General features: G+C 66.2%; 51 protein-coding genes and 1 pseudogene. 17 read left to right on the top strand and 35 right to left on the bottom strand.

Translation table 11 applies throughout. The annotated features are described in order from the left end of the window. Positions 1–120: 120 nt before the first annotated feature. The 11 genes and pseudogenes from DQW77_RS15235 to DQW77_RS15195 form a co-directional block, all read right to left on the bottom strand. A pseudogene (locus tag DQW77_RS15235) lies at positions 121–2121 on the bottom strand (glycoside hydrolase TIM-barrel-like domain-containing protein); the annotation flags it as partial. Between the two features lie 9 nt (positions 2122–2130). Beyond that, on the bottom strand, positions 2131–2565 hold the full coding sequence (locus DQW77_RS15230) for an NlpC/P60 family protein (protein WP_113259082.1): 435 nt from the start codon (positions 2563–2565) through the stop codon (positions 2131–2133). Further along, a complete protein-coding gene (locus DQW77_RS15225) occupies positions 2562–3446 on the bottom strand; it encodes a DUF2163 domain-containing protein (RefSeq protein WP_113259081.1) in 885 nt (294 codons plus the stop codon). Before DQW77_RS15225 ends, DQW77_RS15230 begins: the two co-directional genes overlap by 4 nt. Then, positions 3443–3685 (bottom strand): hypothetical protein, encoded by a 243-nt coding sequence (locus DQW77_RS18070; RefSeq protein WP_147094988.1) that lies wholly within the window; start codon positions 3683–3685, stop codon positions 3443–3445. The genes DQW77_RS15225 and DQW77_RS18070 overlap by 4 nt, the downstream gene beginning before the upstream one ends. 110 nt (positions 3686–3795) lie before the next feature. Further along, on the bottom strand, positions 3796–4026 hold the full coding sequence (locus tag DQW77_RS15215; RefSeq protein ID WP_147094987.1) for a hypothetical protein: 231 nt from the start codon (positions 4024–4026) through the stop codon (positions 3796–3798). Positions 4027–4029: 3 nt separating this feature from the next. Next, positions 4030–4689 carry a lysozyme gene (locus tag DQW77_RS15210; protein ID WP_113259078.1) on the bottom strand — a complete coding sequence of 220 codons (660 nt, stop codon included), beginning with the start codon at positions 4687–4689 and terminating at the stop codon, positions 4030–4032. Positions 4690–4693: 4 nt separating this feature from the next. Beyond that, on the bottom strand, positions 4694–4825 hold the full coding sequence (locus DQW77_RS18625) for a hypothetical protein (protein ID WP_258523876.1): 132 nt from the start codon (positions 4823–4825) through the stop codon (positions 4694–4696). Beyond that, entirely contained in the window at positions 4818–5165 is a 348-nt protein-coding gene (locus DQW77_RS15205) for a hypothetical protein (protein WP_113259077.1), read from the bottom strand. The genes DQW77_RS18625 and DQW77_RS15205 overlap by 8 nt, the downstream gene beginning before the upstream one ends. Positions 5166–5285: 120 nt before the next feature. Then, positions 5286–5912, bottom strand: coding sequence for a DUF2460 domain-containing protein (locus DQW77_RS15200; protein ID WP_113259076.1), 627 nt, complete (start codon positions 5910–5912; stop codon positions 5286–5288). Between the two features lie 61 nt (positions 5913–5973). After that, a complete protein-coding gene (locus tag DQW77_RS18255; protein ID WP_181711292.1) occupies positions 5974–6129 on the bottom strand; it encodes a hypothetical protein in 156 nt (51 codons plus the stop codon). Positions 6130–6131: 2 nt separating this feature from the next. Then, positions 6132–8573, bottom strand: coding sequence for a phage tail tape measure C-terminal domain-containing protein (locus DQW77_RS15195; protein WP_113259075.1), 2442 nt, complete (start codon positions 8571–8573; stop codon positions 6132–6134). Between the two features lie 69 nt (positions 8574–8642). Here DQW77_RS15195 and DQW77_RS15190 point away from each other — a divergent pair, with 69 nt between their 5' ends. Together DQW77_RS15190 and DQW77_RS15185 are read left to right on the top strand one after the other, a co-directional pair. Beyond that, positions 8643–8855, top strand: a complete 213-nt coding sequence (locus DQW77_RS15190; RefSeq protein ID WP_113259085.1) for an AbrB/MazE/SpoVT family DNA-binding domain-containing protein — start codon at positions 8643–8645, stop codon at positions 8853–8855. Then, entirely contained in the window at positions 8855–9235 is a 381-nt protein-coding gene (locus DQW77_RS15185; RefSeq protein WP_113259074.1) for a type II toxin-antitoxin system VapC family toxin, read from the top strand. Before DQW77_RS15190 ends, DQW77_RS15185 begins: the two co-directional genes overlap by 1 nt. Here DQW77_RS15185 and DQW77_RS15180 read toward each other — a convergent pair. The 3 genes from DQW77_RS15180 to DQW77_RS15170 are packed head-to-tail and all read right to left on the bottom strand — an operon-like array spanning position 9225 to position 10863. Beyond that, positions 9225–9443 carry a hypothetical protein gene (locus DQW77_RS15180; protein ID WP_113259073.1) on the bottom strand — a complete coding sequence of 73 codons (219 nt, stop codon included), beginning with the start codon at positions 9441–9443 and terminating at the stop codon, positions 9225–9227. The two genes, DQW77_RS15185 and DQW77_RS15180, sit on opposite strands and share 11 nt — an antisense overlap. A gap of 23 nt (positions 9444–9466) precedes the next feature. After that, positions 9467–9922 (bottom strand): hypothetical protein, encoded by a 456-nt coding sequence (locus DQW77_RS15175; protein ID WP_113259072.1) that lies wholly within the window; start codon positions 9920–9922, stop codon positions 9467–9469. Beyond that, complete coding sequence (locus tag DQW77_RS15170) at positions 9922–10863, bottom strand: phage tail tube protein (protein WP_113259071.1); 942 nt, start codon at positions 10861–10863, stop codon at positions 9922–9924. Before DQW77_RS15170 ends, DQW77_RS15175 begins: the two co-directional genes overlap by 1 nt. Before the next feature lie 188 nt (positions 10864–11051). Here DQW77_RS15170 and DQW77_RS15165 point away from each other — a divergent pair, with 188 nt between their 5' ends. Further along, positions 11052–11477, top strand: coding sequence for a BLUF domain-containing protein (locus DQW77_RS15165; RefSeq protein ID WP_113259070.1), 426 nt, complete (start codon positions 11052–11054; stop codon positions 11475–11477). A 52-nt stretch (positions 11478–11529) separates the two neighbouring features. On the opposite strand, the gene DQW77_RS15160 is transcribed toward DQW77_RS15165, so the two are convergent. Further along, positions 11530–11952 carry an acyl-CoA transferase gene (locus tag DQW77_RS15160; RefSeq protein WP_113259069.1) on the bottom strand — a complete coding sequence of 141 codons (423 nt, stop codon included), beginning with the start codon at positions 11950–11952 and terminating at the stop codon, positions 11530–11532. 132 nt (positions 11953–12084) lie between these two features. On the opposite strand from DQW77_RS15160, the gene DQW77_RS15155 reads away from it, so the two are divergent. Further along, complete coding sequence (locus DQW77_RS15155) at positions 12085–12399, top strand: HPF/RaiA family ribosome-associated protein (RefSeq protein WP_113259068.1); 315 nt, start codon at positions 12085–12087, stop codon at positions 12397–12399. Positions 12400–12449: 50 nt separating this feature from the next. Here the strand turns inward: DQW77_RS15155 and DQW77_RS15150 are convergent, their stop codons facing one another. The 5 genes from DQW77_RS15150 to DQW77_RS15130 form a co-directional block, all read right to left on the bottom strand. Then, on the bottom strand, positions 12450–13082 hold the full coding sequence (locus DQW77_RS15150; protein ID WP_113259067.1) for a DUF6441 family protein: 633 nt from the start codon (positions 13080–13082) through the stop codon (positions 12450–12452). Positions 13083–13103: 21 nt separating this feature from the next. Continuing rightward, the gene (locus DQW77_RS15145) at positions 13104–13415 is read right to left on the bottom strand and encodes a hypothetical protein (protein WP_113259066.1); all 312 of its coding nucleotides are present in this window, start codon (positions 13413–13415) and stop codon (positions 13104–13106) included. 5 nt (positions 13416–13420) lie between these two features. After that, complete coding sequence (locus DQW77_RS15140) at positions 13421–14443, bottom strand: major capsid protein (protein ID WP_113259065.1); 1023 nt, start codon at positions 14441–14443, stop codon at positions 13421–13423. 42 nt (positions 14444–14485) lie between these two features. Then, the gene (locus DQW77_RS15135; RefSeq protein ID WP_113259064.1) at positions 14486–14866 is read right to left on the bottom strand and encodes a head decoration protein; all 381 of its coding nucleotides are present in this window, start codon (positions 14864–14866) and stop codon (positions 14486–14488) included. A 110-nt stretch (positions 14867–14976) separates the two neighbouring features. After that, entirely contained in the window at positions 14977–16431 is a 1455-nt protein-coding gene (locus DQW77_RS15130; RefSeq protein ID WP_113259063.1) for a S49 family peptidase, read from the bottom strand. Positions 16432–16511: 80 nt separating this feature from the next. Between DQW77_RS15130 and DQW77_RS15125 the strand changes: the two genes are divergently transcribed. Both DQW77_RS15125 and DQW77_RS15120 read left to right on the top strand, forming a co-directional pair. After that, entirely contained in the window at positions 16512–16763 is a 252-nt protein-coding gene (locus DQW77_RS15125; protein ID WP_113259062.1) for a type II toxin-antitoxin system PrlF family antitoxin, read from the top strand. Next, entirely contained in the window at positions 16760–17158 is a 399-nt protein-coding gene (locus DQW77_RS15120) for a PIN domain-containing protein (protein WP_113259061.1), read from the top strand. Before DQW77_RS15125 ends, DQW77_RS15120 begins: the two co-directional genes overlap by 4 nt. A gap of 3 nt (positions 17159–17161) precedes the next feature. Here DQW77_RS15120 and DQW77_RS15115 read toward each other — a convergent pair whose 3' ends face one another. The 4 genes from DQW77_RS15115 to DQW77_RS15100 are packed head-to-tail and all read right to left on the bottom strand — an operon-like array spanning position 17162 to position 21435. After that, entirely contained in the window at positions 17162–18658 is a 1497-nt protein-coding gene (locus DQW77_RS15115; protein WP_113259060.1) for a phage portal protein, read from the bottom strand. Next, the gene (locus tag DQW77_RS15110) at positions 18658–18867 is read right to left on the bottom strand and encodes a phage head-tail joining protein (RefSeq protein WP_113259084.1); all 210 of its coding nucleotides are present in this window, start codon (positions 18865–18867) and stop codon (positions 18658–18660) included. Before DQW77_RS15110 ends, DQW77_RS15115 begins: the two co-directional genes overlap by 1 nt. Positions 18868–18869: 2 nt before the next feature. Further along, on the bottom strand, positions 18870–20927 hold the full coding sequence (locus tag DQW77_RS15105; protein ID WP_113259059.1) for a phage terminase large subunit family protein: 2058 nt from the start codon (positions 20925–20927) through the stop codon (positions 18870–18872). Continuing rightward, on the bottom strand, positions 20875–21435 hold the full coding sequence (locus tag DQW77_RS15100; protein ID WP_113259058.1) for a hypothetical protein: 561 nt from the start codon (positions 21433–21435) through the stop codon (positions 20875–20877). Before DQW77_RS15100 ends, DQW77_RS15105 begins: the two co-directional genes overlap by 53 nt. 193 nt (positions 21436–21628) lie before the next feature. On the opposite strand from DQW77_RS15100, the gene DQW77_RS15095 reads away from it, so the two are divergent. The 3 genes from DQW77_RS15095 (at position 21629) to DQW77_RS15085 (ending at position 22946) form a co-directional block, all read left to right on the top strand. Beyond that, positions 21629–21976, top strand: coding sequence for a hypothetical protein (locus DQW77_RS15095; RefSeq protein WP_113259057.1), 348 nt, complete (start codon positions 21629–21631; stop codon positions 21974–21976). Positions 21977–22031: 55 nt separating this feature from the next. After that, positions 22032–22301 (top strand): hypothetical protein, encoded by a 270-nt coding sequence (locus DQW77_RS15090; protein ID WP_113259056.1) that lies wholly within the window; start codon positions 22032–22034, stop codon positions 22299–22301. A gap of 99 nt (positions 22302–22400) precedes the next feature. Continuing rightward, entirely contained in the window at positions 22401–22946 is a 546-nt protein-coding gene (locus tag DQW77_RS15085; protein ID WP_113259055.1) for a DUF3489 domain-containing protein, read from the top strand. A 194-nt stretch (positions 22947–23140) separates the two neighbouring features. Here the strand turns inward: DQW77_RS15085 and DQW77_RS15080 are convergent, their stop codons facing one another. Beyond that, positions 23141–23677 (bottom strand): DUF6647 family protein, encoded by a 537-nt coding sequence (locus DQW77_RS15080; protein ID WP_309301321.1) that lies wholly within the window; start codon positions 23675–23677, stop codon positions 23141–23143. 110 nt (positions 23678–23787) lie between these two features. Here DQW77_RS15080 and DQW77_RS15075 point away from each other — a divergent pair, with 110 nt between their 5' ends. Continuing rightward, entirely contained in the window at positions 23788–24699 is a 912-nt protein-coding gene (locus DQW77_RS15075; RefSeq protein ID WP_113259053.1) for a LysR substrate-binding domain-containing protein, read from the top strand. A 273-nt stretch (positions 24700–24972) separates the two neighbouring features. Here the strand turns inward: DQW77_RS15075 and DQW77_RS15070 are convergent, their stop codons facing one another. Next, positions 24973–26241 (bottom strand): site-specific DNA-methyltransferase, encoded by a 1269-nt coding sequence (locus DQW77_RS15070; RefSeq protein WP_113259052.1) that lies wholly within the window; start codon positions 26239–26241, stop codon positions 24973–24975. 152 nt (positions 26242–26393) lie between these two features. On the opposite strand from DQW77_RS15070, the gene DQW77_RS15065 reads away from it, so the two are divergent. Then, positions 26394–26684, top strand: a complete 291-nt coding sequence (locus DQW77_RS15065; protein WP_113259051.1) for a hypothetical protein — start codon at positions 26394–26396, stop codon at positions 26682–26684. A 326-nt stretch (positions 26685–27010) separates the two neighbouring features. Here the strand turns inward: DQW77_RS15065 and DQW77_RS15060 are convergent, their stop codons facing one another. Then, on the bottom strand, positions 27011–28108 hold the full coding sequence (locus DQW77_RS15060; protein WP_113259050.1) for a LacI family DNA-binding transcriptional regulator: 1098 nt from the start codon (positions 28106–28108) through the stop codon (positions 27011–27013). A gap of 98 nt (positions 28109–28206) precedes the next feature. Between DQW77_RS15060 and DQW77_RS15055 the strand changes: the two genes are divergently transcribed. The 5 genes from DQW77_RS15055 (at position 28207) to DQW77_RS15035 (ending at position 35307) form a co-directional block, all read left to right on the top strand. After that, a complete protein-coding gene (locus tag DQW77_RS15055; protein ID WP_113259049.1) occupies positions 28207–29796 on the top strand; it encodes an ABC transporter substrate-binding protein in 1590 nt (529 codons plus the stop codon). 415 nt (positions 29797–30211) lie between these two features. Further along, complete coding sequence (locus tag DQW77_RS15050) at positions 30212–31729, top strand: S9 family peptidase (RefSeq protein WP_181711291.1); 1518 nt, start codon at positions 30212–30214, stop codon at positions 31727–31729. Further along, the gene (locus DQW77_RS15045) at positions 31726–32694 is read left to right on the top strand and encodes an ABC transporter permease (RefSeq protein ID WP_113259047.1); all 969 of its coding nucleotides are present in this window, start codon (positions 31726–31728) and stop codon (positions 32692–32694) included. Before DQW77_RS15050 ends, DQW77_RS15045 begins: the two co-directional genes overlap by 4 nt. A 13-nt stretch (positions 32695–32707) precedes the next feature. Further along, the gene (locus DQW77_RS15040; protein ID WP_220124973.1) at positions 32708–33532 is read left to right on the top strand and encodes an ABC transporter permease; all 825 of its coding nucleotides are present in this window, start codon (positions 32708–32710) and stop codon (positions 33530–33532) included. After that, positions 33529–35307 carry an ABC transporter ATP-binding protein gene (locus DQW77_RS15035; RefSeq protein ID WP_113259045.1) on the top strand — a complete coding sequence of 593 codons (1779 nt, stop codon included), beginning with the start codon at positions 33529–33531 and terminating at the stop codon, positions 35305–35307. Before DQW77_RS15040 ends, DQW77_RS15035 begins: the two co-directional genes overlap by 4 nt. Before the next feature lie 146 nt (positions 35308–35453). Here the strand turns inward: DQW77_RS15035 and DQW77_RS15030 are convergent, their stop codons facing one another. Genes DQW77_RS15030 through DQW77_RS15010 form a run of 5 tightly spaced genes read right to left on the bottom strand, consistent with a single transcriptional unit; the run spans position 35454 to position 38131 of the window. Next, entirely contained in the window at positions 35454–36134 is a 681-nt protein-coding gene (locus DQW77_RS15030) for a hypothetical protein (RefSeq protein WP_113259044.1), read from the bottom strand. Then, positions 36131–37183: a helix-turn-helix domain-containing protein gene (locus DQW77_RS15025; RefSeq protein ID WP_113259043.1), complete on the bottom strand. Its 1053-nt coding sequence runs from the start codon at positions 37181–37183 to the stop codon at positions 36131–36133. Before DQW77_RS15025 ends, DQW77_RS15030 begins: the two co-directional genes overlap by 4 nt. After that, positions 37180–37593, bottom strand: a complete 414-nt coding sequence (locus tag DQW77_RS15020; RefSeq protein ID WP_113259042.1) for a VRR-NUC domain-containing protein — start codon at positions 37591–37593, stop codon at positions 37180–37182. The genes DQW77_RS15025 and DQW77_RS15020 overlap by 4 nt, the downstream gene beginning before the upstream one ends. Further along, on the bottom strand, positions 37590–37859 hold the full coding sequence (locus tag DQW77_RS15015) for a hypothetical protein (RefSeq protein ID WP_113259041.1): 270 nt from the start codon (positions 37857–37859) through the stop codon (positions 37590–37592). Before DQW77_RS15015 ends, DQW77_RS15020 begins: the two co-directional genes overlap by 4 nt. Beyond that, positions 37856–38131 (bottom strand): helix-turn-helix transcriptional regulator, encoded by a 276-nt coding sequence (locus DQW77_RS15010; RefSeq protein ID WP_404947941.1) that lies wholly within the window; start codon positions 38129–38131, stop codon positions 37856–37858. The genes DQW77_RS15015 and DQW77_RS15010 overlap by 4 nt, the downstream gene beginning before the upstream one ends. A 572-nt stretch (positions 38132–38703) precedes the next feature. Here DQW77_RS15010 and DQW77_RS15005 point away from each other — a divergent pair. Then, a complete protein-coding gene (locus tag DQW77_RS15005) occupies positions 38704–40005 on the top strand; it encodes a site-specific integrase (RefSeq protein ID WP_113259040.1) in 1302 nt (433 codons plus the stop codon). Here DQW77_RS15005 and DQW77_RS18620 read toward each other — a convergent pair. The 3 genes from DQW77_RS18620 to DQW77_RS14995 form a co-directional block, all read right to left on the bottom strand. Further along, the gene (locus tag DQW77_RS18620) at positions 39986–40264 is read right to left on the bottom strand and encodes a hypothetical protein (protein ID WP_258523874.1); all 279 of its coding nucleotides are present in this window, start codon (positions 40262–40264) and stop codon (positions 39986–39988) included. The two genes, DQW77_RS15005 and DQW77_RS18620, sit on opposite strands and share 20 nt — an antisense overlap. A 3-nt stretch (positions 40265–40267) precedes the next feature. Next, positions 40268–40597 (bottom strand): hypothetical protein, encoded by a 330-nt coding sequence (locus DQW77_RS18615; protein WP_258523873.1) that lies wholly within the window; start codon positions 40595–40597, stop codon positions 40268–40270. A 327-nt stretch (positions 40598–40924) separates the two neighbouring features. Then, complete coding sequence (locus DQW77_RS14995) at positions 40925–41347, bottom strand: transposase (protein WP_181711290.1); 423 nt, start codon at positions 41345–41347, stop codon at positions 40925–40927. Positions 41348–41480: the final 133 nt, after the last annotated feature.

Genomic DNA, 41480 nt, shown 5'->3' with positions numbered 1-41480 from the left:
AACCAGAAAAAGCAAAGCCCACAGACGAGCCTGCTATATGGGGGGCGCTCGCCTGTGGGCTTTGCTACCCCCCAGGTGGGTCATTTTTAAATGATCACGATGGGTCAGTTTTGAATGCAGATTGACACCCCGGTCGATGGCGGGACAGCCCAACTCGGTGAACCAGATCGGCTTGGATTGCGGCGCCCACGCCGTCGGCGTCGCGCTCTCCACGCCACCGGGGCGGTTGTAATGCGGGTTCGACCACCAGGCGCGCAGATCCTTGTAGCGGAAGACCCACGGCTTGGCCGCGGCACCGTCGGTGATCGGGGTGCGGATCTGCGCCGACCGATCCGCCGCGCTGGCATAGAACCAGTCGAAGCCTTCGCCGCCCGCGATGTTCGCCTGCAGGTAGGCCCGGTCGTAGATCGCGGGCCAGCCCTCGGCCGCGTCGGCGTGCTCGAACCCGTCACGCCAGTCGGAGAGCGGCATGTAGTTGTCGATGCCGATGAAATCGACATTGCCGTCGGCCCAGAGCGGATCGAGGTGGAAGAACACGTCGCCGCTACCGTCGCCCGGCTGGTGTCCGAAGTACTCGCTCCAGTCGGCAGCGTAGCTGATCGCCGTGCCCGCCCCGAGGATCGAGCGGACGTCGGCCGCCAGATCGCGGAAGGCCTGCGCCGACGGATAGGCGTTGGCCCCCGAGCGGATCGTGGTCAGCCCGCGCATCTCCGTCCCGATCAGGAAGGCGTCAACCCCGCCGGCCGCTGCGCAGAGATGGGCGTAGTGCAGCACCATCCGGCGCAGGCCCCAATCGCCGGGCGCGCCGCTCCAGGAAACCGTCTCGCCCGAGACGGCGAAGTCGGACGGACTCGCCCCGCCGAAGAAGGCCGCGACCTGGCTTGCGGCCGTGGCGGTCTTGTCCACGGTCCCGGCGAAACCAGCGGCGGGCGAGCAGGTGATCCGCCCCCGCCAGGGGAATGCGGGCTGGCCGGTCTCCGCGGCGTTGTCGGAATAGGGGTTCGGCAGCGTGTTGCCGGGCGGCACGTCCATCAGGATGAAGGGATAGAACGTCACGCGCAGGCCGCGGGCCTTCATCTCCTTGATCGCCTGGACCACGGCGAAGTCAGCCGGCGTGCCGCCATAGACGGGCCGGTCCTCGTCGTCACGACTGACGAGATGGGCGGCTGAGCGTGAGACACCGTTGACGAACCAGGTCTGCGGGCTCGTCGTCTTGGCCGACACTTCCACGCCGGGTCGGATCGTGCAGTCGCCAGCGCGCAGGTCGTTCCCGAACCAGGCGACCACGAGGCTGACGCTCTCCACCTTCGGTGCCATGGCCTGCAGCCGGTCGAGCGCCACCACCATGTCGGCGGTGTCCGAGAGCGCGTTCAGGTTCTCAGGCGTCTGCGCCCCGTCGCTGCCCTTGCGGATGCCCGTCGTCGCGTAGGTGAACTCGCCCGAGGCCGGGATCATGGTGACGGCGCGGGTCAGCCCCTCGGCCGTGTCGGGATCGGCCAGCGGGCGGAACACCTCGAAGGAGAGCTGCGGCAGGCGGTTGCCGTAATTGCCGAGCGGCAGGTCCTCGAAGACCACGTAGGCCGTGCCGCGATAGGCCGGCGTGTTTGTGGCGCCCATCTTCGCGGCGATGAACGGGTCGGCGGTCTGGGCCTCGTCGCCCGGATACCAGCGCCAGGTGATCCCGGCGGTGTCGAGGAGCTTGCCGTCGGCCCAGATGCGCCCGATACCGGTGATGGGCCCCTCGCAGAGCGCGACGGCAAAGGAGGCGTAGTAGAGATACTCGGTCGTCTTGACCTTGCCGCCCCCACCGCCGCCCTTGCCGCCGCCCTGCGTGGTGGTCCTGGTCTCCTCGCGGAAATCCGTCGCCCAGATCACGTTACCGCCCATGCGCATCCGGCCGTAGACGCGCGGGATGACGGCACCCTCGGTCGAGGACGTGATCCGGAGGCTGTCGAGCCGCGGCCCCTCGATGCGCTGGGTGGGCGCAAGCGAGGACACGATCCAACTGTCAACGACGGACCCGATGGTCGAGCCGACGAAGCCGCCGATGGTCGCGGCGCTGACGCCGAGGATCGCCCCGCCGATGGCGGCGCCGGCCGCGCCGAGAACGAGGGTGGCCATGTGTGGAAATCAGCGTTGCGGGAAGAGGAAGGCGAAGGCGATGCGCCGCCGCCAGGACGGCTTGAGCGGTTCCTCGATGACGCCGAGCCGCTCGTAGGCATGGAGGAAGGAGCCGGGGCCGGTCAGGATGCCGACATGCTTGGCGATGGCTCGCGGCATCATCCGGAACAGCACCAGCGCGCTGGGATCGGCCTCAGTGGGCGGCACCTCGATCATCATGGTGCGCGCGCCGTCGGCCAGCACCTCACGTGGTCCGGTCTCGCCCCAGTCGCGGCTGTAGGGCGGGATCGGGAACGGCTCGGGGCCGACGACCTCGCGCCAGACGCCGCGCGCGAGGCCGAGGCAATCGCAGCCGACGCCCCGCAGGCTCGCCTGGTCGTGATAGGGCGTGCCGAGCCAGGTCCGTGCGATGGCGATGACGCGGGTGGGATCGGCCGGGTTCACAGCACGCCCCCGTCGTGACCGCCGTCATTGGTCGCGTAGCGCAGGATCGTATCCTGGCCGGGGATGTGCGGGAAGCCGCGGAAATTGGCGGTGTTGGCGAACTTCGCGCCGCAGGTCTCGATGCGCTTGTCGCAGCCCGCGCGGATGGTGAAGGCATCGCCCTCGGCGATCGCGCGCACCGGCGCTTCGAGCAGGGTCAGGATCGCCACGCCGTCCGTTACGTCATGGCCCAGCACCTCAGTGCGCCGGCCTGCGTTGGCGCCGCTGGACCATGCGATGGTGCCGAAAGTGAACCAGCCCGCGTCGAAGCCGCCGATTCCCGAGGCGGTGAAGGCACGGTCGCGCAGGAGATCGATCACGGCGCCCGTCCCCTTGTAGACGGGATCCTCCAGATCGACGCCGCAGCGCCCATCGCCAAGCGCGGCGTCGCAGGTCGCCTGAAATGTCCGCCCCACCGTCTGGCCCAGCACATGCGCGAGCGATCGTACCTCCGCGACGAAGGCCAGCCGCCCACGCCGGATCTGGCCGATGGCCCCGCGGCGCATCAGCACGCGCTGAGCCGTGTCGGCCCAGTTCGCCCGCCAGACCTCGACCTCGGCGTTGTCCCAGCGGCCGTCGAGGATGTCGGTCTCGGTGATCCGGTCCGAGGTCAGCACGCCCTCGGCGTCCTGTGCATCGACCGAGAGGTCCGAGCCCGAACGGACCTCGGACGCGGTGAGCCCGCTCTCGGGCTCGAAATCGGTGCCATCGAAGCTGAGCCTCCGGTCGTGATCGGTGAAACCGAAAGTGACGCCGTCGGCGCGGGTGATCCGCCAGCACCAGGCGAGCGTCGTCGTGCTCTCGTCGAGATGGGCCTGCAGGGCGGAATCGAGGGTCTTCATTGGCAGGTCCCCGTCATGCGGTCGTCGAGATCGGCGATCCAGACCGCCCAGTCCGGCGGAACCTCCGCGACGGTCTCGGCGGGCGGTCGGGCGAGCCGTGCCTCGGCATAGGAGGCGCAGCCGGCATTACCAACGCCCATCGTTGCGGCGCAGCCGCTCAGCAGGATCGCCAGCGCCGCGGCCATCGCGAACCGCATCGCGCCCGCGCTCGACACGCTCGTTCTTGTCTTCCATGGCATCGCGTTCGGCCTCCTGCTTGCCCGCGCGCTTCCCTTCGACGCGGCCCCAGAGCCGGCCGAGGACGACGCCCCCGACCGCGCCGAGCGCCGCGACCAGCCAGATCAGAAGGTCAGCCATCGCCGCGGAACCCGCGCTCGATCCGGTCGCGCAGGCCGATCAGGCCCAAACCGAGGAACATCAGCCCTGCGGGAGAGGCATCGCCTGAGCCCGCGAGCAGCGCGACGAGGCGAGAGAACTCCCCGAGGGGCCCGGTGGCGGGCAGCGCGAGAGACGCGATGCCGGTGAGCATGGCGAGCAGTCCCGCCCACCAGGTCATGGAATTGGGGCGAACGTAGCGCATGGATCAGGCCCTCCGGATCAGGGTGGAGACAAAGGCGGCCAGCCGGGCGAACCAGCCGGTGGGCGCGTCGGGAGCACGATCGAGGACCGGCGGCCTCGGCAGCGGCAACGGCCGCAGAAGCGCCAGAGCCTCGTCTTCGGTCAGCCGCCGTACAGGGCGCGAGACGTCCACGCGGCCCGCAGAATCCACGGACCAGACCGGGATGGGCCCGCCGGGATAGCGGCCATGGCGGAACAGGTCGCGCTCCGCCTTGCGCCGCGGAATGATCTCCGCCGGCCGCCGCCAGTTGAGGAAGGCCTGCGCCGCGGCTTCGCGGTCGCCGGCGTTCAGGTGGCGGGTCAGCGCAGCGCGGGCGATGCCGCCCGTGTTGTAGTGAAAGCTGACCAGCGCATCGAACTCGTGCGGCGCCAGCGGAACCGTCACCGCGGCCAGAACCTCGGCCTCGTAGGTCGCGAGGTCGGCGCGGAAGACGCGGAACGCCTCGCGGATCCCGGCGCCTAAATCGGCGGGCATGCCGCGGGACATCGCCGCAGGGTCGGGCGGCCCGGCCGCGGCCGTATGGCCGATGCCGAAGGTCCAGGTGCCGGTGGAATCGCGGTAGGGCGCGGGCACGACTCCTTCGTGCCCGGCCAGGGCCAGCAGGCCCCGCTCGGTCATCTGCATGGGATTACTCCAGAAACGAGAAGATCAGGATCAGCGCCGCAACGGCGAGGCCAACGCGCAGCCGGTGCGCGAACCGTGTGCCGGGATCCTCGCACCCGGTGCGCAGCGCGCGGGCAAGGCGGAGAAACTCAGTCATCCTTGCGCCCCTTGGCGGCGCGCAGCCGGGCGAGGACAACCTCGATGAAGGCCGGGCCGAAAACGCCGACGAGGTAGGCAGCCGAGCCGGCCGCTCCCCCGGCCGGGATCGCTTCGGGCGGCAGCCGCAGCCAGGCTGTGATGACGGCCATGGAGAGACTGCCCATCCCGGCCGCGATCAGCCCGCCGAGGAGGATGTGGCGCAGCGCATCCCGCAGGCGCATCTTCGTGGTCAGCGCGTTCGTGGCACCGCCGAGCGCACCCCAGGCGGCGAGAATCACGGCGGTGGATGTGGCAAGTTCCCTGAGGACCGCTGCGATGAAGCCGGATCCGTCATTCATGGCGGATGCCCCGCGGTCTTGAAGTTTGCATGAGGTCGCGCAGCACGGCTGCGCCGGTGAGCGGGGACCGTGGCGCCGTCCTTCGGACCGCCGCGTTAGCCCCGCGAACGCCGGTGTCGTTCATCGCCGGATCTCCAGAAGCGGAATGGAGGTGATCGAGCCGAGCCGCTCGAGGTCGAGCGTCACGTCGAGCGCGTCGGTGTCAAACCGGACCGGCACGTCGAAGGCGAAGCCGGCGATGACCGCGACGCCCGCGGCTGGGGCGGTATCGAAGGTCACGACCCCGGTGGTCATGTCGATGGACCAGCCCGACATCTGCTCAATGCCGCCGAGCGCGACGCGGACGCTGCCGGCCACGGGCTTGGCGATGGCACGGGTCCAGGATTGCGCGCCGGAGCTGTAGCGTTTCAGCAGCGCGAATTCCGTGAGGCTGCCATTGCCCGTGCCGATCTCCTGGTCGGTCGGCGAGATCGCCGCGGACGGCAGGCCCGACTTGTAATCGCCCCAGTCCTTGAAGCGGAAGCCGTGCAGTCGGCCGTTGCGCGCCTCGAAGAAGGCGACGACGGCGGCGAGATCGTCGGCCCGGCGGATGCCGTAGGCGACATCATAGCGCCGCCTGCTGTTCGCCCAGCTGGCGTTCCGCTCCTCCTCGCCCGATGCGAGCTCGACGATCTGTGTCCGCCGCTCGGGCCCGCCACGCGCGCCACGGCTGATGTTGTCCGGAAACCGGACCTCGTGAAACGCCATCAAGTCTCTCCGTGGTTCGCGCTCTGGCCCCCGCAACCGGTTCCCACTTGCGGGGTCGCACTCACATGCCCCTCCGGCCCATGGCCACCGCGCGCGAGATGTCGGCGTTCGGCCGGCGAAACGTCCACTGGACGTTCCGCTCTTCGGCCTCACCCTGCGTCCGCGACTGCCGGAAGCTCTCGTTGTCGCCCCCTTTCTTGATGATCAGGCAGAGCATGGTCACATCCCCCTGCGCCCAAGCGAAACTGCCCGAGAAATATCCGCAGCCACTTGTGTCCTTGATTGCCGGAAGCTCTCGGCGTCGCGGGTCTGGATCGAGATGTTGACGATCGTGGCGGCCTCGCGGTCGCGGCGCGGGGCGTCGTACTCGCGGGTCTGCCGGCGCGAGAGCACCCGCTCGCCGCGCTGCAGGATCGCCGGCACCTCGTCGGGTTTGAGCCCGGCCATGCCGCCGCCATGCATGCGTGGGGCATCCGCAAAGGCCATGGCGGGGACCCTGCGCGCGGGGCCGGCGGCGCCGGCAAGGCCGCCGGCGTGCAGGACATCCGCGAATATCCCGCCCGCCTTGCCGCCCAGCGCGCCCGACAGCGCATTCGCGATCGGGCCGAGGATGAAGCGGCGTGCGGCGAGCTTGGCGAGGTTCGCCAGCAGCGAGGTAACCAGGTCGCGGACCTTCAGCTTGCCGGTCTTCACGAATTCGCCCACCGCAGTCTCGGCCGAGCGAAAGGCGCCGACAAGACTCTGGCCGATATCGCCGCCGATCTCGCGTGCCCTGCTGGCGTAGTCTGACAGTGCCGCGGTGACCGCCTGCCAGCCAGTGACGGTGGCCTCGGTGTCGGGCTTAGCTGCGGCAGCGGCAGCCCTGGCTGCAGCCCCAGCCCCGGTGGTGGCGGTGCCGGCCTCATTGAGCGCGGTTTCCAACCGCTCGGCCGCACTGGTGGCCTTTGTCAGCGCGTCCGCGCCATCCTCATCGCTGCCGCGCACCGCATCCCGCAGCGCCTGCCAGCTTGCCAGCGGTGCGCGGGCGCTGTTGGCGAGATCCCGCGCCACCCCACGATAGAGGTTGGCGGACTCGAGCGCCTCAGTTGCGGCGCCGGCGAGCCCGAGATCGGGGGCCGTGAGCGCGTTGTCCTCGAAGGCGCGGTCGAAGGCCTCCTGGGCCGCCGTACCGGCCGCGCTCGCCGCGCCCTCGAAGCGGTTCTCGATCTCACCGAGGTCCAGATCGGGCACCACGGAGATCCGTCGGTCCGAGCCCAGCGCTTCCAGCCCGGTATTGATGCCGCCGATGAAGCCATTGATCCGCGAGACCACGCCGTTGAGCATCGCCTCGACCCCGTCGACCAGGCTGTTTGCGGCCTGGAAGGCCAGATCACCGATGGCAGCAGGCAGCAGGCCCCAGGTGGCCTTGATCGCCTCAAAGGCGCCTTCAAATGTGTTCACGGCCGTGTTGCCGAAGCCCACCACGCTTTCGATGGCGCTCTGCATGCCGGAGGCGGCGTCGGCCTTGAGATCGAAGAACATTGCCGTGGCGGCGGCGCCAGCGGCCGCGGCCCCGGTCTTGATGCGCTCCCAGACCTCGGCGGCAACACCTTTCAAGAGCCCCATCGCCTCGCCAAAGCCGCCAGCCCCCTGCACGAGGCGCGTGAACTGGTAGACCAGCTCGCCCGCACCGACGATCAGCGCCCCGATACCGGTGCGGATCAGCGCACCGCGCAGCACGACCAGCGCCGTGGCAAGCCCGCGGACCGACAGCGCCGCGGCGGCCATGCCGGCGACCCAGCGCCCGGCCAGGAAGGCGGCGAAGGCGCCGGCAATGCTGGTGAGCCGCCCCAGGTTGGCAAACAGCCCCTGGATGGCCTGGCCCAGCGGGCCTGTCGTCCGCGCGACCGCCGCGATGGCCTCAGCCACGGTTTCCAGCGCGGGGGCGGCTGCGATGGCCAACTGGTTCGACAGCCCGCGCCAGACCAGCCCCAGCCGCGAGATGGCGTCATTGGTCCGCTCGATCCGGGCGGCGTCCTGTTCAGACACCACGACGCCGAAGGCGCGCACGTCCTCTGTCGCCTGGCGCAGTGTCGCACTGTCGATCCGCGCCATGGCGATGGAGCCTTCCTCGCCGAAAAGCTGGCCCGCGACGGCGGCGCGCTCGGCGGCCGGCACGAAGTCCTCGATCGCTGCGTTGATCGCACCGACCCGCTGGTCAAGCGGCAGCGCGATCAGATCGGTGGCCGAGAGCCCCAGACGGTCCAGCGCGTCTGCGGCGGGGCCTGTCCCGGCGGCCGCCTGGCTGAGACGGCGTGTCAGGTCCTTCGTGGCCTGCTCGATGCCGGACATGGCCACGCCGGCCAGTTCGCCCGCGCGCTCCAAGGTCTGGATCGAGGCGACGGTAGTCCCCAGCGACTGCGCCAGCTTGGCCTGCGCATCGACGGTTTGCAGGCCCGAGCGCACCATCGCCACGCCCGCCGCCGTGGCAGCCGCGACGGCGGCGGCGGACGCCACGCGAACCCGGCGTGCAAAGCCCGCCAGCCGCCGGTTTGCCGCCTCCATCTCCTGGCTGAGCCGACCGAAGCCGCGCTTGCCGGCCTCGCCCACGCCCTCGAGCTCGGCGCGCACCTGCCGCCCGCCCGTCGCCGCGAGGCGGACGCTCACCCGTTTCTCGGCCATGGGCATGATCCTTGAATTGCCAGTGCGCCTGTCTTACGTTTGGCGCATCGATAAATTGAAAGTATGAGCATGGCCGAGACCGCGACCCTGTCCTCGAAGTTTCAGATCTCGATCCCCAAGGCGATCCGCACGGCGCAGCACTGGGAGGCCGGGCTGACCTTCGCGTTCATCCCGAAAGGGATGGGCGTCCTCTTGGTGCCGGTGCCGAAGCGGGAGACGCTGAAGGGCCTCGCGCGCGGCGCCGCGCCGACCGACTATCGCGACCGCAGCGATCGGGTCTGATGATCCTCGTCGACACATCAGCCTGGATCGAGTGGCTGGTCGGATCGCCGACCGGCGACAAACTGGCGCCGCAGCTGCCCGAACAGCCCGAGTGGCTGGTCCCGACCATGGTTCAGCTGGAACTGGCCAAATGGGTGACGCGCGAGGTCGGCGAGGACAAGGCAGACCAGGTGATTGCCTTCACGCAGGTTTGCACTGTCATCCCGCTCGACACCGAGATCGCGCTGGCGGCGGCGGAGGTGTGCAGCGCCCACAAGCTGGCGACCGCGGATGCCATCATACTCGCGACCGCCCGTGCACAGGGGGCTGCCTTGCTGACCTGTGATGCGCATTTCGACGGACTGCCCGGCGTCACCCTGATCGAGAAGATCAAGGACTGACATGCGGGTCGCCATTCGCCTCCAATTGCGCGTTCAACTTGACCACCATCACCGCCTCGAGGACGGGCAACAGCTCGGCCATGGCCAGAGGTGGCACGCCCAGCGCGTTGCCGAGTGCGAGTGCTGCCGACATGTCCCAGCCGATCACCGCGCGGGGCTGCACGCGCAGCTGGCCACCGAGCCGCCCGACCAGGTCCCAGACCTGCATGCCCTCATGGGTAAGCGGTCGGTTCAGCCGCGCGGGGCAGTCTTCGCACGCCGTTTGGCCGGCTTCGCCGGGTTCGCAACCCTCGCAGTATCTGTCGCCCCCGCCGAAGGACCACTCGGCGAGGGCGCGGAGGCGTTTTTTTCCTGCTCCAGCAGCAGGCCCCTGGAGACGTAGGCGAGCTGGAAGGCCTCGAAGATCGGCCAGATGTCCAGAAGTGCGTCGATGGCCTCGGGGATGGGCTCGATGGGGTTGCCCTCGGCATCTCCCACGCCCTCCCAGGCGAGCACCGCACGCCGCGCCAGCGCCTTGGCGAAGGCCATGGCACGTTCCTCGTCGCCGGTGTCCTCGGGCACCGCCTCCACCTCCGGGTCGCTGCGGGTGGCCACCATCAGCGCGGTGGTCAGCGGGCGCAGCTGCACCCGGACGCCGGGGCCCAGGTCATGCCAGCGGGGCGCGTTGGTCAGATCGAGCGTGAGCATCAGTAGTCCTCAATGTTGTTGATCAGGATGGCGGTGCACATGCCGTTAGCGGTGGCATCCCGTGCGGCCTGCCAGTCGAAGGTCGCCTGCACGCCCTGCGGCCCGTTGATCTCGATGCGCGGGCGCGGGAGATAGACGGCGTGCACGGTGAAGGTGAAGCTCTCGCCCGATGGCAGGCTGTAGGCGAATTCCATCGCGCAGGGCTCGCCATTGATGGCCTGGTCCACCAGCACCTGATCGGCAAACCGCACCTCGATCCGGCCGGTCAGGGCGGCGATGCTCGGGTCCGCCCCGTCGATGCGTCCGTCCGCGCGGATGGTCTCGATCCGGTCGAGATTGTTGGTATAGGTGATCTCGGCGGAGACCACGTTGCCGAGGGCCGCGCCGTTGCGGGTGATCGCCCCGTTGAAATGGCCGAAGCGCTTCAGCTCGAGCGCGGCGGGTGTGCCTGAGCTGGTGGTCGTGCCCACCGTCTCGCCTTGCGCCACCAGCCGCGCAGTCGCGGTCAGAAGCCCCGAGCGCTGCATCTGCCAGGTGATCTGGTCGAGCACGCAGCCGGAATACATCGCATAGCGCGGCACCTCGGGCATGCCGGTCTCGATCGACAGGCTGGGCAGCGTCCATGACCCGGACTGGAACTCGTGGCTGTACGGGGCCTCCGTGCCTGTGGTCGTCGGCGCACCGAAGGCCGCCTTTAGCCAAAAACCGAAGGCCTCGGCGTCGATCGGCACCACGACATCGCCATCCGACGTCACCGCGTCCTTGATCGGCGCCAGCGGATCGCGGCCGTAGCCCAGCAGCTCGCTGTTGAGCAGCGGTTGCTCGGCGCCGAGCGAGGTGCTGGCGAAGGGCATCCTCGTGAAACCGCCCGTCGGCGGCGTGCCATAGGTCGTCTCGAACGCCAGCGCCATCTGCGCCCGCGCTCCCTGGGCTCGTGCCATGGTGGTCTCCTAAATCTCATGAGTTGACAGGCCCGGAGGACCGGGCCGCGTTCTTGACAACACGACGGGATTCCCGGCCATCCGCCGCTGATCTGAGGAGCTCACTTGGTCTCCTCTTGAGTCGGGCATCACCAAACCTCTACAATGTCAGCACGGTCTCTGGTTCTGCCTCGTGCAAAGGAACGACCATGCAACTTGCCCGGCTCATCTACGCGTCGACCCATGACGGCCTCGCCATCGAGGCGGTTGACCGGATTCTTCAGAAATCCCGCGCCAACAACGAGCGCGACGGCATTACAGGTGCATTGATCGTGGGCGAACGGAGCTTCATGCAGCTTCTGGAAGGTGACAGATCCAGGGTTGCTGCGTGTTTCATGCGGATCATGCAGGACGATCGTCACCGCGACATCAGGATCATCTTGGCCGGGGATGTCGAAAACCGCTCTTTCCTCGAGTGGAGCATGCATCTGATCAATGCTTCTCGCATCAAGGAAGAGATCCTGTCGCGCTACCTGATAGATGGCCAGTTTGATCCGGCGCGCATGTCGGAGGCGGCCATCAAGGACTTGTGCCAGGCCCTGTCCGCAGGCGACTGGGAAAAGGAGGCCGCCTGACATTCAGCGCAGGGTCGCGAGCGACTGCGCGAGCTTGCAGGCCCGGTCACATTCAGCTGGCCAGCGGATCGGACGTCGAATAGTGCAGCACCACCGGGATCACGGCCGCCTTCAGGCTCGCCGCGCCCTCTACGGCCAAATCGACCGGGCGCGGCGCTTCCGCCTCGACCCAATCGCAGAGGCCGCCCAGCGTGCGGTCGGCGGCGAGCGCTGCGCCGATGCTGGCGGTCAGCGTGTCGAAGGCGGCATCACGGTCGGCGCCCTGAACCACCGCCTCGATCTCGGCCCGATGCTCGTAGTGGTAGCGCAGAGGCGACAACGTCACCTCCGGCTCCCCCGGCTCGCCGTCGCGCAGGATCAGCAGGCCCTCGGCCGGCACGCGCTCGGGCAGCACCTCGCCACGCAGGGCGGTGGCGGGCAGTGCCGAGAGCCGCGCATGCAGCGCGGCGAGAATGGTTTCGCGGGGTGTGGGCAACGCTGGTGGCATTCAATCCTCTCTCAAGCTATCAACGCGCTCGCGATTTTATTTGTCGCGCAGGTGCAATTGCTCTGGATTAATCATCTTCGTGGCTTTTCATCGTAGGTCAGCACTCAAAGGAGAATCGTCATGCAATTCCAACTGAATACCGACGCCAATATTCAAGGCGATGACCGACTCGCAGAAGTGGCCGAAACGATTGTCACGACGGCACTGGGGCATCTGAGCAACCGACTGTCACGGATCGAAGTTCATCTGGCCGATGTGAATGGTGCCAAGGGCGGGGACGATGATATTCGCTGCACCGTCGAGGCGCGGCCCGAGGGAATGCAGCCGCAGACGGTCACCCACAATGACGCCAATGTCGATGCGGCCTTGCGCGGTGCGGGTAAGAAAATTCGCTCCCTTCTGGAAAGCGAATTCGGCAAGCTGGATCGGCGATGAAACATTTGGCCTGAATTGGGCGTCGAGAGATCAGGATGGGTCTGCGCCAATCAAGAGCGTCCCTCCGCCCACTTCGCCAAAATCAGCCGCGGCACGCTGTCATGCGCCCGCTCGGCGTCCCGGTCCAGGTCCAGCCGCTTCGACAACTTCACCTGCGGGACGAGAAGGAAGATCGGCGCGGTAACCTGGTTGCGTCCTGTCTTGGCGCGCGAGGCAACCGCGGTGCCGCGAGTGTTGATCCGGGCGCGGTCGGCGACGAGCAGGCTCGGCCCACGCCGTCGATAGACGAACCGCAGCCGCAGGCCGCGACGCCGCTCCCATTCTCCAGGCGTGAGCCGTGCCCCACCGCGACCGCGCCCGGCGGCTGGCAAAGGGATTGCGAGCCAGAATCCGCTCTTGGAGCGGATCAGCGGGCCGGTGTCGTGCGCGCTGATGATGTCTGGCGCTTTCGACCAGACCAGCGCGGCGGCGTTCAGGCTGGGTTGGCCCTTCGGATACTGCGCCGACCGGATGGTGCGGGAAAGACGCTGGCCCAACCCCGCGCCAGTGATCTGCCGGCGCCAGTCGGCCCTGAGGCCGGTCCCGGCCTCGCGGATGGCGGCGGTGACGGCCCTTTCGCCCGCGGCGATCTCGGCGGCCATCATGGTGGCCAGATCGGGTGTGACGTCGAGTTTGAGTTTCATCGTCCCCTCCGAATTTGGCTGTCATGCTGGCCGCAAATCCACCGTCCAGACCAGCCGCTCGCGGTCGCGGACGGGCTCGCCCTGGACAAGGAAGGCCTCGCCGTCGATCTCGAGGCGATCGCCCGGGCGCGGATTGGGCACTTCGGCCACGCGCAGATCCACACGCGTGGTTTCCGACCAGAGCCGCGCCTCGCCAAACCCGGTGGTGTCGTCCGCGCGGCGGACAACCACGCGGACGAGACGGGCGGCGCCCCCGTCCGGCGTGTAGACCGCGTCGCGGGCCATGTTGGGATCGCCGAAGAGCGTGTCGATGACCGCTGCAAAGATGGACATGGACGTCAGTTCGAGCTGTGCAGGCGGAGGGCCAGCCGCGGGCGCTTGTTGACCGGCAGGATCGAGCTTTCCGTCATCAGATCGATCCAGCGCCCCTTGGCGTCGATCATCTGACGCGCATAAAGCGGCAAGCCGACGGTGTTGGCGGTCTCCAGCAGGTTGGCCGGGCCGCCATAGGTGGTGAAGGTATCAAAGGTGCCCAGCGGGAATGCGATGCCCTCGCCCGCGGGGATCAGTCGTTCCGAGGTGCCGTTCGAGAGGGTGACGGAGCCGTTGTATTCCTCGAAGAGGATCCCGGCGAAGGGGAAGGCCCGGCGCATGTCGTCGCGCAGGGGCTGGCCGCCGGTGGCCGAGTAGAACTTGTAGGCGTCCTCGGTCTTGGGATGGCTGATCAGCTTGTCGAAGAACTCCGAGCTGACCAGCGCATGCGCGGTGGTCATGGTCTCGCCCAGAAGGTTGTCCTCGATCCCGCGCAGCACGGTCCGGACCTTGCCCTGGACATTGGTGCCCGCGGTGCCGAAGACGAAGTCGACGGAGATCCGGGTGAGCCCGAACTCGGTGAAGTAGTCGTAGAGCGTGGTGCCCGCGCCGTCCTTCACGATGCCGCGCAGCGCGTTCATCTCCATGTATTCGCGGGTCTGGGCATGCTTGCGGCGCATCAGCGTCAGCTTGCGGTTCATCACCTCGACCAGAGGATCGGCCGCGTCCGAGACGCCCAGCGCGGGCATGCCCTGGATATCTGCGGGCAGGATGACGTCGTCGTGGGGGATCCAGGGCAGCGCGAAGCTGCGCATGGAGCGCTGCTCGCGGTCGCCGACCGTGGCGGGGGCCCCGAGCGGGACCGAGGGCAGGAGGCTGAGAACGCCCTCGCGCTGCTCGATGACGATGGAGCGTTGGGTGACGCCTTGATATCGAAAGAGGCCGATCTGGCCGAGGCGGGTATAGAGATTGGGCAGGATATTGATGGCCTGCGTCATCTCGGCGAGCGAATAGCCGCCCGTGTCGAACGGGTTGCGGGTGAGGGTCATGGCAAACTCCGGGGAAAGAGAGGGGGGAGGCGAACGGCCCAATCAGGCCGTGTCACGGACAATGAGGCCCAGCGCGGTCAGCTGACCGATCTTGGTGGTGATCTTGGCCGCGTCATCGACGCTGCCATCATAGGCGAGAGCCGCGCGCGACAGGATGGCGGGGCCGCGGACAACGACGATCCCGACCGCATCGGACAGGGTGGCATCGACCGCGAAGAGCAGCACGGCCGCCGCGGTCTGCGCGCCGTCGGTGCCGCCCGATGTAGCCAGGGTGTACTTGCCGCTCGCCGTAATGCGCGCCAGCACCGATCCCACGGGATAGGCGGTGCCGGCGAGCAGGGTGACGGTCTCGCGGGTGTAGTTGGGATTGACCTCGTATTTGAGGACGTCGCCCATGGTGGGCGGTTGGGTCAGGACAGTCATGTCTGGGATCCTTCAGGGCCAGGAGGAAGAAGGCCCCCGCCGGGGCGGTGCGGCGGGCGACCTTCGGGTCTGTGGTGTGTTGAGAGGTTGGGTGAGGCGCAGGCCGGGCGTCAGCTGCGCTTGCCCGCGGCTGCGTCCCGCTTTGCCGCCGCGATGAGCGGGCTTTCCGTCGCCTGTGGCAAGGCTGGCGCCGGCGGGGCCGCCACGACATCGCGCGCGTCGGCGGCGGCACTGGCGCGGTCGAGGACGAGGCTGCGCAGGGCCTCGGGCGTGGTGCCCTCGCGCAGGGCTTTCGCGGCGTCGATCGCGATGCCGAGCCGCCCGGCCTGCGCCGCGATCTCGGTGATTTCCGCCGCCTCCTGGCGCAGCCGCGCCGAGACCTCGGCCAGATTGCCCGGCTGCGTGGCGGGCGGTTCCGATGCCGGTGTGGTTGCAGGCGGTGCTGCGGCGTCGGGGTCCGATGCGGCGATGGTGGCTTCGGAGTATGCAGACGTAGCAGGAATGTCGATCTTCGTTTCGCTCGCATCCTCCTGTCGCACATCACGTGCCTCCTTATCCTGCGGCGTGGTATCCTGGTCGGGCGCATGGGCCATGGCGGTCTCCTTTCGGGGTTTGGGAAGGGATGCGCGTTGCATGCGCGCAGATGTGGAACCGGACGTGCGCGCTACTTGTTCGCGGAAGGCGCCGAAGCCACTCCCGAGGTCGGTGACCTCGTCGGCCAGACCCGCCTCGACAGCATCGGTGCCGCGATAGGTGGCGGCTTCGGTGGCCAGTGCGGCCTCCTGGCTCAACCGCCCGGCGCGCCCGGCCGCGACGGTCTCTGCAAAGAGGACCCGCAGCACGTCGATCTCGCGCTGGATGTCGCCACGCACATCGTCGGCCAACGGGGCGTAGGGGTTGCCATCCACCTTGTGCTGGCCGGAATGGATCAGCGTGACCTGCACGCCCGCCTGGTCGAGCTTGCCGCTGAGATCGGCATGCATTACGACAACGCCGATGCTGCCCAGTGCGCCGGTGCGCGGCAGCAGGATGCGGTCCGCTTGGCTGGCGAGCGCATAGCCGGCCGAGAAGGCGTGTTCGGCGACGAACGCCCAGACCGGCTTGTCGCGGCGCAGCGCGCGGATGCGGTCGGCCAGGTCGAACACACCGGCCACCTCGCCGCCAAAGCTGTCGATCTCCAGCGCGACACCACGGACCGACGTCTCACTGGCGGCCGCCTCGATCTGGGCGGCGAGTCCCTCGTAGCTGGTCTGACCCGAGGACTGGCCGATCCAGCCGCCGCGATGGATGAGCACGCCCGAGATCTCGATCAGGGCGATGCCGTCAACCAGTGGAAAGGGCGCCTCGCCGTGCTGGTGGAAGTTCTCCGACAGGCCGTTCGTCAGGATGCTGGCACGGGCGGGCAGCGCGGCGTCCCCTGCACCTTGTGCCTCGAAGCCGTCAACAACATCGATCTGCCGCCCGAGAACCCGCGGCCCGAGGCCCGACAGGAACGCCATGGCCTTGATTGGGTCGACCAGCAGCGGCGTGTTGAAGGCGCGCGCGGCAATGCGGGCATGGAGCATCAGGGTTGGTCCTCGGCTTGACTTTGCATTCCCAATACCTGCGTGGTAAGGAGAACTATGGTTTTGTAAGGAGTGCGCCGATGCATGAATCGACAGTTACGGTTAAAGGCCAGACCACACTGCCCCGGGATGTCCGGGCAGCCCTTGGTCTCGCGAGCGGTGACCGGGTGCGCTATGTGATCCTCGACGGCGAGGTCCGCATCGTGAAGGCGCGGTCGGTCAATGACTTGCGGGGCGCCCTGGCGCGGTCGGGGCAAAAACCTGTTTCGCTGGACGCGATGGACGAAGCGATCGCTGGCGGTGCTGAAGAGAGCGGAACGTCTGGCGCATGATTGCGCTCGATACCAATGTTCTGGTGCGCTTCCTCGTGCAGGACGATCCCGAACAGGCACGCATCGCCAATACCGTTATGGACCAGCTGACCGATGCGGCTCCCGGATTTGTTGGCCGGGAGGTTCTTGTCGAACTCGTCTGGGTGCTGGAGCGCGCCTATGGCTACCAGCGCGTCGACATTGCCGCTGCGCTGGATGGCCTGTTGACGTCGATTGAACTGGAGATCGAGGCGGCCGATGAGGTGGGCGTGGCTGTCGACCGCTATCGCAACGATGGCTTCGGATTCGCCGATCTGATGATTGCGGCCGCCGCCCGGCGCGCTGATGCAAGCGAACTGTTCACGTTTGATCGCAAGGCGGCGCGCCTGCCGGGCGTGCGTTTGCTTACAGCGTAAGACCTATCCTTCTTCGCTATCCTCGGGAGTGTCCTTTACGTCCGCGGCGTCACTGTTGGTCGCGTCATGGTCCGGGTTTTCGCCTGGCATGACCGTCGCACCCTGCGCCGGCGATCCCGGCCGGCGGAAGTCGAGGCCCAGCGCACGCTCGCGGGCGTGTTCCGCGGCGATCTCGCGATCGACCTGCTCGGCGTCATAGCCGCGCTCGGCAATGGCCTGGGTGCGGGATTTGAGGCCCGCCTCGATCTGGGCGATCTCGGCATTGGCGTCCTTCAATGGGTCCACCCAGTCCCACTTCGTGGGCAGCCAGTCGGCGGTCAGCAGTCGGGACCGGTTGGCTTCGTAATCCGGCAGGGCCAGCGCGCCCGAGAGCACCGCGGCATCCATCCAGCGGGCATAGACCGGGCGGCAGAGCTGGTAGACCATGACCGAATGCTGCCAGGCCGACACGCGGCGGCGGAACTCGATCAGGGCGAGCCGTGAGTTCGAGAAGTTGCCCTTCACCATGTCATTGGCGAGGTACGGATAGGGGATGCCCAGCGCCGCCGAGATCTGCAGCAGCGTGCGGTACTGGAACGGCTCGTAGGTCGCCCCGCTGTCGGCGGGCTGGCCGACTGTGACATCCTCGCCCGGATCGAGCCGCACGATCTGGCCGGGGCTGACCTCGAGGCCGGCATCGCCCGCCTCGTCCTCGGGCGGGGCCAACGGGGTCTCCGGCGCGGGCGAAGTCACGAACATCGCGTACATTGCCGCAACCTTTTTGCGGTCAAGCTCGGCGTCATCATACTGGTCGAGCAGGAAGAGCTTGACGATCGCCGGGGCAAGTTTGGAGACGCCACGCAGCTGACCGCCCTCGACCGGGTCGATCACGTGGATGATCTCTGACGCCGGCACCCGGGTGAGCGCGCCCGCGAGCCCCGGGTCTGTGCTGTCGCCGGGATGGCGGCGCAGGAAGTGATAGGCGACGCGCCGTCCGATGCGGTCGAACTCGATGCCCTGGCGGATGGCATTGCCGTTTGCCGCCGTCCCGCTCTGCTCCAGCGGGAGCATTTCCGCGGGCAGCATCTGCAGCTGCAGCGGCACGGCCAGCCCGTCCTCCGGGCGGCGTGGCCGGATGCGGAAGAACACCTCACCGGCGATGAAGACCTCGCGCGCTGCGCGGCGCTGCAGCCCGTAGAAGTCGGTCAGCCCTTCGGCATCCGCCTCGTCCGTCCAGGCCAGCCAGAGCCGCTGCAGCTCTTCCTTTCGGGCGGGATCACTGATCTTGGAGATCGGCTTGATGCCGTCGCCCGCGGTATTGGCCGCCCAGCTTTCCACCGCGTTCACGGCATAACCGTTGTTGCGCACCAGCCAGCGGGCCCGGGCGGTGATGTCGGACCCCGAGGCGGCGATCAGCGCGTTGACATGGGCGCGGGTCGCGCGGAAACCCCGCAGACGGCGGTGGTGCTGGCCCGCATCGAACCCGCCGATGAAGGCCCCGAGACGCTGGCGCCAGGTCATCACAGATCCTTGGTCGCAAAGGGGTGCAGCACGCGGCGGTTGGTCTTTTCCAGTGCCGCAATTCGTCGCTCGATATCCGCAATCGCTGCCGCAATTTCGGCGTCCGAGCCGTAGGTCACGCTCTTGCCGTCATAGCTGACCGACCGCGTGCCGCTGTAGCGCGCAGCCAACAGCGCGCTGTGGCGGGCCTTGAGATCATCGAGGGTCATCATCACTCCATGTATCTGGGCGTACTCACCCGCCAGCCGCGCCGGCGCTGCGTCGTGATGCGCCCGGCCTGGGGCTCCTCGGCCGGTTTGTCTGGCTCGGCCTCGGAGGCGACAGCAGCCGTCTCCACGCCCGCCTGCGTCTCCAGCTGCCGCCACATCCGCGCGTCGAACCGGTCGGCGCCGAGGATCCAGGCCGCGGCGCGGGCATAGACCCGGGTATCGAGCGCCTCGTTGCGCTCGCGCATCTTCTGCCACTCCTGGCGGGCATAGCCGCGCTTGGTGCGGATCGTGACCAGCTGCTCGGCCACCAGCTGCTTGAGCCATTCGCTGTCGGCCCAGTCGGGCAGATGGACGGTGCCGGGCGGGTCCGGCAAACCGTTGGCGCGGTCTTCGTCACGCGCGCGCGCCAGCCGCAGATGGCGATAGGTCTCGGCCTTGAAGGTGGCCGTGGCCACGGTCCAGAGCCGCGCGCCGCGTTTCAGCTTGCGCCCGTTCACCGTGGCATCGACGAAGGTCGGCCCCGAGACTGGCGTCGCCCGGTTGAACCCTTCCATGCCCTTGACCGGCGCGACCTGGGCCGTGCCCTGCTGGCGCGCCCAGGCATAGACCGCCGCGGATTCGTAGCCCGTGTCGATGGCGAGCTTGGCCAGCGTCATGATCGCGCCATGCTCATGCTCCCATGTTCGGGCGAGCAGTGCGGTGAGCGCCTCCCAGCAGGCCGGATCATCCGGCCCGCCGGGGATCACGATGTGATCAACCAGCCAGCTTGTCCCGCCGCGGCCCCAGGCCCAGACATCGACCTCGATGCGGTCCTTCTGCACATCCGCGCCCGCGGTCAGGAACAGACCACCCGCGGGGATCCGCGCCGGGTAGCTCTCGCGCCGGTCCGCCAGCTGCTGCCAGTCCGGCGCCTCGCCGCTCTCCACCCATGTCTCGCCCAGCAGCGTGTTGCGCGCCGCCCGCAGCATCTCGTCGGAGCCCTGGGCCGCCAGCCAGTCCTGTGCGATCTGCGCCCAGCTTTTCCAGCCGATCGGCGAATAGAGCGCCGAAAGGTGGAAGCCGATGGCCCTGGCATGCGCGGGCGCGGCGGTCGCCCGCCATTCCCCGTGCTCCAGCATTGCCGTCTTGTGATGCTCGGCAATCGGCATCTCGCAACCGGCGCAGGTGTACGCAGCAGTCTCGGGCTGATTCTTCTCCCACCGCAGGCGCTCGAACTGCAGCCACTGCATATGGCCGCAATGCGGGCACGGCACGAAATACCGTCGCTGATCACTGGCCTCGAACTCGCGCTCTATGCGGGACAGCCCGCGGATCGTCGGCGTCGAGACCATGAACACCTTGCGTCGATGTGCAAAGGTCGTGGTGCGCGCTTCGGCCAGCGTGACCGGGTCGCCTTCCTCGTCGGCCGAGGCCGGGTAGGCGTCCACCTCGTCGAGGAAGATGTAACGCGCCGGCATCGAGCGCAGGCCGGTTGCCGAGTTGGCCCCGGTCAGCACCAGGATGCCACCGGGGAACTCCTTGGACAGCATCGAGTTGCCCGCGTCCCGCGAGCGCGCGGGCTGCACGCGTTCCTTCAGCGCCGCGCTGTCGGCAATCAGCGGGTCGATCCGCCCGCGCGAGGTCCGCTTGGCCATCTCCACCGTGGGCAGGACCGCCAGCATCGGCCCCGGCGCGTGGTGGATCACGAACCCGATCCAGTTGTTGCCGGCCTCTGTTGCACCGACCTGCGCGGCCTTCATGAAGGTGACGCGATGTGCCGGGTGGCCGGGCGAAAGCGAATCCATGATCTCGCGCAGGTAGGGCGTGCGCGCGGTGCGGTAGCGCCCGGGCTCGGCCGAGGCGCGAGACGACAGCCAGCGATGCTGATCCGCCCAGGCCGATACCGTGAGGTCGGGATCGGGGCGCAGGCCACGGCGCCAGGCGCGCAGGATGTCCTCCGCGCCATCGAACCCGAGATCGAGGTTTGCGGTCAGGTCGTCATCGGTCAGGCCCTCGTCAACATCTCCGTCATTCAAGCGAGACCCGGAGATCGGCCAGGGCGTCGAGCTGCTCTCGGACATGGGCTTCCAGCACCCTTTGCAGGATCGCCGCCTCGATCGTCACGGGCGTCCCGGATGCACTCTCCATATCTGCGGACAATTGCGCGGCCATGAGGGCGGCCACGCGGGTGGGCCAGGTGGTCCAGACATCGCGCTCCTGCCGGGCGAGGCGAAAGACCAGCGTCTCGGCGCGGGCGCGATCGACCAGCGCGCCCTTCTTGCGCTGGATCGCCAGCTGGCGCTCCTGCGCCTGGTAGACGGTCAGCGCGGTGCGCGCCTTGAGATAGGACGCGCTGTCGCCGGGGCCGGAGACGGGAGCGGTTTCAGTGCTGCTGCTGTCCCCAATTCCACCCCGCGCGCGCCCCTGCTGATCCGGATCGGTCATGCCGCCCCGCCGTGCATCCGACGCCGCGGCATCGATCGAGCCATCGGCAAAGAGCACCAGCCGCCCGGTCTTGCGCGCCTTCTGCACGGCCCCGCGCGAGAGCCCGGCGTGGGCGGCGTAGGCGCGCTCGCTCATACCCTCCATGGCTCTGGAAAGCTCCTCACATCATTTGAAACTGGCGGGTCGTGATTTCCCGACGGCCGGCGTGGGCGATCTGGCGCCAGGGGCCGAGCGATCATAAAGCAATCATATTGCTCTGATTTGCCTACACTTTCAGGCCCCGTGGAGCGATTCTGATGACACCAGAACGATGCAACTCACCACACGGAGCCAAGCCATGACCACCCCCGCCGCAAACCTGATCGCCGACTTCCGCGCCACCGCCGAAGAGATCGAAACCGTCCTCGCGCCCAGTGCCTGCGCCATCGTCGCCGCCCAGACCTGGATCGTCATCGACGGTTTTGGGCCGCTGACCTTCACCGTTGCGCCCGAGGGCGACACGCACCGCGCCACATGCACCGGGCATGGCCGCGCGCACAGGGTCAACCGCTTCACGCGAGCCGATGCCCAGCGCCTCGCCGAGGCTTGCAACGCACGCGCCGCCTTCTGGGCCGACGCCGCCCGCGAGGAAGCCGCCACGCTGCGCCGCCATATCGCCACGCTGGAAGCCGCCGGCGCCGCATGAACCACACGCGCGGGGCCTGCGGGCCCCGCCACCACACGCAAAAGGAGCCATCACCATGACCCGCCTGAACCCGATCACCACGCCCCGCCATCAACTCCGCGCCGAGAAGGCCCGCCGCAACCGCGAAGCCGCGCTCGGCGCCTTCATCGGAAAGAAGGCCGAGATCGACGAGATGCTCGCGCGCCTGCAGGCGCTCAGCGCCGATCATTTCGAGACCCACCCCGACGAGGTCGGCTGGGCGATGGTCGGGACCCTCGAGCATTACGCCAGCCTGCTGAAGCGCATCACCGACAGCGCCTTTGGCGAGGGCGAACACGCCGAATAACCCCTCCGGCCCAAGCTTCGGGGCAGCCCGCCAACACGGCGGGCTTCACCCGGTAGAAGGCGGCGCATCCCGTGCCGCCCGACATCACCGGAGGCCCCGATGCCCAAGCTCACCGACACCCAATCGCTGATCCTCAGCCGCGCGGCGACCCGCCCCGGCAATCTGGCCATGCCGCTGCCCGAGGGGCTGCATGGCGCCGCCGCGAATGTGGCCGTGACCAGGATGGTCGAGCGCGGCTGGCTCGAAGAGGTCGATGCCGATATCCGCAAGGGCGAGCCCCTCTGGCGCGAGACCGGCGATGGCCATGGTACCACGCTGATCGTGACCGAGGTCGGTCTGGACGCCATCGGGATCGAGCCGGTGGTCGCCAAGGCCACCAGCGGGGCGCGCAAGGCGAAGCCGGACCCCGCGCCGATGTCCGAGGCTCCGAAGTCTCCGGCCATCCGCGCCGGCACCAAGCAGGCGCAGATCATCGCGCTGCTGCAGCGCCCCGAGGGCGCGTCCATTGGCGAGATTGTCGCGGCGACCGGCTGGCAGGCGCATTCGGCCAGAGGCATGATCTCCGGGGCGCTCAAGAAGAAGCTGGGCCTCGTGATCACGTCCGCGAAGGAGGCCGGACGAGGGACGGTGCATCGGATCACGTGACATGCGTCCAGGCTCCCGCCGGTCGGTCTGATCGGGAGTCCGCCAAGACCGACCAGAAGAGGCAGGCGACGGCTTGGGGCCCGCTTCATCCGATGCCGCGTTGCGGTTGAACGGCAGGTCTGCGCAGTGAGCGGGCTTTGCAAAGTTTCGAACCGTTGTAGCCTCTCAAGACGTGACCGACGCCATGCGGCCGTTCATTCGGGATGGATGTCCCGCGGGGTGCATCCCGCGTCGAGCACCACGGCAAGCCAGTTCACATCGAGCGAATAGCCTTGTTCAGAAAGCCACCGCTCCTGCAACCGGTAGGCCGGCAGCTCCTGTGCGGCCGGGCAATACCAGTGGTGCGGCGCCTGCCGGTGATGCGCGAGTTCGTGCAGCAACACGGCAACATCGACCGCCTTGCGCGGGTCCCAGGGGCGCACCAGCAGGATCTCGGACCGATCCGGGTCATAGAGACCCCGAAGACGGCCACGCTGAAAACTCGCCGTCGCACCCTGCCGCGCCGCCGCCTGCCACTCGCTGACGAGACGTACGCGCGGGGCCACATCGCGGCGTGGCCAGTCCGACCGTGCATCAAGCCAGGCGTCGAGCGAGGAGATGAGCGTGGCCATGCTGTCCGCATGTTGCCACCCGGCAACCGACGAGCCAGGCTCATTCCCGGCGCGCGGCAGCGTCGGGCAAAAGGCTATCAAGGCCGCGGCGAGTGCCACGGCGAAACTGGAGCGGTGCATCATTCCCTCCGGTGCGCGATTTTGAAATTTGGTAGCCTCATGCTACGCTATTTACGGAACGACACCGAACGATCACTTTTCAGCCCCGCGTGAGCTCAGTTCAGGCAGAAATGGGACGCAAGCTTCCGCCCTTCGCAGCCGTCCGCGCCTTCGAGGCCACCGCGCGACACATGTCGGTCAAGGCCGCGGCGGACGAGCTGTGCCTGACGCCCTCGGCCGTCAGCCACCAGATCAAGGCGCTGGAGGACTTCCTCGACACGCAGCTCTTCGAGCGGTGGGGCAATCGGATCGCGCTCACCCTCACGGGCGAGGCCTATGCCGGAAAACTGACCCACCTGCTGGATGCTTTCATCGAAGAGACAGAGGCTGTGCGCGCGACACCACAAACCGTGCGCGTTCTCTCGACGCCGGGCTTCGCCGCGCGTTGGCTGGTGCCTCGCTTGCCCAGGCTCGAGTTCGCCAGTGACATCCGGCTTCGGGTCTCGAACGGCGCGCCGTCGCTCGACTTCGCGACCAATGACGCGGACGTCGTGATCCAGTGGTCTGACCGACCGACGCCTGGCTTGCGCGTCGAGCCGCTGATGGCCTCGGCCCGGTATCCGGTGATCTCTCCGGCATTGCGGGAGCGCGAGAACGTGCGGCACCCGAAAGATCTGCTGCGCCTCACGCTCTTCTACGACGAGACGGACGATGCCTGGCCCGAATGGTTCGCCGCGGCGGGCCTGGCCGGGGCCACCCTGCCGTCCGGGCCCACTTACCCCAATTGCGAGCTTGCGACGACCATGGTCGAGCAGCACCAAGGCGTGTCGCTGGCCTACGACGCCATGGTGCGCGGCACAATCGCTTCAGGCCGATTGCAACGGCTCTTCGACGCGACAACGCCGCCCATGTCGATCTACGCGATCGCCTGTCCCGAAATCCGTGCGGATGACCCGCGGATTGCAGCATTTCGACACTGGTTGCGCGCGGAAGCGGCGGCCGAGGGGATCATGCCACAGCAGCTGCACGAAGCCGCCGAGTGACTGCGCCAGGACCAATCCACCCACAGGCGCAACCTCGACCCGGCAGTCACAGCGAACGGCAAGAACTGTCCGCATCTCGGCCTTTAGAGCAGCGTAGCGCGGGTGTCCGCTTTTGCCTACCTCGTCGTTCCGCACCATGTCCGCTTCGGGGCTGGGAGCGGTCGTGGCATCCGAATGTGTCAAGTGCAAGTTCGTCCCGCATTGGTATTGCGCGCATCGGGCTTGAGCTGTTCCAGCGGCCAGAACGCGATCTGGCTTGGAGCATCTCGACGGTCATGCCGCGTGCCTCTTGGACTTCAGCGCGGCGAAGCTCTCGCCGGTTTCCACCAGCACCGCCTCCGCGCCGATGAAGGCCTGCCACCGCTCGATGGCGACATCGACATAGGCCGGGTTCAGCTCGACCCCGTAGCAGATCCGGCCGGTGGTCTCGGCCGCGATCAGCGTTGTGCCGGATCCCATGAACGGCTCGTAGACCGCTTGGCCGGTATTGGAGTTGTTCAGGATCGGGCGGCGCATGCATTCGACGGGCTTCTGGGTGCCGTGCACTGTCTCGGCGTCCTGATCCTTGTTCGTGATCTGCCACAGTGTCGTCTGCTTGCGGTCGCCCGCCCAGTGGCCCTTGGCCTTGGTTCGGACAGCATACCAGCAGGGCTCGTGCTGCCAGTGATAATCGCCGCGGCTGAGCACGAGCCGATCCTTGGCCCAGATGATCTGCGAGCGGATGGCGAAACCCGAAGCGGTCAGCGACTCCGTCACCTCGGCGGCATGCAGCGCCCCATGCCAGACATAGGCGACGTCGCCCGGAAAGAGCGCCCAGGCCTCGCGCCAGTCGGCGCGGTCGTCATTGAGCACCTTGCCGGTGCGCTTGGTCTTGGCCGCACCGGCGACGCCGGCCTGGTTGCGCCAGGCCGGGTCATAGGCCACGCCATAGGGCGGATCGGTCACCATCAGCAGGGGCTTCACATCGCCCAACAACCGCCCGACCACGTCGGCTGTCGTGCTGTCGCCGCAGATCAGCCGGTGATCCCCCAGCTGCCAGAGGTCCCCCGGCACGGACACCGGCGTGACCGGCGCCTCGGGCACATCGTTCTCACCTTCGACCGGGCCATCGCCCTGCGCCTCGGGGTCGTGAAGGAGCGCCTCGAGCTCGGCCTCGCCGATCCCTAGCAGCGACAGGTCGAAATCCTCGGCCAGCAGCCCCGCGATCTCGTCGCGCAGCAGGGCCTCGTCCCAGTCTCCGAGCTCGGTGAGTTTATTGTCCGCGATCCGGTAGGCGCGACGCTCGGCCTCGTCGAGATGGCTGAGACGGATCACCGGCACCTCGGTCAGCCCGAGCATGGTGGCCGCCAGCACCCGGCCATGCCCCGCGATCAGTTCGCCATCGTCGGCCACCATGCAGGGCACGGTCCAGCCGAACTGCGCCATGCTGGCGGCGATCTTGGCCACCTGGTCGTCGGCGTGGATCTTGGCATTGCGGGCATAGGGGCTCAGCCGCTCGATCGGCCAGGCCTCGATCTCGCTTGGCGCGAAGACAAGGTCCATCAGTGTTCTCTGCTGTGGCGAAAGGCGGACAGACGCACAGGCACGACCGGGTCGGTCTGCAGCAGCATCAACGTCCGCGATGTCGGGAAATGGAAAACGCCCGCGGGGGCTATCCTCCGGGCGCTATTCTTCGATGATCAAGAGGTACGTCAATGGGGCTAGAAATGTCAAAGGATTTTTTGCAGCTGAATCAACATCTTTCCGTGAAAAGCGCGATGACAGGCCTGCAAGGGGCATTCCAAGGTGGCTTCCTCGGGTGGCTTCCAGCCAGGGCGGATTCCGCGCAGGTGGCTTCCCTGGATTCCTCCGAGGAATCCACCTGGGCCAAGGGGCGCACGGCCAAGCCCTTGAAAACGAGTCAGAAATCCGAGCTGGCCCGCCGGGGTGGATTCCAGGTGGATTCCCCGGTGAGGAATCCAGTCGCTAGCGAAATCGCGCGCTGAGCCCCCCCGTATACAATCAGGGCCACGGAGGAACCATAGGAGGGGGGGTACACCCGGTCATGGCAGCCAGCCGCGTTGTGGTGCGGTAATCACCGGCGCACGATTCAAACGTAACGCGGCGAGCGACCGGTGTCGGCCCCCTTTTTGATGGGCATAGCCATGACCCTCGCAGGCGCAGCATTCGACGGGGTGAAGACAGGACCTTCTCTGCAAAATTATAACCATCCACCATGCGGATTGTAGCGCGGCCCCGCAACGCATTAGGTTTCGTCTGTATCAGGCATTGGTGCAAGACCGCGTTATGCCACAATCAAATTGTTTCACAGCTAACGTCCTGGGCGGCCCGTGCTACCACCCAAGATCAATTCGTGCCTTGGTACTGAAATACTGGGAGGATCAACCCCTTCGATCTTCCTGAGCAGATAGCGTGCCGCAAGCTGGCCGGTTTCACGCACGGCAAGATCGATCGTTGTGAGCGGTGGATCCAGCAGAGATGCGATTGGAAGGTTATCAAAGCCGGAGATGGAAATTTCGGCGGGAAGGTTCAACCCAAGTCGTTTGGCCTCGAGCAGCGCACCAATCGCGAACACGTCTGTGCCGCACAGGAGCGCCGTGGGAGGAGCATCGCTTTGCAATATTGACCTTAGGATCCGACCGCCGGCTTCGTAGGTAGGTGGTTCTTCGAACACGACCTCGTTCGGCAGGGACAGCCCGCGCTCCTCGATTGCGGTCCTGAAGCCGCGCAGCCGAGTTCGCGCTCGGTCATTGTTGGCAACAGGAAATTCGATCACCGCAAAGCGCTGGTGGCCAAGGTCAAGCAGGTGATCAGCGATCTCGTGCGCGGCGGCGAACTTGTCCGCACCGACCTGGGGGCGGGACACCTCACGGTCGATCGTCCAAGTCGTGACGTAAGGTACGCCGCGGCGGTCGAGCAAGTCGTATATGCCAGGTTCGCGCTCTAGCCCGACGAGCAGCAGCCCATCGACATTACGCCCGATCATGGTGCGCACGAGATCGGTTTCTTGGCCCGGCTCGTACTGGTCGGAGGCAATGAGGAGAGCGTAGCCAGCCTTGGAGAGCTGGTCGGCCATATCGTTCAACTCACGGGCGAAGAGCGCGTGGTCAAAGGTAGGCACGATGGCGCCGATTGTGTGCGAGCGCGACATCGCCAGTGTTCGCGCGGTCATGCTGGGGACGAAATCGAGTTCGGCGATGGCCTGAGAGATGCGTTTCCGGGTTTCCTCACGGATTTTTCCCGGCTCGTTGAAGTAGCGCGACACGGTGGTTTGAGAAACGCCGGCCTTGCGGGCCACGTCCAGCAGGTTCGTTTTCGTAGGACCGCTCACTTGCGCACCACCTTCCTTCAGGCCCCGATGCGCACGACAGGGCCGGTCATCGCTAAAGTGACCGCTGCGGATTTGCATTGCAAGCCCGATTATGTTCCTATGGAAGCGCTTCCATAAGAAGATTCGTACCAAATAGCCATCATAGAAGTGGCGATGTCCAGCAAGGAGAAACACCAATGAAATATCGAACTAACAACATCCTCCGGGGTAGTGCAGCCGCGGCCGCGTTGGCTGTCACCTCTACCTTCGTGCCACTTTCCGCGGTCGCTCAGGAGGACGACACAATCACATGGGCGCTACCGGGTCTGCCCGATACGCTTCTAGTGCCCCATGCCTGGAGCGTGAACACCGGCGGTGTCATGTCGCTCGTACAAGAGGGGCTTGCGGCCTTTTCCAACGATCTTGCGCTGAAGGATGGTGTGGCGGATGAATGGAAGCAGGTCGACGAGACCACCTACGTTTACAACATTCGCGACGGTGTGAGTTTCCATGACGGTAGTCCGGTGACGGCAGAGGACGTCGCTTTTTCGATGAACTGGCATCTCGACCCGACAAACGGCTCGCAGATGGCGGCCTTTTATTCCGCTGTGGACTCCATCAGTGCGACCGCCGAGGGAGAGGTGACGGTCAAGCTGACGCGCCCCGACGCACAGTTCGTCTACACGCCCGCGCACATGTCGGGATTCATAATGAAGCGAGAGCAGCTGGAGAACAATCCCGACACCTACGGGACACCGGACGAGCTGCCGCTTGGAACCGGCCCCTACGCGCTGATTGATTTTGTCCCCGGAGAGCGCATTTTGCTGGAAAAGAACGACGAATACTGGGGTCCGGAACCCAATTTCGAGAAAATTGAAGTGCTTGCCATTCCCGATGGCCAGACCCGCCTGCTCGCCATGCGAAACGGCGATATCGACGGCACGTTCGGGATCCCGATCTCCGAGGCTGACCAATGGAGCGGACTCGACGGGGTTAGTGTTGAGACCACACCTTCACTGGGAGTTTACTTCCTGACATTCGATTACGAGACACCGCCGCTCGACAACATCAACGTGCGCCGCGCCATCGCCCATTCGCTGGACCGTGAGGGTCTTGTAAAAGCGCTGCTGTCCGGCAATGGCGACAAGGCCCTGGCGATCAACCCGCCAGAGATGTGGGCGGGGGTGAAGCCCGCCGGTGAGGTGCGTGACTTCTATGCCACGCTCAACCAGTACGAGTTCAGTTTGGAAAAAGCGGCAGAAGCTTGGGAGAAGGCAGGTGTTGACGGCTTCGAGATGTCGGTGCCTGTCTCGTCGGCGGATCCTTACATGTCGTCGATCATGTTGACACTGGCGCAAAACGTGAAACCACTGGGAATCGAGCTGAACGTGCAGGAACTCGACCACACCCAATGGCTTGACGCGTTCATGTCGCATGAGGATCTCGGCATCCAGATGCGCCGCTACTTTCCTGACTACGCGGACCCGGCTAACTATCCGTTCCTGTTCTTTGCGAGCGAGAACGCCGTGGTGAACGGCTCCAATACCTCGAATTATCGGAGCGAAGAAGTGGATGGCTATCTCTCCACCGCGCTGCGGGAAACAGAGCCAGAAGCTCGCGCCGAGGCGCTGATGAAGGTAACTGAGAAGGTCAATGCGGACCTTCCTGCGGTGCCAATCTTCTGGCCAGCGTCGGCCATGGCGATTGACTCTGATCTCGAGCTCGAGGGGTTCACTGCGTTCTGGTACAACACGCCGTGGGCCGTGCGCGGGTTTGAGCGCAGATAAGCCAAGCAGGCCCGGCGCGGTAGCTTTGCCGGTGTCGGGCCGTGCGAAATGGAGTTCATGACGCATGTCGATTTCACTGATGCCGCCGGGCGAATTATGCTTGGACCGGCAAGGCAGGGCAGTCTTTTCGCTGCCGTCCGCAAGGCGGGTAGCAGGCGAAAGTTTGCGGAGCCGTATTTGGCGCGTTGTGCCGGGAGACACACCCCAACGCCTTACCGAAGGGCCCGGTTGCGACAAAAGTCCGGCGCCGTCACTGAGCGATGACCGGATCGCCTTCCTCTCTGACCGCGGTCAGCCCGGGTGTTTCCGGCCATTTATGATCAAAGGTGGCGAGATCGACGGTCCACTCTGCACGCCGCGCGGGACGGTCGAGACATTGACTTGGTCGCGCGATAGCACGGAGTTGTACCTGCTGATGGCGGAAGAAGGCCTGGATACGGCCAGTTGCGAGGGTGCGCTGCCGCTTGCTTGGCACACGCCTGGCGATCCGCAGGTGACCGATGGCGATCCGGTTCGCCGTCTGCTGCGACTCGACGTCGAAAGCCGGGAGGCGGTGGAGGTGCCGACAGGTGGTCCCACCATTTGGGAGTTCGACGTTGGACCCGACGGCACTGTAATCGCCATTGTTTCCGATGATCCGACGGAGCGCGGCTGGCATGCGTCCCGACTGGTGCGGATCGGTCCGGACGGCTGTGAGACGCTCCATAATCCGGACGAGCAGATTCAATGTATCTCCATCGCTCCTTCTGGAGACAGGGCATTGATCATCGAAGGCCCGGCGAGCGACAGGAAACTGGTGGCGGGCTGTCTTCGGCTGATCAATCTCGAAACAGGTGAAATTTGCCCTCTCGCGGCCTTGCAGCTCGACGACTTGACACATGCCACCTGGCTTTCCAACACAGTGATAGGCTTTTCCGGCTGGATCGGCGTGGGGTGTCGATACGGCAGGGTGTCGACAGAGGGCAGAATCCTGTCCGAATATGCAGAAGCGGCACAGCTGGGACCGGGGCGGTTCGCAGCGCGAGTGGAACAGGGGGCGGATTACGATATGACGATCCGCGAAAGCACCGGGAACCCGCCAGAAATCGCCCTTCGCAACGGCACCGAGTGGCGCACGATAAGCAATTTCAACGACGGAGCGTCCGCGCGTCTGCCGCCACATGAAACAACAGAGCTGGAATGGCTTGCCCGGGATGGCACGGAGATCTGTGGGTTGCTGCTCGATCCCGGCGGTACTATGCCGGGGCCCCTCATCGTCGTCGTCCATGGCGGACCCACAGCGTCGGCACGCTGCAAATTCGATCCGGGTGGGGCACTTCAGTATGTCGAGGCGGGGTACCGTGTGCTGCTACCCAACTACCGGGGCAGCGTGGGGCGAGGTCGGGCCTTCACCCGGGCCGTGATCGGTGATCCAGCCGGATCGGAGTGGGGGGACATAGTCGCCGGTGTAGACCATGTTGTCGCGATGGGGCTGGCTGACCCGGCGCGTATCGGAATCACCGGATCGAGTTATGGCGGCTACCTCTCCGCGTGGGCCGCGGCGACCAGCGACCGGTTTGCAGCGGCTGTGGTGGTGTCGGGGATCAGTGACCTGCTCGCCTGCAATTATGATTGCAACCATGCTTTTTCTGAATGGGTGGCAGATGGTCCTATGAGCGAGCCGGCGGTACGCGAATTGCTCATCGCTCGCTCCCCGATCTACAACATCGAGCCGGCCGCAAAGCCCACACTTTTCCTCCACGGCGAACGGGACCGCTGTACGCCAGTGACACAGGCCGAGATGATGTATGCGGCGCTGCGTCGTCAGGGAACGCGGACACGGCGGGTGGTTTTCCCGCGAGAGGGGCATATGATCGAGGAAGACGAACATCGCGCACGTCTGACCGAAGAGGCATTGGACTGGTTTGCCGAGCATCTGGAGCAAACCGCTTGAACCACTCGCTGACCAGATACTTGGCTCTGCGCCTCTTCGCCACGATTCCGCTACTGCTGGTGATCTCCATTCTTGTCTTCGTGCTGGTGCATCTGGCCCCTGGCGACGCAGCAAGTGCACTCTCCGGCGGGCGAGCGATATCGCAGGAGGCAATGGACGCGTTGCGCGCCAAGTACCATCTCGATGAGCCGATGGTCATGCAATATGTCCTTTGGCTTGGCGACGCCGTCACCGGTGATTTCGGCACTTCCATCCAGACGCGCCAGCCGGTGGCGACGGCGGTTCTGGACCGCGCCCCGCTAAGCCTGTGGCTGACTTTCTATGCCACTGTGATCGTCCTGGGCGCTGGCGTGCCGCTGGGGCTGGCTGCCGCGCTGCGCCGGGGCTCGCGGATGGACCGGAGCGTGGTTACACTGTCCGTTTTCGGGGTCAGCACGCCGGCCTTCGTGAGCGGATTGTTCCTGCTCTATTACCTTGGCTTCGTCGCGGGGCTTTTCCCGGTCTTCGGGACTGGACGCGATGGTGGCTTCCTGATCCAGGTCTGGCACCTCACGCTGCCCGCGCTGGCGCTGGCGCTGGCGGTGATGGCGATCGTCGTCAAGATCACCCGCGCGGCGGTGATTGAGGAGATGGAGAAGGACTACGTCGCTTTCGCCCGGGCGCGAGGCGTGCCGGAGCGGCGGATCGTGCTCTCGTACCTGCTGCGCAACGCGTTGGTGCCTGTGGTGACGGCGGCGAGCGTGATCGTGGTAGCGACGATGGCCGGCGCGATCTACGTCGAGATCACCTTTGCGCTGCCCGGACTCGGCAGCCTTCTCGTCGACGCGGTGCGCCAGCGTGACATTCCGGTCATCCAAGGAGCGACGCTCTTCTTTTCGCTTTTCGTGATTGTAGTGAACGTGCTGACGGACATTCTTTATGTCCTGATCGACCCACGCATCCAGTTCGGAAAGGCCGCACGATGAACGAGAGCGAGCGATGCAAGGTATGATCAAGCGTAGTCTAGGCGCGATGTCGCCGGCTCTATGGGTCGCCGCCGCCTGTGTTCTGGTGGTGCTCGTCTGCACCATTGGTGGCGCCGCCGTGGCGCCCGGCTCGCCGGACGTGCAGCGGCTTTTGGTGGGAGACACGCCGCCCTCGGCGGAGTTCTGGGCAGGTACCGACAAGCTCGGGCGCGACGTGTTGGCGCGGACAGTGGTCGGCGCGCGAACCGCGCTCATCGGGCCAACGGTCGTCGCTGCCGGCGCCTTCACCGTCGCTACAGTGCTTGGCCTGCTTGCGGGTTATTTCGGCGGCTGGATCGACAGCGTGATCATGCGCGGGGTGGATATCATCCTCGCCTTGCCGGGACCTCTCATAGCTATCGTGGTGGTAGGTGTGACAGGAGGCGGTTATTGGACTGCGGTATCTGTGCTCGTAGTACTCTTTGTGGCCCCTGACACGAGAATTGTGCGCAGTGCCGTGCTGGTGCAGCGCAGTCAGCCATATATCGAGGCCGCGCGCATTCAGAACATTCCGCGCCACAGGATCCTGTTCGTGCACATCCTGCCCAATGTGATGCCGATTATCCTCTCCTACGCCGTGCTCGACTTCGCGTTCGCGCTGGTCAACCTCGCGGGGCTGTCGTTCCTTGGGCTTGGGGTGGAGCCCGGAACGGCGGACTGGGGGCGAATGCTTTTCGAGAACCGGAACATCCTTTTCACCAACCCCACCGCGCTTCTTCTGCCGGCGGCGATGATCGTTGTCACGGCGGGCAGCATCAACATGCTGGGCGACCGGATTCGGGAGGCGGTGGCGAAATGAGTGGACAGCTCCTGACAGTCGACAACCTCGTCGTGCGCACGGAGGTTGGAAACACGCTGCTGCGTGATCTTGGATTTTCTCTCTCACGTGGTGAGACGATCGGGATTGTCGGCGAAAGTGGCTCGGGCAAGTCGATCGCGATGCGGGCGATCATGGGGTTGTTGCCCGAGGGATTGGAGGCCACTGGCGAGGTGCGCCTCGGTGAAACGGATCTGCTGCGGCCGGGTGCGGCGGCGGCATATCGCGGAAAACGCATCACCATGATGTTCCAGGATCCGTTCACCATGCTCAATCCACTCCAGACCGCGGGCGAGACTCTGGCCGAGGGGTTAAGCAGCCCCGACTCGGGGGAGATCGTGCGGCGTTTGGAGGAGGTCGGCATACACGATCCGGCCGTCGTGGGACGGTATCCTTTCGAGCTTTCGGGTGGGCTACGCCAGCGGGTAGGGCTCGCGGCCGCGCTGGCCAAAGACCCGGAGATTCTGATCGCCGACGAGCCCTCGACAGCGCTCGACGTGACGACACAGGCAGAGATCGTGGACCTGTTGGGAAAAACCGGCCGAGAGCGGGGCATGGGGCTGGTACTCATTACCCACGACCTGCGGTTGGCATTTTCCACCTGTGACCGGGTTCTTGTGCTCTATGCCGGGGCATTGCTGGAAGCGGGACGTACCGAGGAGGTCGCCGCGCAGCCGCGCCATCCCTATACATTGGGCCTTCTTCTTTCAGAGCCCCCGGCGGATCGGCGAGTGGAGGAACTTTACGCAATTCCAGGAGCGGTTCCGACCGCTGAAAGCGTGCTTGGCGGCTGTCCTTTTGCCGCGCGTTGCGAGTGGGCAGCGTCAGCCTGTCTTGACACTGATGCGGTGTTGCGAGTGGCAGACGCGGCGCATCGCTCTGCATGTCTGCGACAGGAGGAGATCGGCGCAGAGATGAACGAACGCCAGGAACGCCGCCGTGCGGAGGCGGGCCGAGGCGCAGATCAGGCGACCGGTGCCCCGCTGGTGCGGATCTCGGGGCTGACCAAGAATTTTGGCGAGGCAAGGGTCCTCGAAGGAATCGACATTGAGATCTACACAGGGGAATGCCTTGGTCTCGTGGGCGAGAGCGGATCGGGCAAGAGCACCATCGCGCGTTGCCTCGTAGGGCTGGAACGCGCCGATTCGGGTAAGATTATGCTGGATGAGGCTGCTGTGGTCGATCCGGCGACAGGCAGCGCGACGGAGCTGGCCGACTTCCGGCGCGCGGTGCAGTTCGTCTTCCAGGACCCCTACGCCACGCTCAATCCTCGCCACAGCATTCGCAAGTGCTTCGACGAGATCCTGCACGCCGACCAGCGGCCCGACAGGGACGACGCCGAAAAAACGGCATTGCTGGAACAGGTGGGTCTGACGCCCGCCTATCTCGACCGGCGCCCGGCGCAGCTTTCTGGTGGGGAGCGCCAACGTATTGCCATCGCCCGCGCGCTCGCGCTCGGACCAAAGCTGTTGATCTGTGATGAGGCGGTCTCGGCGCTCGACGTGTCGGTGCAGGCGCAGATCCTGAACCTGCTCAAGCAGCTCGCGCGGGAGCGTGGGTTGGCCTATCTCTTCGTCACGCATGATCTTGCAGTTGTCCGCCAGATGGCCGATCGAGTCGCCGTGTTGGACAAAGGTCGCATCATCGAGACTGGGCCGGTCAATCGCGTAATGGATGCCCCAAGGGAACCCTACACAAAGAAGCTTGTGGCGTCATTGCCCGGGAATGTTGTTCGGCAGACAACAAATGCAGACTGACATGACGTTGCTCATATGCCTGCTTCCAAAAGCAGACATTTGCCAGCAGGCTTGTGATGACTGGTCAAGTTCTATGAGTACTGGCGATTATGCCCGCGGAAAGCATACGGTATGGTGAAGGTATTGTTCCGCCCCCACCACTAGCTTCACTCCTTTTCCCACGGCCGCGCCTTGGGCATCACGCCAGTCACCTTGACCTCCCGCAACATCCCGCCCGCGATCATCCCGTCGCGCACCCAGCCCAGCGCCTGCCACCAATCGTCATACGCTGTTCGGGCGGAGTCGATCTGCTGAGGATGCGGGAAGTAGGTCACCGGGCAGGCGCGGACCTCGACCGTGCGCCATTTACGACGGGCCAGGACCCGCTCAGTTCCAACCACGATGCTGAGCGCCCGGTCACCGTATCGGTTGCGCTTCATCTCCACCGGGACACAGCGCGGCACGGCGCCGGGCATCCAGTCCGGCGTCAGCCCGGCGCGGGCCAGTTCAGCCACGCGGATCGCCATGCGCTTGCCGCCGAGGCTGTCGGGGAGCCCGGCGACCGTGGCGGCGATCACCTCGGCATCCGGGTGGGTGTCGTTGCCGATCTTGTACTGCCCGCCATCGACCTTGCAGCCCAGCACCGCCTGCTGCATCAGCACGTACTCGAGACCGACGCCGGAGCGATGCGTCCGCTCGGGGTCAGACGGCTCGGGCAGCTCCAGCTGCGCCTTCTCGACCCCGAAGGCCCATTCCAGCGCCTGCTGGACGGACATGGCGCCCTTGAGCTTGCGGTCTGCGCCGCGCTGGGCCGGCGTCCTGGACAGCCTGCGATCGAACCGGCTCATGTCACACCCCGCTCGCGCATCCGGTCCGCCGTGACCAACCCGCGGGCCAGCATGGCGTCGCGCATGGTGGTGCTGATCATGTTGGCGGGCAGGAACTGCTCGGAGTTCACCATTTCGGCGTAGAAGGCCGCCAGCTCGTCGTCGCTGGGTGGAGGTCCTGACGCGACCTTGCGGCGTTTCCTTTGCTTTCCGTCGTGCTCAGTGCCTTTTTGCGAGCCCAGCCCTCGCTGCGCCTGGCGCTGGGCGGCGCGCTGCATGGCGCGATCGAGCGCCTTGGGCCCGTCCGGCGGGTCGGGGTGATCCTGGCGGGTTTCCTCGGCCACGGCGAGGATCGCCTCTGCGCTGAGCCCGAGATCATCGCGCCAGCGTCGGACATGTTCGCGGGCTGGCCAGCCCTGCCACCACGATGGCAGCGTGGCGTTGGGGGCAAAGCCCAGCGCGCTGAGCAGCTCTGCAAAGAACCGATCAAAATCGAACTCGCGCGCTCGCGGGCCCTCCTCCTCCTTTAAAGGTTCCCTTACAGGGTTAGTGTCCCAAAATGAGACACGGGAATCGCCATTTTTGAGACACGGGCGTGTATCAAATTGAGACACGGACCCGTGTCCCGTTTCGAGACACGGGCGCGGCGCAGATTCCGTCGACAAGTCATTGCAGGACTGCGCTTTTTCCGATGATGGCCCGTGTCTCACATCGGGACACGGGATTTCAGCCGTGTCTGTGTCGAACGGTGCTCCGGACGCAGGGTCCGGGTCGCCGGACCCGGGCGGTGGGAAGTCCGGCTCGAAGCCGAGCAGGTAGCGCGTCGGGCGCTGCCGCCCGGTCCTGGCATCGACATTGCGGATGCGGCGGATGAGCCTGCGGGTTTCGAGATCGTCGAGATGGCGGTTCAGCGTCGCGCGGCCGATCTCGCAATCATGGGCCAGCCGGTCCTGCGAGGGGAAACACCCATAATCCGGGTTGAACCGATCGCAGAGATGCCAGAGGACGATCTTGGTGGTGGGCTTGAGACCCCGCTGCTGGATGGCCCAGTTGGTGGCGGCATGGCTCATGGGGCTGCCCTCCGTGCTTGGCGCTGGGCGGGATCTTGCTTCGCCACACGGGTCGTGAACCCATGATCCGCCAGCGCGCCCAGTGCATCGTTGAGGCTGCGCACCAAAGCCCAGCTGAAGCCCTGCGCCCGGACCGCATCGCGGAAGGCGGTCTGCGTGGCACTAAGCCGGCCCTTCGGAGCCTTGAGCTCCAGAAACAGCACGCGGCCGTCGCAGAGCACCATCAGATCGGCAAACCCGGGCTGCACGCCCATGCCGACGAGGATCGCCTGGCGCTTGGCCCCGCGCGGGCCGGCCTCGGTGACCTCGTTGACGCAATGGTGGATGATGGCTGTGCGGGGCAGGGCGAAGCGCAGCGCGGTGACCACGGCGCGCTGCAGGTCCGCCTCGGGTGTCATGCGTCGCGTCATCGCCCGCCCTCCCGGTCCGGCCGGGCGCGTGCGATGCGCCCTGGCGATTTCGCATCGAGCACGATCAGCAGAAGCCGGGCATCCTCACGCTCAGAAGGTGTCTCGCCGTGCCGGACGAGCACGTTGCAGGCGAGGCGCACCAGATGATCGGAATGATGGACCACGTCGGCGACCACGATGCGGGCCTCGCGCAGCCGCTCGTCGATCCAGTCCTGGCGGGCCGCGTCGCGGTGGCTTCTCTTGCGGAAAGGCAGGGGCACGCTCATCGACGGCCTCCCGCGCGGCGGTGGCCGCGTGTCCGGGTTCGGCCATAGCCCTGGTCTTCCAGCTGCTCGAGCCAGTCCAGCACAGCCGCGCGGCGGTAGTAGATCTTCCGCCCGGCCCGGATACAGGGCGGCCCCCAGCGCTCGGCTTCCCAGCGGCGCAGGGTGCTTTCAGACACCCCCAGTTGCCGGGCGAGATCCGGGCGGCTGATCCAGCCGCCCATGAGCCCCTCGGAGGTCTTCGGCCGTGGCTGTGTCTCATTCATCGTGTGCATCAGGCATCTCCCATTGGCGCGCCCGAACACCGGGCGTCGACTGGTGCCAGTGAGACAGATCGCCTGGGGTGGCAGGGAGGCACGGGGTGGCACGCAAACCGCCACCCCCGTGCCACCCCTTGTTTTATTGGCTTCGAGGAAGATCGGTGTCGCAACACCCGGAACGACGCTGCGACGCGGCAATCTGCGCCTTGTGGCGGTTCACGTGCACTCGGCTGCACATGCGTTGATTTACAGGAGAGTCGCGCGCATTCGGGCTCAAACAGGGGGTGGCACCGCGCATGAATGCGTGCCACCCCCTGATTTCATTGGGAATTTACAAGCTCCGGCGGTTTTAAACCTAGCTTTGGCACTCTGCAGGTCTGTTTGGCGGTGAGAGTTGCGCCGCATTTCGACTGCCGCCAATCCCATGTCTGGCGCCGATGCCATCAAGATCCTTTAAAACAAGGGGTGGCACGCCACCTGTCTCCGGCGTGCCACCCCGTGCCTGCCTGCCACCCCCGGCGCCATGTTCTGCTTGATAGACGCGGCGTTTTACGCGTCATCACGAGGGACAAGAGAAAGGTTCGCAGATGGGGAACAGGCAGAAACTGACCGAGGCGGTTCTGCGCGACGCCGTGCCGGTGGAGGGCCGGGATTATCAGATATTCGATACCGAGCTGCGCGGCTTTGCCGTCTGCATATACCGCGGCGGGGGCCGGGCCTTCACGCTGGATTACCGCTACGCTGGCCGGCAGCGCCGGATGACCTTTGGCCGCTGGCCGGACTGGAGCGTGTCGGCGGCGCGCACCCGCGCCAAGGAGTTGCGCCGGGAGATCGATGCCGGGGGTGACCCGCTGGCAAACCGCGATGCCGTCCGCGAGGCGCCCCGCGTCGCCGATCTGATCGCGCGCTACGTCGAGGTGCACCTGACGCATCTGGCCGCGCGTAACGCGGCCGATCAGCGCGCGATGATGGAGAAGTTCATCGCATCCGCCTGGGGCCGAATGCTGGTGACGGAGGTGAGTTCTTATGATGTAGAACTGCTGCTGACCAGGATCGCCGAGGGGCGCGCGCGGCCCGCCAAGGCCAAGCCAAACAACCGTGCGCGCAAGCTGCAGGGCGCCAAGCCGACACCGGTGCGCGCCAACCGCGTCGGCGAGGTGGTCCGCAAGATGTTCGCCTATGCCGTCAAATGGGGCTGGCGCGAGGACAATCCGGCCATGGGGTTCCGCCGCCGGATGGAGACGCCGCGCGAGCGGTACCTGTCACAGGACGAAATCGCGCGCCTCGCCGCTGCACTTGATGCGGCTGAGGATAAACGCGCAGCCGACATCATCCGGCTGTGCATGCTGACCGGTGCGCGCGTGGGGGAGGTGCGGCAGGCGCGGTTCGAGGATTTCAACCTCGAGCATCTGAGCTGGACCAAGCCTGCCACCACGACCAAGCAGCGCCGGGTGCACCGGGTCCCGATCTCGGATGAGGCCGCCGCGATCGTGCGCCAGCGACGCCTTGCGGTGATCGCGGGGCCCCCTTGGCTGTTCCCCGGCGACACGCCTGGTCAGCCCGTTCAGGAAATCCGCCGGTTCTGGCGGCGCATCCAGAAGGAGACCGGGATCGAGGATGTCCGGATCCATGACCTGCGCCACACCTTCGCGTCGCTGCTGGTGAGCGGCGGCGCCTCGCTCGAGATGATCGGCAAGCTGCTGGGCCACAGCCAGATGCAGACGACCCAGCGCTATGCGCATCTCATGGATTCGCCGCTGCGTGCTGGTGTCGATGCGGTGGCCAGCGCATTCAGCCTCAAGCCTCGACTGGTCCACGACGCGGAGGCCGCCGCGACGCAGTCGGAGCCGCGCCGCGGACCCGGCCATGTCACTGCATCCCCCTCCTGAACTTGAGGGCATCGAGAATGGGTTTGAGGCGCCGCCGGATCGAGCGCTCATCGGGGAAGGTGCCATCGTCCGATCGCGCAGCAAACCAGTCCTGAAGTTCACGGATCCATTGGCCCTGGGATTCGGGCAAGCCCTCCTCGAAGACCCGGCGCGTGATTTCGACATGCATCGCCGGCCAGTCGTAATCGCCGTCCTCGCGCAGCCCAGCGCCTTCTGCGATTCGACCGAAGAGGTTGTTGGCATCTTCGAATTTCTGCACCTCCTAGCCGAGGATCATCAGATCCCCGAGTGAGACTGCCACTCCCTCCTCGGGCGCGGTGATGTACAGCCAGTCCTGCGCCTCGAGTGGCTGTACGCGCCGCAATTGCGCTTCACGTGGGCCGGCCTCGGAGCGTCGAAACATCGGCAGGATGTCCATGGGCTCGATCCTGACCAGCCCGGCGATACGCGCGTCGCCGCACGCGACAGGTGGGATGCCTGTGACGATCCTGAGTGTTCCCATCGCTGCCCAGCCCGCGATGTCCGAAATCGTGCATCCCCAGCGCGCGGCGGCCTCATAAACAGAGTAGAAAACACGTTGTGGTAGTCCCATGCGCATCAGTCCGTTTGATATGGCCGCCATTCAACGCGCGCAGGGCGTGGCCGCGGCACTATTCGATCGCCCCCTGTGCCGCAATCGCGAAAAAAACTGCACAGGAACAATGCATTGCAATGTATGATTCGGCTTTGAGCCTGAGTGAGATTACCCCGCTCGAAAAGCCAGCGACATACAAAAACGCAACCAAGGGTTGGCAAGAGAAGAAATTGCTTCAGTTCTCGCTGTATGGGAGCCGCCACATGCCCTTAGGCGACGGTAGTGTCCCGGGAAGTGGTGTAGGAACTGGCTTCCACCTGCTTCTTCATAGCTGGTGTTGCTCGTTCACTGAGCGGCGATCATCGCCGCCGCTTCGGGATCGTTGCACATGGCGGTCAGCTTTTCCACCGGCATGTAGCGGCGGGAGACGGCCCATTCGTCGTTTTGCTCCAGCATCAGCGCTCCCACGAGGCGTATGACGGCTTCGCGGTTCGGAAAGATCCCGACCACGTTGGTGCGCCGCTTGATCTCCTTGTTCACACGCTCCAGCGGGTTGGTGCTGTGCAGCTTCGATCTCAGGCTTTCGTCGAAGGCCATGTAGGCGAGGACGTCGTGCTCGGCCTCATCCATCAGCTCGGCGACATCGCGGAACCGACCCCGCAAGCTGTCAGCGACCTCGCGCCAGCGGGCATGGGCTTGGTCGCGGTCCTTCTCGGCGAAGACGGTATTCACGACAGCGCTGACCACCGGCTTGTTGGTCTTGCTCACGCGGGCCTGTGAATCGGCATGCAAAAGTGACCCACTTGGGTGGGTATGATCATCTAAAACTGACCCACCTGCATTGTTAACATCCGTGCGCTTTGGCACGGAGGAAGAGCAGGTGTTACTGATGGAAACGTCA

The organism is Roseovarius sp. TE539 (assembly GCF_003298505.1).
Taxonomy (GTDB): Bacteria; Pseudomonadota; Alphaproteobacteria; order Rhodobacterales; family Rhodobacteraceae; genus Roseovarius.
Note: the sequence above shows the minus strand (reverse complement) of the source record. Positions and strands in the feature narration are given on the sequence as shown.

What these genes read in the sequence shown, in the direction of transcription:
- DQW77_RS15085 (WP_113259055.1), top strand. Translation starts at nt 22,401, where the DNA reads ATGCCCAAGCTCACCGACACCCAATCGCTGATCCTCAGCCGCGCGGCG.
- DQW77_RS18615 (WP_258523873.1), bottom strand. Translation starts at nt 40,597, where the DNA reads ATGGGACTACCACAACGTGTTTTCTACTCTGTTTATGAGGCCGCCGCG.
- DQW77_RS15125 (WP_113259062.1), top strand. Translation starts at nt 16,512, where the DNA reads ATGCATGAATCGACAGTTACGGTTAAAGGCCAGACCACACTGCCCCGG.
- DQW77_RS15170 (WP_113259071.1), bottom strand. Translation starts at nt 10,863, where the DNA reads ATGGCACGAGCCCAGGGAGCGCGGGCGCAGATGGCGCTGGCGTTCGAG.
- DQW77_RS15005 (WP_113259040.1), top strand. Translation starts at nt 38,704, where the DNA reads ATGGGGAACAGGCAGAAACTGACCGAGGCGGTTCTGCGCGACGCCGTG.
- DQW77_RS15090 (WP_113259056.1), top strand. Translation starts at nt 22,032, where the DNA reads ATGACCCGCCTGAACCCGATCACCACGCCCCGCCATCAACTCCGCGCC.
- DQW77_RS15150 (WP_113259067.1), bottom strand. Translation starts at nt 13,082, where the DNA reads ATGAAACTCAAACTCGACGTCACACCCGATCTGGCCACCATGATGGCC.
- DQW77_RS15065 (WP_113259051.1), top strand. Translation starts at nt 26,394, where the DNA reads ATGGGGCTAGAAATGTCAAAGGATTTTTTGCAGCTGAATCAACATCTT.
- DQW77_RS15115 (WP_113259060.1), bottom strand. Translation starts at nt 18,658, where the DNA reads ATGACCTGGCGCCAGCGTCTCGGGGCCTTCATCGGCGGGTTCGATGCG.
- DQW77_RS15015 (WP_113259041.1), bottom strand. Translation starts at nt 37,859, where the DNA reads ATGAGCGTGCCCCTGCCTTTCCGCAAGAGAAGCCACCGCGACGCGGCC.
- DQW77_RS15225 (WP_113259081.1), bottom strand. Translation starts at nt 3,446, where the DNA reads ATGAAGACCCTCGATTCCGCCCTGCAGGCCCATCTCGACGAGAGCACG.
- DQW77_RS15010 (WP_404947941.1), bottom strand. Translation starts at nt 38,131, where the DNA reads ATGCACACGATGAATGAGACACAGCCACGGCCGAAGACCTCCGAGGGG.
- DQW77_RS15205 (WP_113259077.1), bottom strand. Translation starts at nt 5,165, where the DNA reads ATGAATGACGGATCCGGCTTCATCGCAGCGGTCCTCAGGGAACTTGCC.
- DQW77_RS15190 (WP_113259085.1), top strand. Translation starts at nt 8,643, where the DNA reads ATGGCCGAGACCGCGACCCTGTCCTCGAAGTTTCAGATCTCGATCCCC.
- DQW77_RS15210 (WP_113259078.1), bottom strand. Translation starts at nt 4,689, where the DNA reads ATGCAGATGACCGAGCGGGGCCTGCTGGCCCTGGCCGGGCACGAAGGA.
- DQW77_RS15215 (WP_147094987.1), bottom strand. Translation starts at nt 4,026, where the DNA reads ATGCGCTACGTTCGCCCCAATTCCATGACCTGGTGGGCGGGACTGCTC.
- DQW77_RS15145 (WP_113259066.1), bottom strand. Translation starts at nt 13,415, where the DNA reads ATGTCCATCTTTGCAGCGGTCATCGACACGCTCTTCGGCGATCCCAAC.
- DQW77_RS15130 (WP_113259063.1), bottom strand. Translation starts at nt 16,431, where the DNA reads ATGCTCCATGCCCGCATTGCCGCGCGCGCCTTCAACACGCCGCTGCTG.
- DQW77_RS15185 (WP_113259074.1), top strand. Translation starts at nt 8,855, where the DNA reads ATGATCCTCGTCGACACATCAGCCTGGATCGAGTGGCTGGTCGGATCG.
- DQW77_RS15200 (WP_113259076.1), bottom strand. Translation starts at nt 5,912, where the DNA reads ATGGCGTTTCACGAGGTCCGGTTTCCGGACAACATCAGCCGTGGCGCG.
- DQW77_RS15030 (WP_113259044.1), bottom strand. Translation starts at nt 36,134, where the DNA reads ATGAGCCGGTTCGATCGCAGGCTGTCCAGGACGCCGGCCCAGCGCGGC.
- DQW77_RS15095 (WP_113259057.1), top strand. Translation starts at nt 21,629, where the DNA reads ATGACCACCCCCGCCGCAAACCTGATCGCCGACTTCCGCGCCACCGCC.
- DQW77_RS15025 (WP_113259043.1), bottom strand. Translation starts at nt 37,183, where the DNA reads ATGAGCCATGCCGCCACCAACTGGGCCATCCAGCAGCGGGGTCTCAAG.
- DQW77_RS18625 (WP_258523876.1), bottom strand. Translation starts at nt 4,825, where the DNA reads ATGACTGAGTTTCTCCGCCTTGCCCGCGCGCTGCGCACCGGGTGCGAG.
- DQW77_RS15100 (WP_113259058.1), bottom strand. Translation starts at nt 21,435, where the DNA reads ATGGAGGGTATGAGCGAGCGCGCCTACGCCGCCCACGCCGGGCTCTCG.
- DQW77_RS15165 (WP_113259070.1), top strand. Translation starts at nt 11,052, where the DNA reads ATGCAACTTGCCCGGCTCATCTACGCGTCGACCCATGACGGCCTCGCC.
- DQW77_RS15180 (WP_113259073.1), bottom strand. Translation starts at nt 9,443, where the DNA reads ATGCAGGTCTGGGACCTGGTCGGGCGGCTCGGTGGCCAGCTGCGCGTG.
- DQW77_RS15035 (WP_113259045.1), top strand. Translation starts at nt 33,529, where the DNA reads ATGAGTGGACAGCTCCTGACAGTCGACAACCTCGTCGTGCGCACGGAG.
- DQW77_RS15135 (WP_113259064.1), bottom strand. Translation starts at nt 14,866, where the DNA reads ATGACTGTCCTGACCCAACCGCCCACCATGGGCGACGTCCTCAAATAC.
- DQW77_RS15195 (WP_113259075.1), bottom strand. Translation starts at nt 8,573, where the DNA reads ATGGCCGAGAAACGGGTGAGCGTCCGCCTCGCGGCGACGGGCGGGCGG.
- DQW77_RS15110 (WP_113259084.1), bottom strand. Translation starts at nt 18,867, where the DNA reads ATGACCCTCGATGATCTCAAGGCCCGCCACAGCGCGCTGTTGGCTGCG.
- DQW77_RS15155 (WP_113259068.1), top strand. Translation starts at nt 12,085, where the DNA reads ATGCAATTCCAACTGAATACCGACGCCAATATTCAAGGCGATGACCGA.
- DQW77_RS15020 (WP_113259042.1), bottom strand. Translation starts at nt 37,593, where the DNA reads ATGACGCGACGCATGACACCCGAGGCGGACCTGCAGCGCGCCGTGGTC.
- DQW77_RS15050 (WP_181711291.1), top strand. Translation starts at nt 30,212, where the DNA reads ATGGCGGAAGAAGGCCTGGATACGGCCAGTTGCGAGGGTGCGCTGCCG.
- DQW77_RS15060 (WP_113259050.1), bottom strand. Translation starts at nt 28,108, where the DNA reads ATGCAAATCCGCAGCGGTCACTTTAGCGATGACCGGCCCTGTCGTGCG.
- DQW77_RS15055 (WP_113259049.1), top strand. Translation starts at nt 28,207, where the DNA reads ATGAAATATCGAACTAACAACATCCTCCGGGGTAGTGCAGCCGCGGCC.
- DQW77_RS15120 (WP_113259061.1), top strand. Translation starts at nt 16,760, where the DNA reads ATGATTGCGCTCGATACCAATGTTCTGGTGCGCTTCCTCGTGCAGGAC.
- DQW77_RS15175 (WP_113259072.1), bottom strand. Translation starts at nt 9,922, where the DNA reads ATGCTCACGCTCGATCTGACCAACGCGCCCCGCTGGCATGACCTGGGC.
- DQW77_RS15070 (WP_113259052.1), bottom strand. Translation starts at nt 26,241, where the DNA reads ATGGACCTTGTCTTCGCGCCAAGCGAGATCGAGGCCTGGCCGATCGAG.
- DQW77_RS15075 (WP_113259053.1), top strand. Translation starts at nt 23,788, where the DNA reads ATGGGACGCAAGCTTCCGCCCTTCGCAGCCGTCCGCGCCTTCGAGGCC.
- DQW77_RS18070 (WP_147094988.1), bottom strand. Translation starts at nt 3,685, where the DNA reads ATGCCATGGAAGACAAGAACGAGCGTGTCGAGCGCGGGCGCGATGCGG.
- DQW77_RS15105 (WP_113259059.1), bottom strand. Translation starts at nt 20,927, where the DNA reads ATGTCCGAGAGCAGCTCGACGCCCTGGCCGATCTCCGGGTCTCGCTTG.
- DQW77_RS15040 (WP_220124973.1), top strand. Translation starts at nt 32,708, where the DNA reads ATGCAAGGTATGATCAAGCGTAGTCTAGGCGCGATGTCGCCGGCTCTA.
- DQW77_RS15140 (WP_113259065.1), bottom strand. Translation starts at nt 14,443, where the DNA reads ATGACCCTCACCCGCAACCCGTTCGACACGGGCGGCTATTCGCTCGCC.
- DQW77_RS15080 (WP_309301321.1), bottom strand. Translation starts at nt 23,677, where the DNA reads ATGCACCGCTCCAGTTTCGCCGTGGCACTCGCCGCGGCCTTGATAGCC.
- DQW77_RS18255 (WP_181711292.1), bottom strand. Translation starts at nt 6,129, where the DNA reads ATGCTCTGCCTGATCATCAAGAAAGGGGGCGACAACGAGAGCTTCCGG.